Raw genomic sequence first — 55,497 nt, forward strand, 5'->3', positions numbered from 1 at the left:
CCTCCCGCCCCTGCCTCCCGTGAGACCCCTTCCGCAAGTCCGCAAGACCCTCAAGGAGCTGCACGTCCCATGCGCATCGGAATCCTCGGCCTCGGCCGCATCGGCGCCTTCCACGCCGAGACCCTCTTCGGACTCGACGCCGTCGAGTCGCTCGTCGTGGCCGACCCCTTCGCGGAGGCCGCCAAGACCGCCGCGGAGCGGTTCGGCGCCGACGTCGCGGACTCCCCCGAGGCCGTGCTGGCGGCCGGGGTGGACGGCGTCGTGATCGCGGCGGCGACCGACGCCCACCCGGGGCTGATCCTCGCCGCCGTCGAGGCGGGCGTCCCCGTCTTCTGCGAGAAGCCCGTCGCCCGGACGACGACCGAGGGCGTGGCGGTGCTCCGGGCCGTCCAGGGCAGCGCCGTGCCCATCCAGATCGGCTACAACCGCCGTTTCGACGCGGGCTTCGTCGCCGCGCGCGCCGCCGTGGCCACGGGGGAGCTGGGCAGGCTGCACACCGTGCGCTCCACCACCTTGGACCCGGCGCCGCCGCCGGCCGCGTACGTCGCCGGGTCCGGCGGCATCTTCCGGGACTGCTCCGTGCACGACTTCGACATCATCCGCTGGGTGACGGGCCGTGAGGTGAGCGAGGTGTACGCGGTCGGCGGCAACCGGGGCGCCGACTACATCAGGGAGGCGGGCGACGCCGACACCACCGGCGCGATCCTCACCCTCGACGACGGCACGATCGCGGTGGTGTCCAACTCCCGTCACAACGCGCGCGGTTACGACGTCCGCATGGAGCTCCACGGCTTCACGGACTCGATCGCCGTGGGTCTGGAGGACAAGCTGCCGCTGCGCTCGGTGGAGCCCGGCGTCACCTTCCCGGCCGGTGTCCCGCACGACTTCTTCATGGACCGCTTCACCGCCGCCTACCGCGCCGAACTGACCGCGTTCACCGAGGTCGTGGCGGGTGCGCGCCCCTCGCCCTGCACGATCGAGGACGCTCTGGAGGCGGGCTGGATCGCCGAGGCGTGCACGCTGTCCCTGCACGAGCACCGGCCGGTGACGATCGCCGAGGTGAGGGCCTTCTGAGCCGGCGGGCCCGCGCCGGCTCACAGGCCGTAGCGGACCGCGAACTCGTCCGGGTCGTAGGCGTCCCGGGCGGGATCTCTCGGTATGGCCGGCCGCTCCTCCACCATGTCCCGCGGCAGCACCCGCTCGGGCAGGGCGCCGAACCGGACCCGACGCCGCTCCCGCTCGGCGCCGTCCTCCGCGGCGCGGTCCTGCTTCCTCTCCCGCATCTCGCCCTCCCCGTGCACGAATCGGCTCACCCCTGCACCTGGTCGAACGTCCTCACCTCGCCGTGGGTTCCGCCGGCAGGTCGAAGACGTGGTCCGGGGAGACGATGGACGTGATCGCGTCGCCGAACAGGGTGCTGGGCTCCTGGTTCTTGTAGTTGATGTCGGTGTTCAGCACGACGACGAGCGTGGCCTGTGCGGAGGGCAGGTAGATGGTCAGCGACTCGTAGCCGGGCAGTGAGCCGTTGTGGCCGATCCAGCCCTGCACGTTGAAGATGCCCAGGCCGTACCCGGCTCCGGGGATGGAGGTCGCCGGTGTGATCAGGCGCTGCTTCTGGGTGGCGGGGCTGATCATGCGGTTGCCGTCGGGCAGCACGCCCGTGGCGACGGTGCGCGCCCAGATCCGCAGGTCGTCCAGGGTGGAGATCATCGCGCCGGCGGCCCAGCCCCAGGAGGGGTTCCAGTCGGCCGAGTCCTCGACCTGCCCGGTGGCGGTCTGGTTGGTGTAGCCCTGGGAGTGCGGCGTGGGGAACTCGTTGCCGACCGGGAAGAGGGTGTCGTCGAGTCCGGCCGGGTCCAGGATGTGCTGGTGGACGTATTCGTTGAGGTGCTGACCGCTCATCTTCTCGACGACCAGGCCGAGCAGGATCAGGTTGGTGTTGCAGTAGTAGAACTCCTGGCCCGGCGCGAAGAGCACGGGGTGCTTGAAGGAGTAGCCGAGCAGTTCCTGCGGGGTGAAGGGCCGCTTCGGGTCGGAGGTCAGCGCCTTGAAGAAGTCCTCGTCGGCGGAGTAGTTGAACAGTCCGCTGCGCATGTCGGCCAGCTGACGCAGGGTGATCCGGTCGCCGTTCGGCACGCCGTCGATGTACTTGTCGATGGTGTCGTCCAGGCCCACCTTGCCCTCGTCGACCAGTTGCAGGACCGCGGTGACGGTGAACGTCTTGGTCTCGCTGCCGATCCGCATGAACAGGTCGGGGGCCATGGCCTGGCCGGTGCTCTTGTCGCGGACGCCGAAGGACTTCACGTACTGCCCCTTGTCGGGCGTCCAGATGCCGACGCTGACCCCGGGCACGTTCGCCTGCTTCATGACCCGCTGGACGGCGTCGTCCACCTGCTGCCGCACGGCGGGGGTGAGGGCGACGACACCGTCGTCGGACGGGCTCGGAGAGGGTTGCCGGGCGGCGGTCGCGGCGGCGGCCGAGGAGGGCGACGGCGTGGCGCCGGCCGCGGCGGGCGCCACCAGCGCCCCCACCGCGGCGGCGACGAGGACGCCGCTGCGCAGTCGCGTGTACGGGTGTGTCATGGGCTTGCTCCCGCGTGAGGAGGTTCTCGCGCCGCAGGCCACAGCCGCACCGGAGGGGCACGGGCCGCATGCGGCCCATCACCCCCACCATACGAGCGGGGGCGCGCCGCCGCCTGTCGGCGACGGCGCCACGCGCCCTCCCTCGGCGTCTCCGCGGCGCCCGCTCATGCCCCGCAAGGGCGCGGGGACTTGCGGGTGCGCACGGCGCCGCCCCGGCCTCCGCGCGGCGGCGCGTCCGGCACGCCGGCACGCGGGCGCACACGGGGGCGTCCGGCCCGCCGGGCGGGCGACCGGTCGCGGCGCGCCCACCGTCTCAGGTCTTCGCCTCGCCGGGGGCGGCCACCGGTGCGGTGAGGTCCTTCTCCTCCGGGAGCCGGTCGACGTCGACCCCGCGCACCTGGGACAACTCGTGCTTGAGGGCCGCGAGTTCGGCGCCGCCCGCCATGTGGTTGGTGAGTTCCTCGAGGCTGACCTGGTCGCGGGAGGCGGTGAGCTCCATGGTGCCCAGGCGCAGGACGCTGAAGTGGTCGCCGACCATGTAGGCGTGGTGGGGGTTGTGGGTGATGAAGATGACGCCGAGGCCGCGGTCCCGGGCGGCGGCGATGTACTTCAGCACGACGCCCGACTGCTTGACGCCGAGGGCGGCGGTGGGCTCGTCGAGGATGAGGACGCGGGCGCCGAAGTAGACGGCGCGGGCGATCGCGACGCACTGGCGCTGGCCGCCGGAGAGGGTGCCGATGGGCTGCTCCAGGTCGTCCAGGACGATGCCCATGTTGCGCAGTTCCTCGTCGGCGGTCTTCTTCATCCGCTCGATGTCGAGCCGGCGCAGCAGCCAGGAGCCCTTGGTCATCTCCGAGCCGAGGAAGAAGTTCCTCCACACCGGCATCAGCGGGACGGTGGCCAGGTCCTGGTAGACGGTGGCGATGCCGCGGTCGAGGGCCTCGCGCGGGGTGCTGAAGCGCACGGGGGCGCCGTCGACGAGGAACTCCCCCTCGGTGTGCTGGTGCAGCCCGGAGACGATCTTGATGAGGGTGGACTTGCCGGCACCGTTGTCGCCGAGGACGCAGGTCACCTGGCCCGGGTGCACGGTCAGGCTGACGCCGTGCAGGGCGCGGATGTTGCCGTAGGACTTGCCCGCGCCCCGCAGTTCGACGATCGCCCCGTCCGTGCCCTCGGCGACGGCGTCCGCGATGACGGCCCCGTGGGCGCCGTGGTGGTTGCTGGATGTCATGGGGGTCACCTCCGGGTCGCCGTGCGGCTGACCCACAGATTGATCAGGACGGCGCCGAGGAGCATCACGCCGAGGAAGGCCTTGAACCAGTCGGGGTTCCAGCCCGCGTAGACGATGCCCTGCTGCACCATGCCGAACATGAACGCGCCGAAGACCGGGCCGATCGCCGAGCCGGCGCCGCCGGTCAGCAGACAGCCGCCGATGACGGCCGCGGAGATGTAGATCAGCTCCTGGCCGACGCCCTCGCCGGACTGCACGGTGTTGAAGGTGAACAGCTGGTGCATGCCGACGAACCAGGCGCCGAGGCCGACCAGCATGAACAGCGAGATCTTCGTGAACGTCACCGGCACGCCGACCGCCCGGGCGGACTCCTTGTTGCCGCCGACCGCGAAGATCCAGTTGCCGTACCTGGTGCGCAGCAGCACCCAGGTGGCCAGGGCCGCGAACACCAGCCAGTAGACGATCGTGATCTTGACCTGGACGCCGCCGACCTCGAAGGACGAGGCGAAGATCTTCTTCGCCTGGTCGAAGCCGTCCATGTTGCTGATGTCGTCGGTGGCCACGTTGCCGGTGACCAGCTTGGTGACGGCCAGGTTCACGCCCTGGAGGATCAGGAAGGTCCCCAGCGTGATCAGGAAGCTGGGCAGTCCGGTCCTGACGACCATCCACCCGTTGAAGAACCCGATGCCCAGGGAGACCAGGAGCGCCACGACGACGCCCACCCAGGCGTTCATGGTGAGCTGGTAGCTGAGCATGCTCGCGGTGAGCGCCGAGGTGATCACCGCGACGCCGGCCGACAGGTCGAACTCGCCGCCGATCATCAGCAGCGCGACCGGGAGCGCCATGATCCCGATGGTCGACGACTGGTAGAGGATGTTCGCCATCGCGCTGCCCTCGCGCACGGGCGGCGCGGAGATCAGGAAGAAGACGTACACCGCGACCGCGCCGAGGAAGACCCCGACCTCGGGGCGGGCCAACAGGCGCAGTACCAGGGAGCGTTGCGCGGTCCGGCCGTCACTCTCCTTCGGGCCGGGGGCCGGCGGTGTCCCCACCGCCGGCTCGGCGTGCCGAGTCATGCTCATCACCGGGTGCCCTTCGCGGCGTACGCGGCCACCGCGTCGACGTTGGACTTGTCCACGAAGGCGGGCCCGGTCAGGACCGGCTGCTCCCCGCCGCCCATGTAGTTGCCGTTGTTCTTGTAGAGCCACAGCGAGTCGATCGCCAAGTAGCCCTGAAGGTAGGGCTGCTGGTCGACCGCCAGCTCGACGCTGCCCTTGCTGATGGCGCCCGTCAGGTCCTTGTTGAGGTCGAAGGTGGCGATCTTGGCCTTGCTGCCGGCGTCGGAGACCGACTGCGCGGCGGTCAGCGCGATGGGGGCGCCGAGCGTGACGACGTGGTCGATCGCCTTGTCCTGGCTGAGCTTGGCGGTGATGGTCGACTTCACGGACGGCATGTCGGTGCCGTTGACGTAGAGGTTCTCGACGGAGCCGGAGAACGTCTTCTTCACGCCGTCACAGCGCTGGGTCAGACCGATGTTGCCCTGCTCCTGGATGACGCAGACGACCTTCTTGGAGCCCAGGGTGTTCAGCTTGTTGCCGAGGGCCTCGCCCGCGACCGTCTCGTCCTGGCCGAAGAACTCCAGCAGGCCGAGCTTCTTCCACTCGCTCACACCGGAGTTGAGGCCCACCACGGGTATCTTCGCGGCCGTCGCCTTGGCGATGACGGCCTTGAGGGCGTCGGGCTTGGCGAGGGTGACCGCGATGCCGTCGACCTTCTGGTCGATGGCGTTCTGGATCAGGTTGGCCTGCCCGCCCGCGCTCGGGTCGGCGGAGTACACCAGCTTGACGTTGTCCTTGGCCGCGGCGGCCTGGGCCCCCTTGCGGACGATGTCCCAGAAGGTGTCGCCGGGCGACTGGTGGGTCACCAGGGCGACCGTCATCTGCGGGGTGCTCGCCTTGCCCGCGGAAGCGCCGTCCGCGCTCTCCTCGGACTTCTTTCCGCCGGAGCTGCTGGAGCAGCCCGCAAGGGTCAGGGCCACCGCCGCGGCCATGGCCACGACCGGGGCGATTCTGCGCGAGCGGGAGGGAGAAGAGCTGTCCATCTTTCCTTGCACCTCACTGTGCGACGGGGAAAACGACGGGGAAGGGGGGGGAGGACGATCGCGAGGATCCGGGGGCCCGTTTCTCCTCAGATTGGGGCCATGGGGCCGGGTCCGCGACTGTTCAGGTGTCCCGGACTCGGCCCGTGCGCTGCTGGGACGGGATCCAATCCCGTGCCGGGCCCCCTGTCAATACTTTGTTAAGACATCATTTCACGATCAGGTCCGAATGTTAGAACAAAGTATTGACACCGGAGCTCCCGCGGATCTACACCTGGGAGACGCCAGACCCCGCGACCACCGTGCGGAGCACGGCGCGGGGCCCGGCCGGGCCGGCCACGGCGTTCGATCACGAGGGGGCGCATCAAGATCGATCCCTACCCCCTGCGCCGGGGCGTACCCCTCGCTCCCCACCCCACCGAACCGAGGAGGCGCCCCCGATGGCGAAGACCGGCGAGCGCGCCCGTGCGGTGTCCGGCTCCGCGCTCGACGCGCTGCACTTCGCGCTGGACCGCACCAGCCCGGTCCCGCTCTACTACCAGCTGGCCCAGCAGCTGGAGGCCGCGATCGAGCACGGGGCCCTCGCCCCCGGCAACCTCCTGGGCAACGAGATCGACCTCTCCACGCGCCTCGGCCTGTCCCGGCCGACCGTCCGCCAGGCGATCCAGTCGCTCGTCGACAAGGGCCTGCTGGTGCGCCGTCGCGGAGTCGGCACGCAGGTGGTGCACAGCCAGGTGAAGCGGCCGCTGGAGCTGAGCAGCCTCTACGACGACCTGGAGGCGGCCGGTCAGGGACCCACGACCGCCGTGCTCCGCAACGAACGGGTGCCGGCGACCGCGGACGTCGCGGCCGCGCTGGGTCTCGCGCAGGGCAGCGAGGTCACCCTGCTGGAACGGCTGCGCGCCACGCACGGACAGCCGGTGGCGTTCCTGTGCAACTACCTGCCGCCGGCCCTGCTGGACCTCGACACCGAACGCCTGGAGACGACCGGCCTGTACCGGCTGCTGCGCTCGGCGGGCGTCACGCTGCACAGCGCCCGCCAGACCGTGGGGGCCCGCTCGGCCACGGCCGAGGAGGCCGCCCTGCTCGCGGAGAAGGAGGGGGCGGCACTGCTGACGATGCAGCGCACGGCGTACGACGACACCGGCCGGCCGGTGGAGTACGGGACGCACGTCTACCGCGCGTCCCGGTACGCCTTCGACTTCCAGCTGCTGGTCCGGCCCTAGGGCGCCCCCTCCCCCTGCGCCCGAGGGGGGGGAGGGGGACCGACCGGGGGACTACCTGGGGGCCATCCGCAGGGCGCCGTCCATCCTGATGGTCTCGCCGTTGAGGTAGTCGTGGTCGACGATCGACAGCGCGAGCTGCGCGTACTCCTCGGGGCGGGCGAGGCGGCGCGGGAAGGGCACGCCGGCCGCGAGTCCGGCCCGGAACTCCTCCGACACGGTGGCCAGCATCGGCGTCTCCACGATGCCCGGGGCGATGGTGCACACCCGGATGCCGTACTGGGAGAGGTCGCGCGCGGCGGGCAGGGTCAGCCCGACCACCCCGCCCTTGGAGGACGCGTAGGCCGCCTGGCCGATCTGGCCGTCGTACGCGGCGATGGAGGCGGTGTTGACGATGACGCCCCGCTGGCCGTCCGCGTCGGCCTCGGTCCCGGCGATGGCCTCGGAGGCGAGGGCGAGCACGTTGAAGGTGCCGATCAGGTTGATCTGGATCACCTTGGCGTACAGGCCCAGGTCGTGCACGCCCTTCTTGCCGAGGATCCGCGCCGACGGGCCGATGCCGGCGCAGTTGACCACCGTCCGCAGCGGGACGCCGGACCCGGCCGCCGTCTCGACGGCGGCACGCACCTGCTCGGGGTCGGTGACGTCGGCGGGGACGTAGGTGACGCCGTCGACCTCGGGCGCCTTGTCGACGCCGTCCTTGAGGTCGAGGGCGAAGACCCGGGCGCCGCGCCCGGCGAGAGCCTTGGCGGTGGCCGCGCCGAGGCCGGACGCACCGCCGGTGACGAGGGCGGCGGTGTTCTCGAGCTGCATCATCACTCCTTGCCGAGGACGGTGAGCACACCGCCCTCGTCGCGGTCCAGCGCACGGGAGATGATCATGCGCTGGATCTGGTTGGTTCCTTCGAAGATCTGCATGACCTTGGCCTCGCGCATGAAGCGTTCCACCGGGAAGTCACGGGTGTACCCGTACCCCCCGAGGACCTGCACGGCGTCCGTGGTCACCTTCATGGCATTGTCCGTGGCCACGAGTTTGGCGATGGACGCCTCCCGTGTGAAGGGCACGCCGATGTCCTTCAGGCGGGCGGCGGACAGCGCGGCTGCCCGCGCCGACTCGATCGCGGCGCTCATGTCGGCGAGCACGAACGCCAGGCCCTGGTGCTCGATGATCGGCTTGCCGAAGGTCTCCCGCTCGCGGGCGTAGCGCACCGCGTGGTCCAGGGCGCCCTGGGCGAGCCCGGTGGCGACGGCCGAGATGCCGAGCCGTCCGCAGTCGAGGGAGGCGAGGGCGATCTTCAGCCCCTGGCCCTCCTCCCCGATCCGGCGTTCCACGGGCACCCGGACGTCGTCGAGCCGCATGGTCGCGGTCGCCGAGCCCGTCAGGCCCATCTTGCGCTCCGGCGGGTCGGCGCTGAGGCCGGGGGCGTCCGCGGGGACGAGGAAGCAGGAGATGCCGTGGGTGCGGTCCTCGGACGTGCGGGCCATCACGGTGTAGAAGTCGGCGTAACCGCCGTGGGTCGTCCAGGCCTTGGAGCCGTTCAGGACGTAGGAGTCGCCGTCGCGGACCGCGCGGGTGCGCATGGCGGCCGGGTCGGAGCCGGCGTGCGGCTCGGACAGGCAGTACGCGCCGAGGAGTTCACCGCCGAGCATGTCCGGCAGCCACCTGCGCCGCTGCTCGTCGGTGCCGAAGCGGGCCAGCGGGAAGCAGGACAGGGCGTGCACGGAGATGCCCACGGCGACGCTCGACCAGACGGCGGCCACCTCCTCCAGCACCTGGAGGTAGACCTCGTAGGGCTGGTCCGCCCCGCCGAACTCCTCGGCGAAGGGCAGCCCGAGCAGGCCGCTGCGCCCGAGGGTGCGGAACACGTCCCGCGGGAACGACCCGTCCGCCTCCGCGTCGGCGACCCGGGGTGCGAGTTCCTTTGCGGCGAGGGTGCGCGTGAGCTGGATGAGCTCGACGGCCTCCTCGGTCGGCAGGGCGCGAGTGGCAGGCATGGTGACCTCCACGTAGAAGTGCCGACAGTACCGAGAATGATACTGGCGTGTGTACGAAAGTATCATCCACGGTACTCCACGACGGCGCTCGGCGGCACCCCGCACCGCAGGTGAGCCGGGAGACAAGGAGGCGGACGGGCCGCCGGGCCTCAGGACGAGACGGCGTGCACGATCAGCGAGGCGAGCTGCTCGTACGCCTCCGCGTCGGTGAGCCCGGTGCGCGCGGTCAGCTCGCCCTGCTGGATCTGGCGCATGGTCGCGGCGGCGACCTCGCCGACGAACGCCGCGTGCACCTCGCGGAAGGCGCCGTCCGAGACGCCCTCGGCGATCAGCCGGCGCACCCGCTCCGCGGCCATCCGGGTGTTGGCCTCGTACACCTCGCGGGCGGGCGGGAAGTCGGCCACGTCCTGAAGGAACCGGCGCGAGAGCGGGCGCAGCTGTTCCGCGACGGCGCTCAGGTAGAGCCGGACCCGGTCCGAGGGGTCCACGGTCTGCCCCACCCGCTTCTCGACGGCCTCGGTCGCCCCGCGGAAGTAGTGCTTGACGGCCTCCACCACCAGCCCCTGCTTGCTGCGGGCCAACTGGTAGAGGGTCGTCTTCGAGCAGCGCAGGCGCTCGGCGAGGTCGTCCAGGGTGAACTCGGAGAACCCCTCCGCCGTGAGCAGCGCGACAAGTCGTTCCAGCAGCTCGGACTGTCGGGCGGTACGACGGGGGGACGGCATGATCCCAGCGTAGCCTCCCCGGTTACCGCCCGGTCACCCAGCGGACTCAGTGCGCGGCGTCCAGCCGGGAGCGCTGCTCGCCGGTCAGCTCCAGGCCGACGGCGGCCAGGTTCTCCTCCAGCTGCGCGGGCGACGACGCCCCGGCCAGCGGCACGATCGGCAGCTCCCCGCCCAACTGCCAGGCCAGCACGACCTGGTTGACGCTCGCGCCGGTCTCCCTGGCGACCTCGCGCAGCACGGCGAGCCGGGGCGGGGTGCCCGGGTGGTCGTAGTCCTGCGGCAGCGGCCGGTCGGGACGGGTGTACGCGCCCTTGAGCAGCGGCGAGTAGGCGACCAGGGTCAGGCCGGGCTCGGCCCGCAGATAGCCGCGCAGCTCGGGGCCGGCGTGGCCGAGGCTCCCGTCCGGGAAGAGGCCGCCGGGGATGTCGGTGCGCGGGCGCAGCAGGCTGTGCTGGTACTGGAGCACCTCGTAGCCGGGCAGGCCGGCCGCGGCGGCCAGGGCGCGGGCCCGTTCGACGCGCCAGACGGCCTGGTTGCTCGCCCCGAGGAGTGCGACCGTGCCCTCGGCGACGAGCTCGGCGAAGGCCTCGACGGTCTCCCGCTGGGGAACGGTGTGGTCGTCGATGTGCGCGTAGAGCAGGTCGAGGCGCTCGACGCCGAGCCGGTCGCGGCTGCGTTCGGCGGCTTCGCGGATCGCCTTCGCGGACAGGCCCTCGGGGTTGTCGACATAACCGGTGCCGGGCGCGAGGGGCCGGGCGCCGAGCTTGGTGGCGATGACGACCTCGTCGCCGACGCCCCGGCTGCGCCGCCAGCGGCCGAGCAGTTCCTCGCTCTGGCCGCCCTGACCGCCGTCGGCCCAGAAGGCGTAGTTGTCGGACGTGTCGAGGAAGTTCCCTCCGGCCTCCACGTACCGGTCGAGCAGGGCGAAGGACGTCTTCTCGTCGGTCGCCGACCCGAACAGCATCGTCCCGAGCGCCAGGACGCTGACCTCGCGGCGGGTGCCCGGGTCGGTCCCCAGGGTGCGGTACTTCATGACGGCTCCTCCCGTTCGGCCGGGTGTCCACCGGCTCGGACGGGAGTCTCGCGCTTGAAGTGCGCTTCAGGGCAAGGGCCCTGGCGCGGGCGGCGGGAGCACGGGCGGGGCCGCGGGCCGGCCCCGGACGCACCGAAGCCGCCTTCCCGATGTGAGAAAGCGGCTTCCGACCTGCTGTGAAGCTGGTCGGGACGACAGGATTTGAACCTGCGACCCCTTGACCCCCAGTCAAGTGCGCTACCAAGCTGCGCCACGTCCCGATGCGCTCTCCACGGTGTTCGCCGTGTTGATCGCGCGAACAGCACTTTACCCCACGCCGGGCGCTGCGCCGAAAGCGGCCCGGGCGCGGGACAATCGTCCTATGGACCCCAGGGACGGCACAGGAGGCATGGGCGGCGGCCGGAGCGCCGACGGACGCGACCGGGACGGCGAGGGACGGGCGCGCAACGCGCGGCCGCGCGACGGGCTCGGGCGGCCCCTGCCGTACGGCGCGGACGGGGTGGAGCGCCAGCCCGAGGGCGTCGTGCGCACCCCGGGGGACACGGTCGTCGAGGCACAGGCCCTGCTGGACGCCGGGAAGCCGTTCCACGCGCACGAGGTCTTCGAGGACGCCTGGAAGTCGGGGCCCGAGGGCGAGCGCGCCCTGTGGCGCGGCCTCGCCCAGCTCGCGGTGGGTCTCACGCACGCGGCCCGGGGCAACCCGGCGGGCGGGGCGCGGCTGCTGCGGCGCGGCGCGGCGGCGGTGGCGGAGTGGGCCGAGGGCAGCGGCGAGGACCGGCCCCACGGAGTGGATCTCGCCGGGCTGGCGCGCTGGGCGCGGGAGCTGGCGGAGACGGTGGAGCGCACCGGCGCGGCCGTGGACGCGGAAGCCGTGGCGCCGCGGCTTCGCTGACCCGGCACGTCCGTCGGGAGCGGGGTACGGCAGACTCGTCGCGTGCGAAGGATTCATGTCATCGGCATCGGCGCGGGCGACCCCGACCAGCTGACCCTCCAGGCGGTACGGGCGCTGCGCGACACGGACGTGTTCTTCGTCCTGGACAAGGGCGAGGTGAAGAGCGACCTGACGCGGCTGCGTCACGACATGCTGGACACGCATCTGCCCGAGGGCGGCTACCGGGTGGTCGAGGCGCGGGACCCGGAGCGCGACCGCCGGGCCGGGGGCGCGGCCTACTCCCCCGCCGTCGGCGACTGGCGCAGCGCCCGCGCCGACATCTACGAGCGGCTGATCGCCGACGAGCTCGGCGACGACGAGCGGGGCGCGTTCCTGGTGTGGGGCGACCCCGCGCTGTACGACAGCACGCTGGCCGTCCTCCAGGAGGTCCTGGCCAGGGGCTCGGTGGACTTCGCCTACGACGTGGTGCCCGGGATCAGCAGTGTCTCGGCGCTTCTCGCCCGGCACCGCACGGGGCTGAACCGGGTCGCACGGCCGGTGCAGATCACGACCGGCCGGCGGCTCGCCGAGGGCTTTCCCGAGGGGGTCGACGACGTCGTGGTCATGCTGGACGCCCACCAGGCCTTCCGGCAGTACGCGCAGGACGACGTCGACATCTACTGGGGCGCCTACATCGGCACCCCGGACGAGATCCTCGTCGCGGGTCCGATCGCCGAGGCCGGGCCCCGTATCGAGCGGCTGCGCGCCGAGGCCCGCGAACGCAAGGGCTGGATCATGGACACCTACCTGCTGCGCCGCCACCCGGACCGGGAGTAGCGCCCGGGCGGCCCTGTCCTGACCCACACGCCGGCGGTCGCGGCCGGTGGCGACCGCCGCCGCGGCTTCCTGAGGCCTGCTCCCTACCGCAGGACCAGCTGGAGTCCGCCCACGACCGTGGCCGCGATCACCAGCTGTTCGAACAGCCGTTGGTCGATGCGGTGCACCGCCCACTTGCCCAGCAGGGCGCCGGGGACGACGAAGGCGACGAGTGCGAGGTCCAGCAGCAGCGAGCGGCCGTCGATCAGGCCGAGACCCGCGCTGAACGGCACCTTGGCGAGGTTGACGATCAGGAAGAAGAAGGCGGAGGTGCCGAGGAAGCCGAGTTTGCGGAAGCCCGCGGACAGCAGGTACAGCGACATCACCGGACCGCCCGCGTTGGCGACCATCGTGGTGAAGCCCCCGAGGACGCCGTAGGAGCGGGCCTTGAGGCGGCCCGCACGGGTGGCCACGGCGTCGGGCTCGTCCGGCGCCGCGGCCGTGCGGCGCCGCCACACCGTGATGCCCGCCATCAGCAGCAGGATCGCTCCGATGGACGTGCGCACGACGCCGTCGTCGGCCCACACCAGGAACAGCGTGCCGAGGACCACGCCGGCCGCGACGGCCGGGAAGAGCCGCCACAGCGTGGGCCAGTGGGCGTGCCGCCGGTAGGTGAGGACGGCCAGGACGTCGCCCGCGATCAGGAGCGGCAGCAGGACGCCCGTGGAGGCCCTGGCGGGCAGGACCGCCGCGAAGACGGCGAGGCTGACCGTGTTGGCGCCGCTGACGGCCGTCTTGGAGAAGCCGACCAGCAGGGCCGCGAGGGCGAGCGCGGCGAAGCCCCAGCCGGTGATGTGCCACAACGTCATCATGTTCATGCGGAGGTAGATGCTACGCACATCCGTTCCCCGCGTTCAGGCCCGTCTCGCCTGATGGCCTCGCGGGGCCGTCCCGTCAGTGGCGTTCCACCAGGACGGCGCTGCCCTGGCCGACGCCGACGCACATCGTGGCCAGGCCGCGTTCCGCGCCGGTGCGGCGCATGCGGTGCAGCAGGGTGGTGAGGATGCGGGCGCCCGAGCAGCCGAGCGGGTGGCCCAGGGCGATCGCGCCGCCGCTGGGGTTGATCCGGTCGGGGTCGATGCCGAGCTGGTCGACGCAGGCCAGCACCTGCGCGGCGAACGCCTCGTTGAACTCGGCCTCCTGGACGTCGTCGACGCTCCACTCGGCGCGGGCCAGCGCCTTGCGGGTGGCGGGGACGGGTCCGATGCCCATCACGTCGGGGTGCACACCGGCGGAGGCGCCGGCCACGTAGCGGCCGAGGGATTCCAGCCCCAGCTCGTTGAGCGCCTCCTCGCTGACGAGGAGCAGCCCCGCGGCGCCGTCGTTCATCGGGGAGGCGTTGCCCGCGGTGACGGTGCCGCCCTCCCGGAAGACGGGCCTGAGACCCGCGAGCTTCTCGGGGGAGGTGTCCTCGCGGATGCCCTCGTCGGCGTCCACGACGACGCCGTCGGGCCTGCGCACGGGCAGCAGTTCGTCGTCGAAGTGGCCGTTCTTGCGGGCCAGCGCGGCCAGCCGGTGGCTGCGCAGCGCGAAGGCGTCCTGGCGTTCGCGCGTGATGCCGTGCCGGGCGGCGACCTCCTCGGCCGTCTCGCCCATCGCGAGCAGGCCGTGCAGGTCCTTCATCGCGGGGTTGACCAGCCGCCAGCCGAGCCGGGTGTCGACGGTCTCCACGCGGTGCGGGAGCGCCTCGTCGGGGCGGGCCAGCACGAAGGGGGCGCGGCTCATCGACTCGGAGCCGCCCGCGAGCACGATGTCGGCCTCCCCCGCGGCGATGGTGCGGGCCGCGGTCGTCACGGCCTCCAGACCGGAGGCGCACAGCCGGTTCACCGTGGCGCCGGGCACGGTCTCGGGCAGGCCGGCGAGGAGCGCGGCCATCCGGGCGACGTTGCGGTTGTCCTCCCCCGCCTGGTTGGCCGCGCCCCAGTAGACGTCGTCGATGCGGGCCGGGTCGAGCGCGGGCACGTCGGCGACCAGACCCCGGATGACGGTGGCGGCGAGGTCGTCGGGCCGGACGGAGGACAGGGCTCCGCGCAGTCTTCCGACGGGGGTGCGGCGGGCGGCCGCGAAGTGGACGGGACGCACGAGCGGACTCCTTGATTAGCACTGCTAGTTTTCGACTATAGACTGCGGCCCGACCCCCTGGGAAGATCCCCGCGGACTTCACCGCCACACCGCACACCGCCGCACCGCCACCGGCCGCGGCGGGCAGACACAGCTGGAGGCGCGATGCCCCGACACGTCCTCGCCGGGACCCGCGGCGCGATCGCCGTGCGGGAACGGTCCGGTCCGCGGCCGCGGTACACGGCGCTGCTGGTGCACGGCTACGGCGAGCACGGCGGCCGCTACGCGGAACTCGCCGACGTCCTCGCCGGGCACGGCGCCGCCGTCTTCGCGCCCGACCACACCGGGCACGGCAGATCGGCGGGCGAGCGCGTGGTGATCGAGGACTTCGAGGACGTCGTCGACGACGTCCACCGCGCGGCGGAACTGGCCCGCTCCGCACACCCCGGACTCCCGACGGTGATGATCGGGCACTCGATGGGCGGTCTGATCGCGGCCCGGTACGCCCAGCGCCACGGCGACGGGCTCACCGCCCTCGTACTGTCCGGCCCGGTGATCGGCCTCTGGGAGCTGCCCGGCCGGCTGCTCGCGCGGCGGGAGATCCCCGACGTCGCGGTCGGTCCCGCCGCCCTCTCCCGCGACCCGGCGGTCGGCGCGGCCTACGCGGCGGATCCGCTCGTCTGGCACGGGCCGATGAAACGGCCGACCCTGGAGGCCTTCGCCCGGACCCTGGAGACCGTCGCCGAGGGGGGCGACGTCCGCCCGCTGCCCGTGCTGTGGCTGCACGGCGACGACGACCGGCTGGTCCCGCCGGCCGGCAGTCGCGTCGGCGTGGAGCGGCTGACCGCGGGCACGCACACCGAGCGGATCTACCCGGGCGCCCGGCACGAGGTGTTCCAGGAGACGAACCGGGCCGAGGTGTTCGCGGACGTGACGCGGTTCCTCGACGCCGCCCTGCCGCCCCGGGACCGGCCCCGGACGTCCTGAACACGGCCCGGGGCGCCACGGGGACCGACTCGGGCACGACGGGCGAAACGCCTGTTTGCAGGGGTTCGCCCGGGGCACTCGCGGCCTCATGGAGTGGTTGCGCGCTGCCGCCTGTGTGGGCGAGGACGAACGCGCGGAACTGCTCCGAGCCGCCAGGAAAGACGCGAAGAGGAGGACTCCCGTATGACTGTCGTGAAGAGCCCGCTGCCCGAACCCGCCCGCCAGGTCACCTTCGACGCGTTGCAGACCACCCTCGTGGACCTTCTGGGCCTCTCCCTGATCGGGAAGCAGGCGCACTGGAACATCGTGGGCCCGCGCTTCCGCTCGATCCACCTCCAGCTGGACGAGGTCGTCGCCACGGCCCGCGGCTTCGCCGACACGGTCGCCGAGCGCGCCGCCGCGCTGGGCCTGCCGCCGGACGGCCGCCCGGAGACGATCGCCTCGGCCTTCAGCCTGCCCTCCCCGAAGGACGGCTGGCTGCGCGACGAGGACGTCGTCACGGTGATCGCCGAGGCCCTGGGCGCGGCCATCGCGCGGCTGCGCGAGCGCGTCACGGCGACCGACGAGGCCGACCCGGTCACGCAGGACCTGCTGATCGCCATCACCGCCGAGCTGGAGAAGCAGCGCTGGATGTTCGAGGCGGAGAACTGGCCGCAGGAGAAGTGACGCGCGGACACCGAGCGGGAGGGAGGCCTGCATGATCGACGCCCTGGAGATGGACGCGCTGTGGGAGGACTTCCACCGCGCCGTGAACATGACCTCGCAGGAGCTGGCCGCCTGGCTGCGGGTGCGCGACGCCGACGAGAGCGCGGAGCCGCTGCCCGAGCAGGCGGGCGGCCCCACCGGACAGGACGTCCTCGCGATCCTTCAGAAGCGGCGCACCGACCTGACCGAGGACGACGTGCGGTGCATGTACGGGGTCGTGGACACCGTCGCCGAGCAGGCGGACGCCGCGCGCGGACCCGAGGCGCAGGAGACGCTCCGACGTCACCGTCTGATGACCATCGGCCACGACCCGCTGAGGCCGTAGCGCCTCGGTCGCGCAGTGCCGCGGTGGCGTACTGCACCGGTGACCTGGTGCAGTGGTGACCTGGTGCCCCGGTCGCGTGGTCCCGGGGGCTCGCCTCAGCGGGCGAGCCGGGACAGCGCCGCCGACACCAGAGTGCGCACGCCCGGTCCCAGCACCGACAGGTCCGGCGCGAACAACGGGCTGTGGTTCCCCGGCACCGCGGCCGCCTTCTCCATCAGCTCCTCTCCCGGCGCCGTCTCCCAGACGGGCGCCGGGGTCGAGGTGACGTACCAGTAGTCGTAGGGCACGCCCTGCGGGGCGAGGAGGGAGAAGTCCTCGCTGCCCAGCGCCTGACCGAAGTCGAACACCGTGCCCGCGCCGAAGAGTTCGCCGTGCACGGCGGCGATCTCCCGGTCCAGCTGTGCGTCGTTGACGGTGGTGGGGCAGCCCGGCCTCACCGTCACCTCCGGGGGGCGCGGGCAGCCGGCGGCGGCGCACTCCCCCTCCACCACCCGCCGGACGGCGTCGAGGACGCGCGTGCGGACCCGGGCGTCCCGGGTGCGGACGTTGACGCCGAGCCGCGCCTCCGCGGGGATGATGTTCGACGTCGTTCCGGCGTGGAACCGCCCCACGGTGACCACCACGGCCTCGTTCGCCGCGACCTCGCGCGCCACGACGCTCTGCAACCGCGTGACGACGTACGCGGCCGTCACGACCGGGTCCACGGTCGACTCGGGCCGCGAACCGTGCCCGCCCACCCCGTGCACGACGACGTCGACGTCGTCCGAGGCGGACAGGGTCAGCCCGGGCGTGTGGGGGTAGAACCCGACGAGTCCCGGCGCCGCGTGCTGACCGAACAGCGCGTCGGGACGGGGGAAACGGTCGTGGATCCCGTCCGCGACCATCGCGGCCGCGCCGCCCCCGGCCTCCTCGGCGGGCTGGCCGACCACCACGAGCGTCCCGGACCACGTCTCGCGGGCCGCGGCGAGCGCCTCGGCGGCGGCCGCCAGCCAGGTCACGTGCAGGTCGTGGCCGCAGGCGTGCATCACCCCGTCGGTCCGCGAGGCGTAGGGCAGGCCCGTCGCCTCGGTCACCGGCAGCGCGTCCATGTCGCCGCGCAGCCACACCACCGGTCCCTCGCCGTTGCGCAGGACCCCGACCACACCGGTCCGGGCCACGCCGTCGGTCACGTCGAATCCCGCCGCACGCAGCCGCCCGGCGAGCTTCGCCGCGGTGCGGTGTTCCTCGAAGGACAGCTCGGGGTGGCGGTGCAGGTCCTGGTAGAAGTCCGCCAGACTCCCGGGCGGTTCACCGGGGCCGAACCCCGGGGTGATCTCCCTGGTCAGACGGGCGACGACGGCCGCTTCCCGCATGGCGCTCCCCTCTCCTGCCCTGCCCTGCCCTGCCCTGCCTGAAGCCTAGGCCGGACGGGCGGGGCGCGGGGGCGGTCGGCGGCCCGATCGGGTCAGATCCCGGCCACCGGCAGGCCGAGCAGGCGGACGACGGTGCGCAGCACGCCGTTGTCGTTGTTGGAGGGGGCGAGGTGACGGGCCCGGCGGACGACCTCCGGGTGGGCGCCCGTCATGGCGAAGGACCACTCGGCGGCGTCCAGCATCTCCAGGTCGTTGAGGTAGTCGCCGAAGACCATGGTCTGCGCCGGGGTGATGCCCAGCTCCCGCTGGAGCCTGCGCAGGGCGGCGCCCTTGTGGGCGGTGCGGTTCATGACGTCGACCCAGTGCTCGCCGGAGACCACGACCTGATGGGTCCCGGCGAAGGCCGCCAGCGCCGGGGCGGTGCGCTCCTCGGCCGAGCCGAAGTCGAACAGGGCGACCTTGACGATCTCGTCGTCGACGGCTGCGGCGTCCTCGACGACCTGGTGGCGGACGTAGTACCTGGCCACCTCGGCCAGGAAGGGCTCGTCGGAGCGTTCGACGTACGCCGACCGCTTCCCGCAGACGACGACGCCCATGTCGACGCCCTCGGCCGTGAGCCGCCGCGCCGCCGCCACGACCCGCGCGACCACGGCCGGGTCCAGCGGGTCGGAGCTCAGCTCCTCGCCGTCGCGCACCACGTAGGCGCCGTTCTCCGCGATGAACACCATCCCCTCGGCCACATCGGCGAACTCCCGTGCCAGGGACGCGTACTGGCGTCCGCTCGCCGGGCTGAACAGCACTCCGCGCTCGCGCAGCCGCTCCAGCACCTCCCACAGCCCCGCCGGGATCCGCTTGGCGTCGTCGAGCAGGGTGCCGTCCATGTCGGTGACGACCAGGCGTATGTCGAGGGCGTCGGCCGACGCCTCGGGGGCGGTCGGACCGGGGACGCGGGTGTAGGGCATGTCGTGCTTCCTGTACGGGATCGGCGGTTTTTCACCCTACCGGGGACACCGGTGATCATCCGGCGGCACAATGACGGCCTGGGGCCCGCGACACGGGCCGGGACGCGGGAAGGGGCGGTCACGTGAGCGGGGCGGCACGGCTGGACACCAGCGTCGCGCACAACGCGCGGGTGTGGAACTACTGGATCGGCGGCAAGGACAACTACGAGGTCGACCGCGGGGTCGGCGAGCACGTCGCCGGGATGTTCCCGCTCATCCGGGAGATCGCCCGCGCGGACCGCTGGTTCCTCGGGCAGGCGGTCCGCCACCTCGCCGGGGAGCGCGGGGTGCGGCAGTTCCTCGACATCGGCACCGGGCTGCCGACGGCCGACAACACCCACGAGATCGCGCAGCGCGTCGCGCCCGACGCCCGGATCGTCTACGTCGACAACGACCCGATCGTCCTGGCGCACGCCCGCACCCTGCTGACCGGCACCGCGGAGGGCGTCACCGACTACATCGACGCCGACGTGCACGATCCGGCCGCCATCCTCGAACGGGCCGCGGGCACCCTCGACTTCACACGGCCCGTCGCGGTGATGATGCTGGGCATCCTGAACTTCGTCCTGGACCTGGAGGCGGCCCGGGACATCGTCCGCCGGGTCATGGCCGACGTCCCCTCGGGGAGCTTCCTGGTCCTGACGCACCCCACCCACGACGGCGAGGTGGGCGGCGAGGGCCAGATCCCGGCCATGAAGTTCTGGAACGAGAACGCCAAGCCGCCGATCACCGCCCGCAGCGGCGCGGAGATCGCCACGTTCTTCGACGGCCTGGAGCTGCTCGAACCGGGTCTGGTGTCGTGTTCGCGCTGGCGCGGGGAGGCCGACTCCCTCGCGGTGGTGCCGCAGTACGGCGCGGTCGCCGTGAAACCCTGACGGACGTCCGGCACGCGCTCCCGGTCCGGTCCGGCCGGGCCCCGGGGCCCTTCGATCGCACCGCAGTGGAGGACGTATGACGACCCTCGCCGATCCGGTCCCGGGCGGGCGTCCCGGTGACGTCGAGCGGGCGGGCGCGCTGTCGGGGGAGCTGAGCGGGAGAGGCGTCCACGGCATCGTCCTGGCCTACGTCGACACCGCGGGCATCGGCAGGGTGAAGGCGGTCCCCACGGCCGCCCTGGCCTCGGCGGCGGCGTGGGGGGTCGGCATGTCGCCGGTGTTCGACACGTTCCTCGCGCACGACGACATCGTCGCCACGGACGTGCTCGGCTCGCCGGACGGCGACCTGCGCCTGTATCCCGACCTGGACCGGCTGGTGGCCCTGGCGGCCCAGCCGGGCTGGGCCTGGGCGCCGGTCGACCGCGTCCCCCAGGACGGCGGACGCCATCCCGGCTGCTCCCGCACCTTCCTGCGGCGTGTCGTCGCGGACGCGGCCCGCGAGCACGGGCTGCGCTTCCGGGCGGCGTTCGAGATCGAATGGGCGGTCGGCCTGGACTCCGCGCCCGCCGGGGAGTTCGTCCCCGCTGCCACGGGCCCGGCGTACGGCGCGACCCGGCAGATCGAGCTGAGCGCCTACACCGCCGAGCTGCTGGCCGCGTGCGCGGCGCAGGACGTCGACGTCGACCAGATCCATCCGGAGTACGCGCCCGGCCAGTTCGAGATCTCGGTAGGCGCTCTCGACCCGGTGGCGGCGGCCGACCGCAGCGTGCTCGTCCGCCACACGATCCGCGCGGTGGCCCGGCGGCACGGCCTGCGGGTCTCGTTCTCCCCCGCGGTCCTCGCGCGGGGCGTCGGCAACGGCGGGCACGTCCATCTGTCCGCCTGGCGCGAGGGCGTGAACCTGCACACGGGCGGCGGGCGCCGGCACGGCATGACCGCCGACGCGGAGGCCTTCACGGCGGGCGTCCTCGCCCGGCTGCCGGCCCTCACCGCGGTGACCGCGCCCAGCCCGGCCAGCTATCTGCGCCTCAAACCCTCCCAGTGGGCCGGGGTGTTCACCGCCTGGGGACTGGAGACCCGCGAGTGCGCGCTGCGTCTGGTGCGGGGCACGGCGGGCCGGCGCGTGGAGCAGGCGAACCTGGAGGTCAAGCCCGTCGACCTGGCAGCCAACCCCTATCTGGCCCTCGGCTGTGTGCTCGCCGCCGGGCTGGCGGGGGTCGCGTCGGGGGCCGTCCTGCCGGAGGAGACGCACGGGGACCCGGTGCGGCTGGCCGCAGGGGAGGCCGCCGCCCGGGGCGTGCGACGGCTGCCGGCCTCGCTCTCCGAGGCGGTCGCCGCCTTCCGCGCCGACGAGGTGCTGCGGGCCGCGCTCGGCCCGGTGCTCGCCGACGCCGTGAGCGCGGTACGGCAGGGCGAGATCGACGCCGTCGACGGCCTGGACGACGAGCGGGTGGCGGCGGCCTACCGCTGGGTGTACTGACATGGCCGGCGGAGCGGTCCACGAGGAGCTGGCCGGTCTGGAACTGGTGGACCACCACTGCCACGGCGTCGTCGTCGACCCCCTGGACCGGCCCGGCTTCGAGGCTCTGCTCACCGAGGGCGGCCGTATGCCCGGCCTGTCGATGTTCGACACCCCGGTGGGCGTGGCCGTGCGCCGGCACTGCGCGCCGCTGCTGGACCTGGAGCGGCACGCCCCGGCCGACGTCTACCTGGACCGGCGCGCCGAGCTCGGCCCCGGGGAGGTGAACCGGCGGTTCCTGACGGCCGCCCGCACCGGCGTGTTCTGCGTCGACACCGGGTTCGCGCCGCACCGCGTCACCACGGTGGCCGGGCTGGCCGAGGCCGCGGGCACGGCCGTCGCCCACGAGGTCGTCCGGCTGGAGTCGGTCGCCGAGGCGGTGGCCGCACGGGGCGTCGACGCGGGCGGCTACGCCGACGCGTTCCGGGCGGCCGCGCTGGACGCGGTCCGGCGGCCGGGGGTCGTCGCCGTCAAGTCGGTGGCCGCCTACCGCACGGGCTTCGCGCTCGACCCGGCGCGCCCCTCGGACGAGGAGGTCGCCCGGGCCGCACGGGGCTGGCTGGCGCGCGGCGGACGGCTGGACGAGCCGGTGCTCGTGCGGCACCTGCTGTGGACGGCCGTCGACCTGGGACTCCCCCTGCAACTGCACACCGGCTTCGGCGACTCCGACATCCGCCTGCACCGGGTGGATCCCACACATCTCACGGACTGGCTGCACCTCACGGCGGGCACGATCCCGGTGCTGCTCCTGCACTGCTGGCCCTACCAGCGACAGGCCGGTTTCCTGGCCGCGGTGTTCGAGCAGGTGTATCTGGACGTGGGGCTCACCCTGCACCACGTCGGTCCCGTGCGAGCGCGGGCGGTCCTGGAGGAGGCGCTGGAGATCACACCGTTCCGCAAACTGCTGTACAGCTCCGACGCCTACGGTCTGGCCGAGTTCTACGGCCTCGGCGCGCTGGCGTTCCGCAGAGGACTGGGCGAACTGCTCCAGGACCGGGTGGACGCCGACGAGCTGAGCCTGCCCGACGCGCTGCGCCTGGCCCGCTGGACCGCAGCCGACAACGCCCGCCGGGTCTACCGGCTTCCCGACGGACACTGAAAGTATGATCAAGCAATGTCTGACTTGACCGAAACCACTCCGGGTTGGCTGAGCGCCGACGAGCTCGAGATGGCGCGCGCCCGTATGCCGATCCTCTACGTCGAGGCCGTGCCCGTGCGCGTCGACGACAGCGGCGAAGTCACCAGCGTCGGCCTGCTGTTGCGGATCGGACCCGACGGCAACGTCAACCGGACCCTCGTCTCCGGCCGGGTCCTGCACCACGAGCGCGTCCGGGACGCCCTGCTGCGCCACCTGGAGAAGGACCTCGGACCGGTGGCCCTGCCCCGCGTGCCGACCTCGCTCCAGCCGTTCACGGTGGCCGAGTACTTCCCCACCCAGGGCATCACGCCGTACCACGACCCCCGCCAGCACGCGGTGTCGCTGGCCTACATCGTGCCGGTGACCGGCGACTGCCGGCCCCGCCAGGACGCGCTGGACCTGGTGTGGTTCAGCCCGCAGGAGGCCGCGTCGCTCGCGGTGCAGAGCGAGATGCCCGGCGGGCACGGCTTCCTGCTGCGCCAGGCCCTGGCCCACGTGGGCCTCTCGGCCTCCTGAGCGGCGTGGGCGAGCGGCAGACCGCTCGGCGGGGCGGACGCGGCGCGCTGCCGTCGCAGCGCACGGCGGGCGTGCGGGCGGCGATCGGCGCGGCCGCCCGCAGGCCCTGCACGCTGGTCGTGTGCCGGGGCTGCTGCTGCGGCGTCGCCCGCAAGCACCCCGGCTTCGACCACGCCTGGCAGTTGGAGCGGCTGCGCGCGGCCGCGGCGGCGTCGGGGGGCGGTTTCCAGGTCCGCACGACGGACTGTCTCGGCGTGTGCGAGCAGGCGAACGTGGTGGTCGTGCAGCCCTCGGCCGACGGACGCCGGGCCGGCGGCCGGGCCGCCTGGGTCGGCTTCGCCCTGGACGACGACCGCACCGAGGAGATCCTGGAGTGGGCGGCTGCCGGGGGTCCCGGCCTCGTGGCCCCGCCGGCCACGCTGGAGAAGCTGTTCGTCGGCCCGCCGCGGGAGGACCCCGCCCGCCGGCCCCGCGAGGGCCGCGCCCGCCGCAGGTGACGACCCTCGCAGGACCGACCCCGCCCCGGCCAACCGGCGCTGTGCGCAACGGAGTTCGAAGATCCGAAGCCGATGGCATAGGTTGACCGGATGGGGGCCACGACACGACCGCAGACCGAGGAACGCACCCGCACGGCGGGCAAGGGCGGGGCCGCCCGGTCCTCGGCGCTGATGGCGCTGGGCACGGTCGCGTCCCGCGCGACCGGCCTGATCCGCCAGGTGCTCCAGGCCGCCGCCCTCGGCACCGGCCTGCTGGCCAGCACGTACAACACGGCCAACACCGTGCCCACGAGTCTGTACACGCTGCTGATCGGCGGCGCGCTCAACGCCGTGCTGGTGCCGCAGCTGGTGCGGGCCAGGGCGACGCACCCGGACGGCGGCCGGGCGTACGAGCAGCGGCTGGTGACCCTCGTGGTGTCGGTCCTCGCCGTCGGGACCGCGCTCGCGGTGTGGGCGGCCCCGCTGATCGTCTCGCTGTACATGCGCGACACCCCGCAGACCCACGAGGCGTACCGGCTCACCGTGGTCTTCGCCCGGTTCCTGCTGCCGCAGATCTTCTTCTACGGCCTGTTCAACATCTACGGCCAGGTGCTGAACGCCCGTGAGCGGTTCGGCGCGATGATGTGGACGCCGGTCCTCAACAACGTCGTCCTGCTGGGCATGTTCGGCGCGTACCTGAGTCTGATGACCGTGCCGGAGCGGGTGGAGGACATCACCGACGCCCAGGTCCGGCTGCTGGGCGTCGGCACGACGGCCGGGATCGCGGTGCAGGCCCTCGCGCTGGTCCCGTTCGCACGGGCCGCCGGGTTCCGGCTGCGGCCGCGGTTCGACTGGCGCGGCTCGGGCCTCGGGTCCGGCGTCCACGCGGCCAAGTGGACCCTGCTGCTGGTGCTGACCAATCTCGTCTCGCTCACGGTGGTCACCAACTACGCCAACGCGGTCGACCAGCAACTGCCGGACGCCGGCGCGGGCTACACGGCGTACACCTACGCGCAGACCATCTGGATGCTGCCGCAGTCGGTGGTCACCGTGTCCCTGGTGACCGCGCTGCTGCCCAGGATGAGCCGCGCCGTCGCGCAGGGGCGGACAGCCGACGTGCGGGCGGACCTGTCGCGCGGCCTGCGGGTGAGCGGAGTCGTCATCGTCCCGGCCGCGTTCCTGTTCCTGGCCCTCGGCCCGCGCATCGCCGTCCTGCTCTTCGCGCACGGCGCGGCCGACGCGGCCTCGGCGCAGCCGCTCGGCCACATGCTCCAGGCCTTCGGACTCGGCCTGATCCCGTTCTCCGCCCAGTACCTCCTGCTGCGCGGTTTCTACGCCTTCGAGGACACCCGCACCCCGTTCTTCATGGCGGTCTGGATCGCTGCGGTGAACATCGCCCTGGCCACCGCGTGTCACCTGCTGCTGCCCGACCGCTGATCGGTGACCGGCATGGCCGGGGCCTACTCCGTGTCCTACCTGGCGGGCCTCGCTCTCACCGCCCGGGTGCTGCGCCGACGCACCGGGGGACGGCTGGACGACGGCGCGCTGCGGCGCACGTACGCCAGGCTGCTGACCGCGGCGGGCCTGGCAGCCGCCGCGGGGTGGGCGGCCGACCGGGCCTGTGCCGCCCGGTTCGGGGACGGCACCCTGCCGAACGCCGCCGCCCTCGCCGCCGGTGTGCTCGCCCTCGGCCTGGTCTACGTCGCCGTGGCACGGCTGACGAAGGTGGGAGAGCTGAGCGAGCTGCGCAGGCTGCGCTGAGCGCCGCGGGCCGTGGGCGGTCGTCGTCCGTGGGGCCCTGCGATCGTCGGCCGGAGCGGGGCGCGCACCCGGCTGCCCGACGCACGCACGGTGACCGCGCGCACGCGCCGGGACAGGGACGGCGAGTCATCGCGGACATGACGAAGGCCGTTTCCCCATTGCTGTGGAAACGGCCCTCCGACCTGCGATGAAGCTGGTCGGGACGACAGGATTTGAACCTGCGACCCCTTGACCCCCAGTCAAGTGCGCTACCAAGCTGCGCCACGTCCCGATACCCGCTGACCTGGGGTTTCCCCTGGCCGAACGCGCATGGAAACAATACCGCACTCGGGTCGATGGTCGCGCACCCGTTTCTCCCGGGTCGCGGCTGCCGGGACCGCCTCACTCCCCCGGGGGCCGCCCCAGGTCCGGATACGTCTCCAGCAGGTGCGGCGGGGCCGCCTGCCGCCAGGAGTCGGCCAGGATGTCGCGCAGTTCGTCCTCGTCCTCCAGGGCGGACAGCCGGGCCCGCACCCAGGCGAACTGGGCCTCGTGGTCGGCGATCCAGAACTTGCCGGGCTCGGCGAGCGCCAGTTCGTCGCGTTCCTCCTTGGGGCAGCGCACGGCCAGGGAGGTCTCGTCCTCGGGCAGGGTGGCGAACATCTTCCCCGCGACCCGGAAGGTGGGCATGCTCCAGGCGGTCTTCTCCGTGGTGTCCGGCAGGGACAGGGCGATACGGCGTGCGTCTTCGGCGTCCGGCATGCCTCGCACGGTAGCGGCTGCCACCGACAGTCACCCGGCGGTGAGGCGCCGGTAGTACAGGGTGGTCGGGCGGAGCGTCCCGGCCGGGTCGGCCGCGTAGTCGGGGATCACTCCCGCACGGGTCCAGCCGGCGGTGCGGTAGAGGTGTTCGGCCGGGCTGTCGGTCTCGGTGTCCAGGTGGAGCAGGGTGACGCCGCCGGCCGCGGCGGCCCGCTCGGCCGTCGTGAGCAGGGCGCGTCCGAGGCCCTGCCCCCGGGCGTCCCGGTGGACCATCAGCTTGACGAGTTCGGCGCGATGGCGGCTGTTGGGCTTGTCGGGGAAGGCCAGGGCGACGGTTCCCACGACCCGGCGGCCGTCCAGGGCCGCCCAGACGGCGCGCCGTCCCGCGGCCACCTCGGCGGCGGTGCCGCGCCACCAGGCGACGGCCTCGGCCCGGTCGAGCGGCGCGAGGAAGCCGACCGAGGCGCCCCCGTGCACCGTGTCGAGCAGCAGGTCGGCCAACTCCTCCGCGTGCGCCAGCAGTCGGGGCGCGTCCAGGCGGATCGTCGTCACGGCAGGACCACCGCCAGCACGTACCGTGCCCGGACGTCGCCCGCGCACCGGAACCGGGTCGGCCCCCACACCCGCAGCCGCAGGCAGTCACCGGCTTCGAGGCGCCGCTCGACGTTCTCGGCCGTCACGTCGAGGGCGCCCTCCAGCACCCACACGTGCTGCTCCAGGCCCGCCACGGGCGGCCGGTCGTAGGCGATGTCGGCGCCCACGGCCAGGCGCCCCTCGACCAGTTCGCCGCGCAGCGCGGGGTGCGGGGGCGACACCGAGCGGCGGACGAACCCGGAGGCCCGGTCCTGCCAGACGGACTGTTCGCCGGCGCGCACGAGCGGCACGGGCTCCGCCTCGACCTCGCCGAGCAGGCGGGACATCGTCCGCCCGTACGCGTGGCACAGGCGGTTCAGGAGGGAGGCCGTCGGGCTGATCTCCGCCCGCTCGGCACGCGACAGGGTGGACTTGCTGATCCCGGTGCGCTGCGCCAACTCCCCCAGGGACCAGCCGTGTTCGACCCTCAGGTCGGCGAGGCGCGCGGCCAGGCGCGCGTCGACGTCGTCCGGCGACTCGGCCGGCGACTCGGCCGGCTCCGATGAATGTCTCATATGCGAGACGCTATCCCGGATATGAGACGGCCCGGTTACCGGGACCTCACAGGCGCGGTGGCCGGAGCCTCACACCCGGGCGGCCTCGCCGAGCGCCTCGAGCACCGGCCGGATCAGCGGGTGCTCCTCGGCGCCCCGGCGCACGGCGGCGAAGACGCGCCGGGTCGGCGCCACGCCGTCGACGGGTCGCACCACCACGCCCGTGAGGTCCATGCCGCGCAGCGCGGAACGCGGCACGAGCGCCACGCCCGCGTCCGCCGAGGCGAGGGCGACGACCGCGCGGAAGTCGTCCGAGGAGTGTTCGAGGCGGGGCTGGAACCCGGCGCTCTCACACGCCAGGACGACCACGTCGTGGCAGGGGTTGCCGGGGTAGGGGCCGATCCAGGTGTCCTTGGCCAGCTCGGCCAAGGGCACCTCGGGGGCGTCGGCGAGCCGGTGCGCGACGGGCACCACGGCGTCGAAGGGCTCGGCGTAGAGGGGAACGTGCGCGAGGCGCGGGTCGTCGGCGGCCGGGGCGCCGCGGTACTCGACCGCCACGGCGACGTCGACCTGCCGGTCGAGCACCATCGGCAGGCTGGCGTCGCCCTCGGCGTCCTGGACGCGGATCCTTATGCCCGGGGCGGTGTGGGCGAGGCGGGCCACCGCGGGCGCCACGACCAGGGCGATGCCGGTGGCGAAGGCCGCCACGGTGACCGTGCCGGCCGCACCGGAGCTGTAGGCGGCCAGCTCGGCCTCGGCCCTCTCGAGCTGCGCGAGGACGGCGTGGGTGTGCGCCAGCAGGATCTCCCCGGCCGGGGTGAGCCGTACCCCCCTGGCGCCGCGTTCGACGAGCCGGTGGCCCGTCTCCTGTTCCAGGGCCGTCAGCTGCTGGGAGACCGCGGACGGCGTGAGGTACAGCGCGGCGGCAGCCGCCGTCACGGTGCGGTGGTCGGCCACCGCACGCAGGATGTGGAGCCGCCGCGCTTCGATCATGGGACCGATTATCGCAATATGTCCGGGCTGCTCGGACCGCGCGCGGTTCAGACCGCCGCGGGCTCGGCCTCCCCCAGCTCCGCGCGGGCCGCGACGAAGGCGTCCACGGCACGGTTCACGTCGTCCGTGGAGTGCGCGGCGGACAGCTGGACGCGGATGCGGGCCTGTCCCTGCGGGACCACCGGGTACGAGAACCCGATCACGTACACCCCCCGCTCCAGGAGCAGTTCCGCCATCCGGCCCGCCTTCGCCGCGTCGCCGATCATCACGGGGGCGATGGCGTGGTCGCCGGGCAGGACGTCGAAGCCCGCGTCCGTCATGCGGCGGCGGAACAGGGCGGTGTTCTCGGCCAGCCGTACGCGCAGGTCGTCGGCGGACTCCAGCAGGTCGAGGACCTTGAGCGAGGCGGCCGCGATCACCGGGGCGAGGGTGTTGGAGAACAGGTACGGGCGCGAGCGCTGGCGCAGCAGGGCGACGATCTCCGCGCGCGCGGCGACATAGCCGCCGGACGCGCCACCGAGGGCCTTGCCCAGGGTGCCGGTGATGATGTCGACCCGGTCCATCACCCCGTGCAGCTCGGGCGTGCCGCGGCCGCCGGGGCCGACGAAGCCGACCGCGTGCGAGTCGTCGACCATGACCATCGCGTCGTAGCGTTCGGCGAGGTCGCAGATCTCGGCCAGGGGTGCCACGTAGCCGTCCATGGAGAACACGCCGTCGGTGACGACCAGCCGCCGGCGCGCGTCGGACGCGTCCTTCAACTGCCGCTCCAGGTCGGCCATGTCGCGGTTGGCGTAGCGGAAGCGGCGGGCCTTGGACAGCCGGATGCCGTCGATGATGGAGGCGTGGTTGAGGGCGTCGGAGATGACCGCGTCCTCGGGGCCGAGGAGCGTCTCGAAGACGCCTCCGTTGGCGTCGAAGCAGGAGGAGTACAGGATCGTGTCCTCCTGGCCGAGGAAGGCCGACAGCCGCGCCTCCAGCTCCTTGTGCACCTCCTGCGTCCCGCAGATGAAACGCACGGACGCCATGCCGTAGCCCCAGCGGTCGAGGGCCTCGTGGGCCGCCGCGACGACCTCGGGGTGGTCGGCGAGGCCGAGGTAGTTGTTGGCGCAGAAGTTGAGGACCTCGCCCGGCCGGCCGCCGGCGGTGACGGCGACGGTGGCCGACTGGGGGCTGCCGATCACGCGCTCGGGCTTGTGCAGGCCGGCGGCGCGGATCTCGTCGAGGGTGGCGCGCAGGTCGTCGCGCACGGAGTCGAACATCAGGAGGCTCCTAGGAAACGCAGAGAACGCGGGAAAGGCGGGACGCGCGGTGGACGGGGGAGGCGCGGACGCCTCACGCGGTCCAGTCGAGGATGACCTTGCCGCCGCGGCCGCTCGCCGCGTCGGCGAAGGCCGCCTCGAAGTCGCGGTAGCCGTACCGGCCGGTGATCACGGGGGCGAGGTCGAGGCCGCCCTCCAGCAGCACCGACATCGCGTACCAGGTCTCGAACATCTCGCGGCCGTAGATGCCCTTGATCGTGATCATCGACGTGACGATCCGGGCCCAGTCGACCGGGAACTCCTCGGCGGGCAGCCCCAGCATGGCGATCCGGCCGCCGTGCGTCATGTTGGCGATCATGTCCCGCATCGCCTCCGGCCTGCCGGACATCTCCAGGCCGATGTCGAAGCCCTCGCGCAGCCCGAGTTCCCGCTGCCCGTCGGCGATGGAGGCCTGCGACACGTCGAGCGCGAGCGTCGCGCCGATCTTGCGGGCCAGCTCCAGCCGCTCCGCGCTGACGTCGGTGACCATGACGTTGCGGGCCCCGGCGTGGCGGGCCACGGCCGCGGCCATCAGCCCGATCGGTCCGGCGCCGGTGATCAGGACGTCCTCGCCGACCAGCGGGAAGGACAGGGCGGTGTGCACGGCGTTGCCGAACGGGTCGAAGATCGCCGCCACGTCGAGGTCCACCGGCACGCGGTGCACCCACACGTTGGCCGCGGGCAGGGCGACGTACTCCGCGAACGCGCCGTCCCGTCCGACGCCGAGGCCGACGGTGGCCCGGCACAGGTGGCGGCGTCCGGCGAGACAGTTGCGGCACTTGCCGCACACCAGGTGCCCCTCGCCGCTGACCCGGTCCCCCACGGCGATGTCCGCGACGTCGCGGCCGGTGCCGACGACCTCCCCGACGAACTCGTGGCCGAGCACGAGCGGCGTGGTGATCGTCTGCCGCGCCCAGCCGTCCCAGGACCGGATGTGCAGGTCGGTGCCGCAGATGCCGGTGCGCAGCACCCTGATCAGCACGTCCCCGGGGCCGACGGCGGGCTCCGGGACGTCCGCGAGCCACAGTCCGGGCTCCGCCTTCTCCTTGACCAGCGCCTTCAACGCAACGGCTCCTGTGGTGAGGGCCCGGCCGCGAGCAGGCCGAAGGGCCCCGCATCCGGGAACACGTGTGGATTCGCCGAGCAATCTGCCGTACTCGACCCGGCCGGGTCCATCGAGCTTTTCTTAAGCGCCGCCACAGCTGTGCTTCACACGAGTGGCTTCGCCCCGGGGACGGGCTTCTCGCACACCACGGTGGGCCGTGTCACCCTTGACCGCAACCCGCACCGGGCCGACCGGCTGACCGGCCCCGGGGAGCGACCTCCTTGCGACCGAACGATGGGGAGTGCCCGATGATGACGACAGCACGGGATCTGATGATCCTCGCCCTGGACGTGCCGCCCGTGCGCGACGTCGGGCAGGGGGACCTGTCGCTCGCCCTCGCGGGCGCGGAGGCCGTCGATCTGGTGAGGGCGGGGTCCTTCGTCCTCGACGGCGACCTCGTCGTGCCCGGACCGCCGACGGTGCCGCAGGACGCTCTCCTGGCCGCGGCCGAGTCCTCGTTCGTGCGCACGGAGCCGTACGAGTCGCTGGAGGACTGGCTGTGGCGGAGGGGCCGCGATCTGGCGGCCGCCTACGCCGCCCGGCTGGCGGCGGACGGACTCGTCGCGCGCACGCGCGGCCGGCTGCTCGCCGCCCGGTCCGCGCCGGCGCCCGTCGACTCCCCGGCGCGGCGGCGCGCCGCCGCGCGCTGGGCGTCGGACGAGCCGGTCCTCGCCACGCTGACCGCCGCCGTCGGCCTGCGCGAGGAGCCCGCCGAGGGGTTCCCGGGGCCGCTGGACGAGGCGGTCGTCACGGTGCTCGCGTCGACCGGCGACGCGCTGGCGGAACTGGAGGCCGTGCGGCAGCGGCGGTCCATCGAGGACGCGGGCTTCGACAACATGTGGCAGGCCCTCTGATCCCGCCGCGCAGGACCGCCCGCGGAGCGGGTGCGGTCTCCCCCGCTCAGGGGGCACCCTCGCGCTCGCGGCGCTGCAAATGTCCGGCGAGATCGGCGGCCGTCGCCTTGATGGTGTCCAGACCGGCCCTGCCCCAGGGACGGGGCCGCAGATCGGCGACGCAGACCGTGCCCAGCGCCATGCCGGTCGAGTCGATGAGCGGGGCGCCCAGGTAGCTGCGGATGCCGTATTCGTCGACGACGGGGTTGCCCGCGAAGCGCGGGTAGTCGGCCACGTCCTCCAGGACCAGCGCCTTGCGCCGCACCACGACGTGCGGGCAGTAGCCGTATTCGCGGGCCAGTCGCCGGCCCAGCTCGGGCTTGCCGCCCCGGGCGGTCCGGCCGCCCTGCGGGGTGTGCAGCCCGGCGAAGAACTGCCGCTCCTCGTCGAGGAAGTTGACCATGGCGTACGGCGCCCCGGTCACCTCGGCGAGCCGCTCGGCGAAGGCGTCCAGGGCGGCCTCCGGCCATTCCCCGAGGCCGAGCCGGCGCAGCCGGCGCGCCCGCGCGGGAGCCTCCCTGTCCTCCGGCGTGAGCAGCAGACGACCGGCCGGACGCGGCGGGTCGTAGCTCATGGCCGGGCTCCGTCGCTGTGGACGTACGTCATTTGCGGCTCCGGGGGCGTGGGTGCGGGCGTCACATGTGGGCGCCGCGGCTCGGCTGGGGTGCGGCCGGCGCGTGGGCGATGAGGTGCTTGACGAGGGTGAGCAGGGTCTGGACGCCGGAGGCGGAGATCCGCGCGTCGCAGCGCACGACGGGGACGGACGGGTCCAGGTCGATGGCGGCGCGCACCTCCTCGGGGTCGTAGCGGTGGGAGCCGTCGAACTCGTTGACGGCGATGATGAAGGCGAGTCCGCGCTCCTCGAAGAAGTCGACGGCGGCGAAGCACTCCTCCAGCCGGCGGGTGTCCGCGAGGATGACCGCGCCGAGGGCGCCCTCGGACAGCTCGTCCCACATGAACCAGAACCGCTCCTGGCCGGGGGTGCCGAACAGGTAGAGGACGTGCCGGGGGTCGAGGGTGATGCGGCCGAAGTCCATGGCCACGGTCGTCTCGACCTTGTTCTCGATGCCGTCGAGGTTGTCGGTGGCGGCGCTGACGGTGGTGAGCAGCTCCTCCGTGCTGAGCGGCGCGATCTCGCTCACGGCGCCGACGAAGGTCGTCTTGCCGACCCCGAACCCGCCCGCGACCAGGATCTTCAGGGCGGTGGGGAACGGGTCGGGTCCGGCGTCGTCGGGTCCTCCGTAGGCGCGGCTGTCGCCGTACCTGTCGTATGCGTCGCGGTCAGAGCTGTCGTCGTAGTCCATCGAGCACTGCCTCCAGTAGGGCCCGGTCGGTGGGTGTGTGGTGGTACTCGGGGGGCTTGGTGGTGAGCGCCCCGCAGTCGAGGAGGTCGGACAGCAGCACCTTGGTGACCGCCGCCGGCAGCCTCAGATGGGCCGCGATCTCGGCGACCGACACGGGCGCGCGGGTCAGGTCGAGCGCCTGCGCGTGCTCGGGGCCGAGATAGCCGAGGGGGGTCGCCCCTGTGGCCCTCACCTGCGACATGAGATCGAGGGCGACGCTGGGCCTGGTCCGGCCGTTGCTGACCGTGAACGGGCGCACCAGTCGTCCGGCCGCGTCGTCGAGCCAGGGCCCGTCGCCGGCCGCCGCCACGTTCAAGGTCCCATCACCGACGGTTCCGCGTGCTGCCGGGGTGCCGTCATCAGATAGGGCCGGACGCTCTTGACCAGCATCGACATCTCGTAGCCGAGTACGGCGGCGTCGGCCTCGCGCCCGGCGAGCACCGCGAGACACGTGCCGGACCCCGCGGTGGTGACGAACAGCAGCGTCGAGTCGAGTTCGACGACGACCTGCCGCACGTCGCCGCCGTCGCCGAAGCGGACGCCGGCGCTGCGGCCGAGGGAGTACAGGCCGGAGGCCAGCGCGGCCATGTGGTCGGCGCTGTCGGGGTCGAGGCCGTGGACCGACTTCACGAGCCCGTCGCAGGAGAGCAGCACCGCGCTCGTGGTGTGCGGGACGCGCTGCACGAGGCCGCTCATCAGCCAGTCGAGATCGGAAACATGGCCGGTCGGCGCATCGCTCGCCATGGTGGATCGACTCCTTGGGGTACGAAGGTCTGCGGGAGCGCTGGGGGTGGGGGTGACGCTCGCGGTGGTCATCCGGCCGGTGTGCTCCCGTCGTGCCGGGCGGTGGTGCGGTCGGGGCCGGTCCGGCCCGGTCCGCCGCGGGCGCCGTACGCCTCGGGCGGCGCGACCGCGTGCGCGGGGCGCGGGACGGATATCCCGGCCGGGTGCGACGGCCCGTCGTCGGCGGAGGGCGACAGGGGCGGCAGGAGCCGGACTCCCTCCGGGACGCGGGCGGGGGCCTCGTGCCCGCCGGGCAGGCCGTGCCCCGGGACGGCCGCCCCCGCGTGCGGGGCCCGTCCCGCCGTGCCCGCCGCACCCGACGGGTCCGGGAGGTCGGACGGGAGGGAGGACGCCGGCTCCGGGGACCACGAGGACGACGGCGAGGACGGGGACGGGAACGACGGGGACGGCGGTCGCACGGGGCCCAGCGGGTCCCGGTCGTCGGGCGCCGGGTGCGGTGACGCCTGCCCGGCGTCCGCCTCCAGGCTCTGCTGGGCCTCGGCCAGGCCGAAGCCCCGCTGGAAGGCCGCCATCAGGCCGGGGTCGTGACCGGCGGGCTGCTCGCAGTCCGGGCGCGGGACGGGACCGCCGCGCAGCTGGGGCACGATGTGCTCCTGCGCCCGGCGGCGGGGCAGCCGGGGCTTGCCCATGGTGCCGCGCACCGGGCCGACGCGCGGTGTGGGCGCGAGGCCCGCGTGCTCCTCGACGACCGGCCGGTCGCCGTGCCGGATGCCGGGGGTCGCCTCGGCCGGGTTGGGCCGGGCCTCGCGCGCGCCGCGGACGGGCAGCGGCGCCGGCGGCCCGCTGTTCGCGCCCTGCGCGCCCGACGGCTGTGCGCCGGGCTCGGCGGGACCCTGGCGGCCGTGTGTCCGCGAGGGAAGAGCCGGCGCTCCGGCGGAGGCGCCGTTGCGCCGCGGGGGCACGTCCGGGCGGACCTCCGCAGGGCCCGCCGCAGAGCCCGGCGAGGGGAGGGACGACGGCACGGATGAGGGGACGGACGACGGGCGGGCGTCGGCGGCGTCCCCGGCCCCGGGGGACCCGCCGAACGGGCCGGACGCGGTGGACGGGCCGGACGGCGTGGGGTGCCCACCGGTGTGGCCGGACGACGCGGGCGGCGGCACCTGCCCGACGGCGAACGAGCGACCGGCGCCGTCGCTGCCGTCCTGCGCCCGCGCCTGCGTCGGGGTCGGCGTCGGGGTCGGCGTCGGGGTCGCCCGCACGCTCGCGGTGTCCGAGGGCCGGCCCGCGCCGTCGGTGTCCCCCGCCCGCCGTGGACCGACCGGGGCGGTCGGGTCGCCCGGGGACCGGTGCGCCGGGGCGGGGTGACGGTCCGCCCCGGCGTGCCTCGCGCGGGGCCGGCGCGCGGGGTCGGGACCGCGGCCGCCGCCGAGCGTCGCGGGCGCCCCCGCCCCGGACGCCGGGTGGCGCGGGGCCGGCGGCAGCGTGGGCCGGCCGGGGGCGGCGGCGAGGGGACCCGGGGCGGGCGCCAGGGGCAGACCGGCGCCGTCGGTGTCCGGCCCCCGGGACACGCCTGCGGGGAGGCCGGGCGCGGAGCCCAGCAGCGCCTGCGGGACGACGAGAACGGCCTGGACGCCGCCGTAGATGTTGTTCTGCAACCGGACCCGGATGCCGTGCCGCCGGGCCAGCTGGGAGACCACGAACAGCCCGATCCGGCCGTCGGCGAGCAGACGGCCCACGTTGACCTGGTCGGGGTCGGCGAGCAGCGCGTTCATCCGGCCCGTCTCCTCGGCGGGCATGCCGAGGCCCCGGTCCTCGACCTCGACGGCCAGGCCCGAGGTGACGAGGTTGGCCCGCAGCAGCACCTGGGTGTGCGGGGCGGAGAACACGGTGGCGTTCTCGACGAGTTCGGCGAGCAGGTGGATGACGTCGGCGACGGCGTGGCCGCGCAGTTCGCCGTCGACGGGCGGCACGAGCTTGACCCGCGAGTACTGCTCGACCTCCGCGATCGCGGAGCGCAGCACCTCGGTCATGGAGACCGGGTTGCTCCACTGCCGCCGTGACACGGCCCCTCCGAGCACGGCGAGGTTCTCCGCGTGGCGGCGGATGCGGGTGGCGAGATGGTCGACGTGGAAGAGCCCCTTGAGCAGGTCGGGGTCCTCGATCTCGTTCTCCAGCTCGTCGAGGATCGAGATCTCCCGGTGCACCAGGGACTGAAGGCGGCGCGCCAGGTTGACGAACACCTCCAGCTTCTGTTCGCTGCCGGTCTGGCTGGAGAGCTGCGCGGCCTGCACGACGGCGGTGACGGCCCCGTCGTGGGCGCGGGACAGGTCGGCGGCGAGCAGTTCGAAGTCGTCGGCGTCGGCGGGCGGGCCACCGCGCGACCTGCGCGTCGGCGGGGCCTCGCCGCGGCGCAGCGTCTCGACGACGCCGAGCAGTTCGGCCTCGCCGCGCGCGCTGCTGCGGCGCAGCGCCGCGACGCGGTCGCTGACGGAGCGGGCGGCGCGGTCCGCCGCCACGGCGGCGATCACGAGGCCGACCCCGGTCACCGCGACCCCGCCCGCGAGGACCGCCCACAGGGTGGGGCCGAGCCGGACGCCGGAGGAGCGCACGGTGAACAGGACGACCGCGCAGGCGCTGAGGGCGACCGCGGTCGGGGGCAGCACGGCGAGCCGCAGCAGCTGGGGCCGTATGGGTGTCTCGGCCGGCGCCGGTGCGGTGCGGGGGGCCGGCCGCCCGTGCCGCCCGCCCTCACGGCGGTCTGCGCGTGCGGCGGGTGCGCGGAGGTGAGACATCGGTGTCCTCGTACTGTCCGTCGAGCCGGGTCGTCGGTCGGAAGAGCCGTCGGTCGCCAGAGCCGGGGAATACGGCGCGGTGTTGTGCGACGGCGACTCACAGTAGTCGGCAACCCATCATGTGCGGTGGGCAGTTGACAAAGTCCCGCACACAGCGTCCCGCTCTGGTATGAGGCTTCGCACGGCAGACCGATAACCCCGCACACCCACGGACGTAACGAGGAACGAACGCGATCAGAGCTGGTCAGGAGCGGTCGGAAAACGACCGTGCGGGCCGGGGAGCTCCTCGCTCCCCGGCCCGCACGGCTTCCGGCCCGAACGGCCGCCTGTCCCGGGTCAGCCCGCCGGGACCGCCTCCGAGGCTTCCCCGCCCTCGGCGGCGCCCTGCGCACCGTCACTTTCCGTATCGGCTTTGGCCTTGACCGTCGTGCCGTCCGGCGACTGCCACCCGCCGACCGGGGCGAGCGCCGCGCCGCGCCACCACGGTTCGCCCGGAACGCTCTCGCCGCCGGGCTCGAAGGGCTCCCCCGGGCGCGGCAGGGCGACCGTCGCCCCCGCCGCCCGGCCGGCGGCCAGCGTGCCCTCCCCCGGGTCGGTCCACGCGTGGGTGGCCAGGTTGAAGGTGGCCCAGTGGATGGGCAGCATCACCCCGCCGGGACCGCCCTCGAGATCGAGGTGGGCCCGCATGCCCTCGTCCGGTGTCATGTGGATGTCGGGCCAGAAGTCGGAGTACGCGCCGATCTGGATCATCGTCGCGTCGAACGGGCCGTGGGCGGCTCCGATCTCGCGGAAGCCGTCGAAGTAGCCGGTGTCGCCGCTGTGGTAGATCCGGTGCTCCTCGCCCGCGACGACCCAGGAGGCCCACAGGGTGTGCTGGGTGTTGCGCAGGCCGCGGCCGCAGAAGTGGCGGGCCGGCGTGGCCGTCAGGGTCAGGCCGCCGACCTTCGTCTCCTCGTGCCAGTCCAGCTCGCGCAGCCGGTCCGCGGACACGCCCCAGTGCTCCAGATGGGCGCCGACGCCGAGCGGCACGGCGAACAGCGTGTCCGTGCCGGCCAGCGCCTTGATCGTGGGCAGGTCCAGGTGGTCGTAGTGGTCGTGCGAGATGACGACGACGTCGACCGGGCCCAGCGCGGCCAGCGGCAGCGGCGCGGGATGGAGGCGCCTGGGGCCGGCGAAGGGGAACGGGGAACAGCGCTCCCCCCAGACGGGGTCGAACAGGACGCGCTGCCCGTCGATCTCCGCCAGCACGCTGGAGTGCCCCATCCACGTCAGCCTCAGCCCGGTGGCGGGCGGCTTGGCGAGGTCGGCGAGGGTGGTGGCGTGCACGGGCACGGTGCCCGCCGGGGAGCGGCGGGGGCGCTGCTCCTTGTCGAAGAAGACCTTGGCGAAGTCGAGGGCCGAGCCCGAGGGACGGGTCCGCGCCGGACCGCCGGGGTTCACGAAGACCCCGTCCTTGTAGTGCGGCGATCTGCGGATGCGCGCGAGGCGCTCGCCGCGGGGATCCGCACCGAAGGCCTCGGGCTGCAGAGCGCGGAGCCCGGAGCTCAGGGAACGGAAACCGGACACGGTACCTCCAGGTGGGGTCGCTGAGGCATTCCATTATGGTCGCCCCCCGCGGCCACGCGTTGACAGGCCTCGCTCGCGCTCCCGATACTGACCCACTGTTCAGTAACCGTCCCGATCCGGCCGGTCCGTGCGCGACGTGCGCCGAGGAGCCCGTGTGACCTCCCCCTTCCTGTCCCTCACCTGGACCGACCACCTCACCGGCCGCCAGGGCTTCCTGGTCGTCGACCGGCTCGTGCGCGGCGTGTGCAGCGGCGGCCTGCGCATGCGGCCGGGCTGCACCCTGGAGGAGGTCACCGGGCTGGCCCGCGGCATGAGCCTGAAGGAGGCCCTCCACTACGACCCCGAGGCCCGCTACGTCCCGCTGGGCGGCGCCAAGGGCGGCATCGACTGCGACCCCCGGGACCCGCAGGCGTACGGGCTGCTCGTGCGCTATCTGCGGGCGATGCGGCCCTACGTGGAGAGCTGCTGGACCACCGGCGAGGACCTGGGGCTGACCCAGGAGCTGGTGGACCGGGCGGTCGCGGAGGTGGGGCTGGTGTCCTGCGTCCAGGCGGTGCACCCGCTGCTCGACGACGAGGACGCCGCCCGGGCCCGGCTCGCGGCCGCGTTCGCCGTCGAGGTCGACGGCATCGGTCTGGACGAGCTGGTCGGCGGCTGCGGGGTCGCCGAGTCCGTCCTGACCGCCCTGGACCGGGCGAAGGTGGCCCATGCGGGGACCCGCGTCGCGCTCCAGGGCTTCGGCACCATGGGCGGGGCCACCGCCCGCTTCCTCACGCGCGCGGGACTCACCGTGGTGGCCGTGGCCGACGTCAAGGGCACCGTCGCCAACCCGGCGGGCCTCGACGTCGAGTCGCTGCTCGCCGCACGGGACGCCCACGGCGCCGTCGACCGCGGGGCCCTGCGTCCCGGGGACCGCGAGCTGCCGGACGACGCCTGGCTGTCGACGGAGGCGGAGGTGCTCGTCCCGGCCGCCGTGTCGTACGCGATCGGCGTCGAGGAGCAGGGGCGGATCCGCGCCCGGTGGATCGCCGAGGCGGCCAACATGCCCGTCGTCGCGGAGGCGGAGGCGCTGCTGCACGCGCGCGGGGTGAGCGTCCTGCCGGACGTCGTCGTCAACTCCGGCACCAACGCCTGGTGGTGGTGGACGCTCTTCGGCGACATCGGCGCGGACGCGGAGGAGGCCTTCGCCCACACCCGCCGCTCCATGCGCTCCCTGGTGGAACGGGTGCTCACGCGCGCGGAGGCGGACGGGACGACGCCACGGGCCGCCGCGCACGCCATCGCCCGGCAACGCCTGCCGGTGATCACGGACCGCTTCGGCACGCACCGCCGGGACTGAGACGACCTCCCGGTCCGTGACCGCGGCCCGCGGGTCCGTGGCGGTGCTCCCTCCCCCGTGTTCCGGGTTCCGGGACCCCGTCCGGGTTCCGGGAGCGCGGGGATGACGCCGCCCGCGCTCCCGGGGTGGCGATCGCGCCCGGGCTGCCCGCCCGGCGCCGGACGCCACGGCATAGGGTGACCGGGTGGCGAGGGTCCGGTTGGGTGTGGCCGAGCGGCGCGAGGAGCTGCTGCGGGCGGCCATCGAGCAGATCGAGGCGCGGGGCGTGGCGGCGGTCAGGATCGCCGACGTCGCCGCGTCGCTCGGGGTGAGCAACGCGCTGGTGCTCTACCACTTCTCGACGAAGGAGCGGCTGGTCGCCGAGGCGTTCGCCCGTGCCGCCCAGGACGATCTGGCGCACCTGCGCAAGCTGGTCGGCCGCCGGACGACGGCGCTGCGCCGGCTGCGCGCCGCCGTGCGCTGGTACGCGCCCACGGGCCAGGCCAAGGGCTGGCGGCTGTGGATCGAGGGCTGGGCGGCGTCCCTGCGCGAACCCGCGCTGCGCGAGGTGGCCCGGGGCCTGGACCAGGAGTGGAAGGCCGCGCTGGTCGAGGTGATCGCGGAGGGCGTGGCGGCGGGCGAGTTCCCCTGCCCGGACCCGGCCGGCGCCGCCCTGCGCCTGACGGCCCTGCTGGACGGCCTCGCCGTCCAGCTGACGTCCTACGACGGCGCGGTGCCCCGCGCCCGGGCGCAGGAGTGGGCCGACGAGGCGCTCGACCGGGAACTGGGCCTCGCCCCGGGGACGCGGGACGCACCGGGGACGCGGGACGCCCCGGCGCGCCGGTCCGGCGATCAGTCGAGTTCGTAGACGGCCGTCACCGTCGCCGCGGCCCGGATCTCGCCGGGCGCCACGGGCACGGCGGCGATCCCGGCGCCGGGGGTGTCCCCGGCCGGCTGGACGGGACGCGGGGAGGTGGAGGCGTCCTCGCTGAGGGAGACCAGCGCGCCCAGGCGGCGACCGCTGAGGCGGGCGTACTGCTCGGCCTTGGCGTGGGCGTCGGCGTGCGCGGCCGCACGGGCGCGGGCCTGGAGTGGAGCGGGGTCGGAGACGTCGAAGTCGACGGAGTCGACGCGGGCCGCGTCCCCGGCGGCGTCGGTGACCGCCTGGAGGACCGCGCCGGTCTTCGCCACCTCGCGCACCGTCACCGTGAAGGACTGCGCCGCCTGGTAGCCCGTCAGCCGGGGGACGCCGTCGGCGTAGGCGTGCAGGGGGACGAGGGTGACGCTCCGCGTGCGGATGTCCTGCTCGGCGACCCCCTGGGCGCGGACGGCGGCCAGCAGCGCGGCGGCCGCCCGGTTCCGCGCGTCCAGGGCGGACTGCGAGGTCTTGGCGGAGGCCTCGACGCCGGCGCCGACCACCGCGAGATCGGGCGGCGCGCTCGCACTGCCCTCCCCGGTCACCGTCACGGTGGCGGGAGCGGCAGCGGGCGGCGCGGGAGGGTGTGCGGCCGCCGGACGGGCGGGCAGCGCGAGCGCCGGCGCGGCGCCGAGCGCCGGGACGAAGACCGACAGGAAGACGACGGCCGCGGCGACGGACCTACGGGAAAGGGGCATGCGGGACCGGTCCTCGGGGGTGTCGGACGGCAGCGGCGGGTGCGGGTGCGGGGGTGTGCGGTCATCCCAGCACCCGTGCCCCCGCGCGCGGGGACGCCACTCCCGTCCGATCACCTCACTGGTGGAGCGGCCGGCCGTCCGACGTGGACGGCCGGCCGCACCCGCCCGCCGCGAACGCGCCGCCCCGAGACCGCTCGACGGGCGCGCGTCAGGCGACGGCGGAGATCCGCATCCTGATGTCGTCCGGCGACAGCGTGCCCTTGGCGACCACGTGGTCGCCGGAGGACTCCCCGCGCAGCCGGCGGCCGATCCACGGGACCAGGTACTCGCGCGCCCAGTGGACGTCGTCGCGCCGCACCTCGAGCGGGCCGCGCGGCGGGAGCAGCGGCCAGGGCTGCTCCGGGTCGGCCGGCACCTCCAGGCCGAGGACCTGGCCGGCGCGCAGCGCCACGCGCGTGTGTCCCTCCGGCGAGAGGTGGAGGCGGTCGCCGTCCCACGCCCTGCGGTCCTGCACCGACTTCAGGGACCACAGGTCGAGCACGGGACAGCCGTACCGGTCGGCGACGGCGCGCACGTGTCCGTTGTACGTGGCGATCTTGCCGCGCAGGTGCTTGAGCACGGGAACGCCACGGGTGTCGAAGCCGGTGGTCACCATGACGGTGCCGGCCGCGGCGCTCAGGGCCGAGATCGCACGCTCGAAGCGCTCGGCGACCTCGTCCGGGTCGGTGCCGGGACGCAGGATGTCGTTGCCGCCCGCGCAGAAGGAGACCAGGTCCGGGGCGAGTTCCACGGCCCTGGGGAGCTGGTCCTCCATGATCTGGTCCAGCAGCTTTCCGCGGACCGCCAGGTTGGTGTAGTCGAAGTCGCCTTCGGGCCGCCGGTCCGCGAGGAGCACCGCGAAGCGGTCCGCCCAGCCGACGAAGGCCCCGTCCGGGCCGGGGTCGCCGACGCCCTCGGTGAAGCTGTCCCCCACCGCCACGTACGACCCGATCACTGATCTGTTGTCATTCTTCGAATCGTCTGCCACAGCAGTTCATGATTCACCTTCGAATGTGACTTACGCGACCGTAGGCAGGGGTTGACGGACGGTGAGATAAGCCACTCCTAAAGAGTTGGCCAATCAGGGAATAAGCGAACGCGAAGGCCGGGCTCCCCTCTTTCGATCGGGAGCCCGGCCTTCGGCGGCGTGTCAGGCGGAGGCGGTCGGGGGGTCAGCCGACGGTGACGCCGTGCGCGCGGAGGTAGGCGATCGGGTCCACGTCGGAGCCGTAGTCCGGCGTGGTGCGGATCTCGAAGTGCAGGTGCGGACCGGTCACGTTGCCGGTCGCCCCGGACAGGCCGACCTGCTGGCCCGCGGTCACGGTCTGACCGGCCGAGACGGAGAGCTGGGAGAGGTGGGCGTACTGGGCGTAGTAGCCGTCGGCGAGCCTGATGACGACCTGGTTGCCGTACGCGCCGCCCCAGCCGGCGGAGACGACGGTGCCCGCGCCCACGGCCTTCAGGGTGGTGCCGGTCGGGACGACGAAGTCCACGCCGGTGTGGTAACCGCTGGACCACATGCTGCCCGACTGGTGGTACGGGGTGCCGATGACGGCCCCGGACACGGGCAGGGCGAAACCGCCGGCGCCGGTGTCGGCGGCCTGGGTCGCCTTCGAGGACGACGAGGCCGACGTCTTCGACGCGGACGACTGGGAGGCCTTCGACGAACCCGTGGCGGACGAGGACCTGGAGGACGAGGCGCCGGAAGGCGACGCGGACGGCTTGTGGGCGCCGGACGCGGCCTTCTTGTTGATCGACAGCTTGAGGCCGGGGTGGATCATCGAGGGGTCGTCGCCGACGGCCGCGCGGTTGTCCTGGTAGAGCCGGTGCCAGCCGCCGCTGACGTTCTGCTCGTCCGCGATCTTCGAGAGATAGTCGCCGGAGCGCACCGTGTACGTCTTCGCGGTGGCGGTCTTGTGGGTCGTCCCGGCGGTCTGGGCGGTCTTGTGCGAGACCGTCTGCGCGACCGACTGGGCGGAAGTCTGCGAAACCGACTCGGGGGTGGCCGCGTGAGCGCCGGAGGCGCCCATCAGCGGGAGGGCGAGTGCGGCGCCGCCCGTTCCGGCGACGGCGATGGAACGGGTGAGGCGCTGGGCCTTGGGACGGCGGTGCTTACCCTTCGCGGGCATGACGAATTCCTCTCCGGCGCCTGCGAGGTGAGCTGTCGGGTGCGGGCTGGAGATGCCCGGCCGCGCCGAGACGCGACTTGACCCCGAGCCTGTTCCGGGAACCGGAACAGGCGGTGGTGCCTGTGGGTCCCCCGCTCCTGCCATGCACGGGTGAGTGTGCGGGATCCGGGCGGTGGCAGGATTCGGCGTCCGTCCGGATTGGGGTGGAACGTAAGCGACCCGGACGCACGGAGACAAGCAGAGGTTGCACGGTTCACGTGTTTCTCTTGATCCCCACCGGGAATCCCCCGTCACCCTGTGTGAAACACATGACGTGAGCAGCCCCAAGCGCCCTGGAAAAGCAGGCGCATTACGTGCACATGACGGGCGACGTACGGTCACGGATATGACGCTGCTCACGTGACGACTCTCCAGGTCCCTTTATTTCCTGGCGAGTTAGAACGAAGAATCCAATTCGGGCAGATACCTCAGATGCGACGCAGACGGATAACCGTCGCATCGAGGTCGCCGCGCAGCGCGGGCCGGAGTCCGTGGTGCAGCAGCACCGCACCTCGGTGCACTTCGCCCGTTTCACGGCATTCGTACGACGCCGTCGGGTCGAGTCCGCGCAGCCGCAGGGCGGGCACGGGCTCACCGAACCGCTGGGCCTGAAGCCAGGCGAGCACGACGCTCTCGTCGCCGCGCACGTACTGCACGGCGCTCAGCCCGCCCGCCGGGGGGCGCAGCCGGTAGAGGTCGCCGTGCTGGACGAGCGGCCGGATGTCCTTGTAGAGATCCACCCACCGACGCGCCTCGGCGAGTTCCTCCTCGCTCCACTCGGAGAGGTCGCCGCCGACGCCGAGCACCCCCGCCATGGCGCTGACGAACCGGAAGCGCAGCGAGCTGACCCGGCCGTTGAGCTGGGTGTTGGGGCTGTCGGTGACCCATGCGGCCATGACCCGCGCGGGGTGGATCTGGCTGAAGCCGTGCTGGATGTCGAGGCGGTCGAGCGGGTCGGTGTTGTCGGAGGTCCACACCTGGTCGGTGCGGCTCATGATGCCGAGGTCGATGCGCCCGCCGCCGCCCGAGCAGGACTCGAAGGCGACGCCCGGGTGGGCCGCCCGCAGCCGGTCCAGCAGCCGGTACAGGGCGCGTACGTGGTCGACCCACAGGCGTTGCGGGTAGGCGTCGTCCGGCCAGCCGGCGTCGGTGAAGCAGCGGTTGAAGTCCCACTTGACGTAGTCGATCGGCGCGCTGGAGAGCAGGCCGTGGAGCTGCTCCCAGAGGTACTCCTGGACGTCCTCGCGCGCGAGGTTCAGCATGAGCTGGTTGCGGAACTCCGTCCGCTTTCGTCCCGGTTGGAACTGCACCCAGTCGGGATGCGCCCGGTACAGGTCGCTGTCGGGGTTGACCATCTCCGGCTCGACCCAGATGCCGAACCGCATGCCGAGGCCGTGGACGTGGTCCGCGAGGGGCTTGAGCCCGTGGGGGAACCGGTCGGGGTTGGGATGCCAGTCGCCCAGTCCGGCGTGGTCGCCGGTGCGCGCCCCGAACCAGCCGTCGTCGACGACGAAGAGCTCGACGCCGATCGCCGCGGCCCGCCGGGCTAGGGTCGCCTGCTGCTCCTCGGAGATGTCGAAGTAGGTGGCCTCCCAGGAGTTGAACAGCACCGGCCGGTCCTGCTCGGCGTCCGGGACGACGTGGGCGCGCTGGTAGGCGTGCCAGGCGCGGCTCGCACCGCCGAAACCGGCGTCGCTCCACAGGCCGGCGAAGACGGGCGTGGTGAAGGACTCGCCCGTCGCGAGGAGCAGCAGGCCCGAGTCGTCGTACCCCGCGCCGCCGGTGATCTGCACGCGTGCGTCGGGGAGTTGGGCCACGGCGATGCGCCAGGAGCCGGACCAGCCCAGCGCGCAGCCGTAGACCTCGCCGTGCTCCTCGGTGGCGTCGGTGTCGAGGGCGACCCAGGGCAGGTGCTGGTGTCCGGTGTGACCGCGACGGCTGCCGATGACCTTCTCCCCGTAGGTGAGCGGGGCCTGCGTCAGCCGCGACTCGGCGGCCCAGCGGCCGTGCAGCTGCGACAGCCGCCACGCGTCGCGCAGCGGCAGGGTCCAGGTGGCCGAGTCGGCGCGGAGCAGTTCCAGCGGCTGGTCGCCGTCGTTGCGCAGGGTGGTCCACCGCTCGACGACGTCGTCGCGCATCCGGTAGTGGAGGGTGAGCGCGAGCCCGGCGTCCCGGAACCGCAGCCGGAGCTCGCCGTCGTCGCTCTCGTGCCCGTCGAAGGCCCACTCGGTGCCGCGCCGCTCGTCCGTGCGCACGGACAGGGCGGGCCGCACGAAGCGGGGGCCGCCCTCGACCGGATACTCCTCGCGCCCGTCGAGCGGGGCCTCGAAGGACGCTCCGCGCTCCGGCAGCGCGTGGGCGGCGAGGGCCTCGGCGTCCGCGAGCGCGATGCGCGGGCCCCAGTGCAGATGGATCAGCTCGGCGGCCTCGGTGAGGTGGAGGGCATAGCTGCTCGTCGGCCCCGAAAGGAGCCACGTACGGCCGTTGTCGGCGATCTCGGGCATCAAACCCCCACTGATTCGAACAGGTGCGATCAAACGCCAACATCATCGAGTGCGGTCGGCCCGTCGGGCAACTCCCTGGCGACAGGACTCTCACCTGGGCCGACGCCCCGAGGACGATCCGTTGCCCCGGGAACCCATGTCGTATGGTCGACGATGGTGTCCCGTCGGCCACCTGAGCCGCGCCGACGGTGACCGACAGGGAGGGAGCCCCCGTGACGCAGCAGATCCCGTCGACCGAGCCCGAGCTGGTCGGCGTGCGCAATTTCCGGGACGTGGGCGGTCTGCCGACCGTGGACGGCCGGCGCGTGCGCCACGGCGTGCTGTTCCGCAGCGGCCACCTCGCGCACGCGACCGACGAGGACGCCGCGTTCCTGTCCGGCCTCAACCTGCACACGATCTTCGACTTCCGCAACGCGGCGGACCAGAAGCTGGAGGGCCCGGACGTCGCGCTGCCCGGAGTGCGCAACGTCAACCTGCCGCTGTCGGACCCGGCGGACGGCGCCGAGTTCTGGAAGATGGTCCGCGACGGCCATGTCGACCAGCTGCGCGGGATCCTCGGCGACGGCAAGGCCGCGGGCCGGATGATCGCCTCCTACCGCACGATCGTCAGGGAGCGGACGGCCGAGCACGCGCGCGTGCTGCACTCGCTCGCCGACGACAGCCTCCCGGCCCTGATGCACTGCGCGGCGGGCAAGGACCGCGCGGGCCTGTCCGTCGCGGTGACGCTGCTGGCCGTGGGCGTGGAGCGGGACGCCATCCTCGGCGACTACCTGGAGTCCAACGCGCGGCACCGCCGGTACAAGGTGCGCCGCAGCTCCGCCTCGGGCGAGGCCTACTCCCCCGAGATCATGGAGTTGCTGAGCCCTCTGTTCGACGCCCGCGCGGAGTACCTGGCGGCGGCGTTCGAGACCGTGGAGGAGACCTGGGGCGGGGTCGACGCCTATCTGGAGCAGGGTCTCGGGCTGTCCGCCGAGACGCGTGAGCGGCTGCGGGAGCGGCTGCTCGACTGACGGGCGGCCGCCGGACGGCGACGCCCTGCCGGTCTATTGGCTGGTCCCCACCTCGAACAGCAGCCACAGGAACGCCGCGAAGAGGTGCCCCACGGCGATGTAGATGATCAGCCGGATCCACAGGGTGCGGGGGAACTTCTCCTCGTAGTCGCTCATGACGTCACTCCGCTCTCGGACGGGTTCGGCCCCAGGCACAGCGTGGCGGTGGGGCTCTGCAACAGGGTGTGGACGAAGAGGAGTTCGACGCCGTCGGGGTCCTGGGCGGCGATGCGGTGCGGGGTGAGCGAGTCGAAGTGCGCGCTGTCCCCCGGGCCGAGCAGGTCCGTGGCGTCGCCGAGCCGCAGCCGCAGCCGGCCTTTGAGGACGTGCAGCCACTCCTCCCCCGGGTGCACGCGCACGATGTCGCCCTGGGAGCCGTGCGGAACCTGGACGCGCAGCGCCTGCATCCCGCGGCCGGAGGCGCCGGCCTGCCAGTACGTCCAGCCGCCCGCACGGGTCGGCTCCATGTAGGCGGCGCGGACCACGGCGTCGCGGTCGGCGGCCGTCTCCCCGAGCAGGTCCGAGACGGTCGTACCATAGACCCGCGCGAGCGTGAGCAGCATCGGCAGCGACGGCTGGCGCTGTCCGGTCTCCAGACGGGACAGGTGGGCGGGCGACAGTCCGGCGGCGCGGGCCGCGGCCTCCAGGGTGAGGGCGGCCCGGCGGCGCAGGGCGCGCAGCTGGGGGGCGACGGCGGGAAGAGCCTCGGCCTGCTGCGCCGGGGGCTCCGGCTCGGGCGGGTTCATGACTCCATTGCACGCCGGATTTGCCTCTGCGGCAAATTCCTTGCCTCAGAGGCAAAACGGCCAGACGGGCGGGGACCCGGCCGTTCCCGCGGTCAGCGGTGGGCCACCGCCTGCTTCACCAGCGTCTTGCTGAAGTCCCACATCAGTCCGCCGCCGCTGTGCGCCTCGTCCATGACGGCCGTGAAGGCCTCGACGAACCGGTCCACCTCGGCCTCGCCGATGATCAGCGGCGGGATCAGCTTGATCACCTCCAGGTGATCGCCCGAGACCTGCGTGAGGATCCGGTGCCGCTGAAGCAGCGGCACCACCACCATCTGCGCGAACAGCCCCTTGCGCGCCGCCTGGAGCATGGTCCAGCGGCTGCGCAGCTTCAGCGACCGGGGCCTGCCGAACTCGATGCCGATCATCAGCCCCCGGCCGCGGACGTCGGCCAGCAGCTCGTAGCGGTCGGTCAGCGCCGCGAGCCGGGACTTCAGCAGGTCTCCCGTCAGCCGCGCGTTCGCCACGACCTGCTCGTTCTCCATGACGGCCAGCACGGCGAGGCCGGCCGCCATGGCCTGGGCGTTGGAGCCGAAGCTCGCCGAGTGCACCAGCACCCGGTCCATCGACGAGTAGACCTTCTTGAAGATCCAGTCCCGGCCGAGCGTCGCGCCCACCGGGACGTAGCCGCCGGACAGCGCCTTGGCCACGCACACCAGGTCCGGCTCGACGCCGTCCTCGTGCTGGTAGGCGTAGAAGTCGCCGGTCCGGCCGAGTCCGGTCTGCACCTCGTCCACGACGAGCAGCGCCTTGTGCCGGTGCAGCAGGTCCTGGGCGGCGCGCAGATAACCGGGCGGCGCCTCGTGCACCCCCTTGCCCTGGATCGGCTCGACGATCAGGGCGGCGACGTCCCCCTTCGCCAGCTCCGCGGCCAGCGCGTCGAGATCGCCGAGCGGGACGGGCGTGTCGGGCAGCAGGGGAGCGAACCCGTCCCGGAAGCCCGACTCGCCGTTCACCGACAGCGAGCCCGTGGTGAGCCCGTGGAAGGCGTGGTCGCAGTACAGGACCCTCGGCCGGCCCGTCGCGTACCGGGCGAACTTCAGCGCGGTCTCCACCGCCTCGGTGCCGCTGTTGCCGAAGAACACGCGGTCCAGGTGCGGGCTGTGGGCGAGCAGCTTCTCGGCCAGCAGACCGGGCAGGGGCTGGCAGTCGAAGCGGGTGAGGTCGGCGAGCTGGGCGTCCAGGACGTCGTGGAGCGCTCTGCGGACGACGGGGTGGTGGCGGCCCAGGCCCATCACCCCGAATCCGGCGAGCATGTCGAGGTAGTCGTTGCCGTCCGCGTCCCAGAAGTACGCGCCCTCGCCGCGCTCGTAGACCTTGTCGAAGCCGATGGTGTGCAGCATGCGCGGCAGTTGGTGGTTGAGGTACTTGCCGTGCAGCTCGTAGCGCTCGGCTCCGCGCTCGGCCAGCAGGGCGCCGAGGTCGAACTCCGTGGTCATTCCGCTGTCTCCTTGACTGGCTCCCCGAGCGGAGAGGCTGCCGCGCCGGCCGCGGACCGCGCGTCCCCGACCGCCAGGCTCGCGCCGATCCGGCCGGCGATCTCGACGGGCGTGAGCCCGATGTCGGCGAGCACCTCACCGCGCTTGGCGTGCGCGAGGAACTGCTCCGGGATCCCGAACCTGCGCACCGGCACGTCGACGTCGGCGTCGCCGAGGGCCAGCGCCACCGCCGATCCGACGCCGGCGGCTCGGCTGTTGTCCTCGACGACGGCCACCAGCCGGTGTCCGGCGGCGAGGCCGGGCAGCGCCGCGTCGACGGGCTTGACCCACCGGGGGTCCACCACGGTGCAGCCGACGCCACGGGCCGCGAGCAGTTCGGCTGCCTGGAGGCACACCGGCGCCATCACGCCGACGGCCACCAGCAGCACGTCGGTCCGCTCGTCGCGGCGCAGCACGTCCATGCCGCCCACCCGGTCGACGGCCGGCACGTCCGGGCCGACCGACTCCTTGGGGAAGCGGACCAGCGTCGGCGCGTCGTCCACCGCCACCGCCTCCCTTAGCTGTGCGCGCAGTTGACCGGCGTCGCGGGGCGCCGCGATGCGCAGTGCCGGCACGACCTGGAGCACGGACATGTCCCACATGCCGTTGTGGGACGCCCCGTCGACGCCGGTCACCCCGGCCCGGTCCAGGACGAACGTGACTCCGCAGCGGTGCAGGGCCACGTCCATCAGCAGCTGGTCGAAGGCCCGGTTGAGGAACGTGGCGTAGACGGCGACGACCGGGTGCAGGCCGCCCGTCGCCAGGCCCGCGGCGCTGACGGTCGCGTGCTGCTCGGCTATGCCGACGTCCCAGACGCGGTCGGGGAAGCGTTCGGCGAATCCGCCGAGGCCCACCGGGTGGAGCATCGCCGCCGTGATCGCCACGACGTCGTCGCGCTCCTCGCCGATCGCCACGATCTCGTCGCCGAAGACGGACGTCCACGACGGCCCCCCGGCCGGCGCGAGCGGGACGCAGGTCAGCGGGTCCATCGCGCCGACGGTGTGGAAGCGGTCCTCCTCGTGGGCGAGGGCCGGCTCGTAGCCGCGTCCCTTCTCGGTCAGGCAGTGCACCAGCACGGGGCCGTGGAAGCGCTTGGCCCGCCGCAGCGCGGACTCGACGGCGCCGAGGTCGTGGCCGTCGATCGGGCCGACGTACTTCAGGCCGAGGTCCTCGAACATGCCCTGCGGGGCGAAGGCGTCCTTGAAGCCCTTCTTCGCGCCGTGCAGCGACTCGTAGACCGTGGCGCCGACCACCGGGGTGCGCAGCAGCACCTCCTTGCCCCAGGCCAGCACCTTCTCGTAGCCGTCGGTCGTGCGCAGGGTGGCCAGGTGGTTGGCGAGTCCGCCGATGGTCGGCGCGTACGAGCGCTCGTTGTCGTTGACGACGATGATCAGCGGCCGGTCCTTGGCCGCCGCGATGTTGTTGAGCGCCTCCCAGGCCATGCCGCCGGTGAGCGCGCCGTCGCCGATCACCGCGACCACGTGCCCTCTCCCGCCCTGCACCTGGCGGGCCTTGGCGAGGCCGTCGGCCCAGCCGAGCGCGGTGGAGGCGTGGCTGTTCTCGATGACGTCGTGCTCGGACTCCTCACGGGAGGGGTAGCCGGACAGTCCGCCCTTGCCGCGCAGCTTGGAGAAGTCCTGACGTCCGGTCAGCAGCTTGTGGACGTAGCTCTGGTGGCCGGTGTCCCACAGGATGCGGTCGGCGGGCGACTCGAACACCCGGTGCAGGGCGATGGTCAGCTCCACCACGCCCAGGTTGGGCCCGAGGTGTCCGCCGGTCCTGGCGACCGCGTGCACCAGGAACTCCCTGATCTCCTCGGACAGTTCACCGAGTTCCGCCTCGGACAACGCCTTCAGGTCGCGTGGTTGCCGGATGTTCTCCAGGATCGTCACGTCGGGCCCCCTCTCGGTCCGTGCCTTGCCTCAACTCACCGTCACGGCCGGTTTTCCCGTGCCGGCGGGGACGCCGGAAGCGACGCCTTCCCGTTCCATCCGTTCGGCCAGCTTCGTGGCTTCCTCGATGAGGGTCTCCACGATCTTCGACTCGGGGACGGTCTTGATGACCTCGCCCTTGACGAAGATCTGGCCCTTTCCGTTGCCGGAGGCGACCCCGAGGTCGGCCTCGCGGGCCTCGCCGGGACCGTTGACGACACAGCCCATGACCGCGACCCGCAGGGGCACCTCCATGCCGGTCAGGCCGGCGGTGACCTCTTCGGCCAGCTTGTACACGTCCACCTGCGCACGGCCGCAGGACGGGCAGGAGACGATCTCCAGACCGCGCTGCCTGAGGTTCAGCGACTCCAGGATCTGGTTGCCGACCTTGACCTCCTCGACCGGAGGGGCCGACAGGGAGACGCGGATGGTGTCGCCGATGCCCTGGGAGAGCAGCGCGCCGAAGGCGACGGCCGACTTGATCGTGCCCTGGAACGCGGGACCGGCCTCGGTCACACCGAGGTGCAGCGGGTAGTCGCACTGCGCGGCGAGCTGCCGGTAGGCCTCGATCATGACGACCGGGTCGTTGTGCTTGACCGAGATCTTGATGTCGCGGAAGTCGTGCTCCTCGAACAGGGACGCCTCCCACAGCGCCGACTCCACCAGCGCCTCCGGGGTCGCCCTGCCGTACTTCTGGAGCAGCCGGCGGTCCAGCGAACCGGCGTTGACCCCGATCCGGATCGGCGTGCCGTGCTCCTTCGCCGCCTTGGCGATCTCCCGGACCTTGTCGTCGAACTGCTTGATGTTGCCCGGGTTCACCCGCACCGCCGCACACCCCGCCTCGATCGCGGCGAACACGTACTTCGGCTGGAAGTGGATGTCCGCGATCACCGGGATCTGCGACTTGCGCGCGATCGTCGACAGCGCGTCCGCGTCGTCCTGCGTCGGACACGCCACCCGCACGATCTGACAGCCCGACGCCGTCAGCTCCGCGATCTGCTGCAACGTCGCACCGATGTCCGACGTACGCGTCGTCGTCATCGACTGCACCGACACCGGGGCCCCGCCCCCGACCGCCACCGGGCCGACCTGGATCCGCCGCGACTCGCGTCGCGACGCGACCGGCCGGACCGGCATCCCGGGGACGCCCAGGGAGACGGTGGTCATGCCCTCACTCCCGGTTCCCGTTGACGGTCTCGCGCAGCGCGCGCAGGGACTCCTTGAGCGATCCCATGGTGGCCAGGACCGCCGTGGGCTCGTAGCCGCAGTGCGCCATGCAGTTGGCGCAGCGCGGGTCCTTGCCGCGGCCGTACTTGTCCCAGTCGGTGTCCTCGATCAGCTCGCGGTAGGTCGGCACGTACCCGTCGCTCATCAGGTAGCAGGGGCGCTGCCAGCCGAAGAGCGAGTAGTTCGGGATGGCCCACGCCGTGCACGGGAAGTCGGCCTTGCCCTCCAGGAAGTCCAGGAACAGGGGCGAGTGGTTGAGCCGCCAGCGGCGCCGGTTGCCGCCCGAGAAGGCCTTCTTGAACAGCTCGCGGGTCTGCTCGACGCCCAGGAAGTGCTCCTGGTCGGGGGCCTTCTCGTAGGCGTAGGCGGGCGAGATCATCATCTCGTCGACCTGGAGGTCGTCGTTGAGGTAGTTGAGCACCTCGACGACCGTCTGCGGGGTGTCGGTGTTGAAGAAGGTCGAGTTGGTCGTCACCCGGAAGCCGCGCCGCTTGGCCTCCTTGATGGCCGCCACGGCCTCGTCGAACACGCCCTCCTTGGCCACGGACTCGTCGTGGCGCTCGCGCAGTCCGTCGATGTGCACGGCGAAGGCGAAGTAGGGGGACGGGGTGAACTTGTCCAGCTTCTTGCGCAGCAGCATCGCGTTGGTGCAGAGGAAGACGTACTTCCGCTTGGCCACCAACTGCCGCACGATCTCGTCGATCTGAGGGTGCATCAGGGGCTCGCCGCCGGCGATGGACACCATGGGCGCGCCGGACTCCAGCACCGCGCCCACGGCCTGGGCGACCGGCATGCGCTGCTTGAGCACCCCCGCCGGGTGCTGGATCTTGCCGCAGCCCTCGCACTTGAGGTTGCAGGCGAAGAGCGGCTCCAGCTCGACGATCAGCGGGAACTTGTCCCGCTTGCGAAGCTTCTGTTCAGCCAGGTATGTAGCGACCTTGATGGACTGGCGCAGCGGCATGGCCATGTGGCTCACCTCCGGGGGAGCAGAACATTACGGTGCCATTCGAAAAAAGCAGGCAGGACGGAGCGAAGAACGCGGAAAGCCGATATTCCACCGCGTACCGTGCCGATCCGGACGAGTTCATGTTCTGGAGCGTCCACGACCACCCGGACGGCCGCAACCGGGCGCGGCTCGGCGCGCACGGCGCTCAGAAGCGTGGCCGCCGACTCCATGTCGACCGCGATCGCGCCGGTCGCGAGCAGATCGGCCCGCTCGTGACCGCGGACCACGTGGTCGGAACCGGTGAGCGGGCCGGTGTGGACGGTCCGCCCGGGCAGGGTGCGCACCAGTTCCTTGACGAGCAGCTCGGTGCCCACGCAGGGGACGCTGCCGCCCGGGTCGCGGGTCTCCTCGGCGACGACCAGGTCGCCGGGGTGCATGCCGGGGGCGAGCCCGGCACAGAAGCCCGTCGCCAGCACGGCCGCCCCGCCCAGCACGGGATCGGACAGGACGCGCGTGACGGAGCGCTCGGCCGCCCTGGGGCCCATGCCCGTCCGCAGGACGGTGACCGGCCCGTCGGCGCCGCCGCGGTCGCCCATGCGCAGGGCGAGGTGCTCGATGCCGAGCGCGCAGGCGATCAGCAGCGGCGCCGGGACGGGCCGTGCGCTCATCAGCTCCCCTTGCCCTCGGCGGACGCCGCGTGCGGGGCGGGCTGCTTGCTGAACGGTTCCCCGTTCACGTAGCGGCCGAGCGCGGTCAGCGGGAAGACCTGGCGGTAGAGGTGGTAGTTGATCGAGAAGTCCCAGGGGAAGCCGGTGCCGGTGAAGTAGGGCTCGTCCCAGGAGCCGTCCTCGCGCTGGGTCCGGGCCAGCCATGCCACGCCCCGTTCGACGGCCTTGGAGTCCTTCTCCCCCGCCGCCAGCAGGGCCATCAGCGCCCAGGCCGTCTGGGAGGCCGTCGACGCCCCGCGGGCGCTCCAGCGCGCGGGGTCCTGGTAGGAGCGCAGATCCTCGCCCCAGCCGCCGTCGTCGTTCTGCACCCGCTCCAGCCAGCCGACCGCCGCCCGGATCGCCGGGTGCTGGACGGACAGGCCCGCGGCGGTGAGGGCGGGCACCACCGACCCTGTGCCGTAGACGTAGTTGACGCCCCAGCGCCCGAACCAGGAGCCGTCCGGCTCCTGTTCCGCGAGCAGCCACTCGATGCCGCGCCGGGTGCGCGGGTCGTGCGAGAGGCCCTCGATCGCCAGCATCTCGACCACGTGCGCGGTGACGTCCGCGGACGGCGGGTCGATGACCTCGCCGAAGTCGCAGAACGGCAGCCGGTTGGGGAACGGGCTGGTGTTGTCCACGTCGAAGGCGCCCCAGGCGCCGTTGCGGGACTGCATCCCGAGGTTCCAGCGCACTCCGCGCGCGATGGCCCGGTCCATGCGCTCGGGGTCGTGGTGGCGGACCCGGCGCAGCGCGAGGACGACCTCGGCGGTGTCGTCGATGTCGGGGTAGTTGTCGTTGTGGAACTCGAACGCCCATCCGCCGGGCGGGAGTTGGGGTCTGCGCACCGACCAGTCACCGGGACGCACCACCTGTTCGCCCAGCATCCAGTCGGCGGCCTTGACCAGTTGGGGGTGGTCGGCGGGCAGTCCGGCGTCGGCGAGGGCGATGGTGGCAAGGCAGGTGTCCCACACCGGCGACTGGCAGGCTTCGATCATCCGGGCGCCGTCCTCGCGCCACACGGTGTAGCGGTCGAGGGACTCGAGTCCGGCCCGCATGACCGGGTGTTCGAGGTCGTAGCCGAGCAGGTGCAGGGCGATCACCGAGTACACGGCGGGCGGCTGGATCCCGCCCCAGCAGCCGTCATTCTCCTGGCGCTCGATGATCCAGCGGGCGGCCGAGTTCAGGGCCGCCCGGCGCAGCCTGCGCACCGCCACCGTCCGGTAGCCGCGCACCACCTTGTCGAGGCGCTGGAAGAGTCCGTCCCAACTGCCGACGGGGGCGAGGGGCTTGGGCGGGTTGGGGTTCGCGGGGTCGGTGTGCAGCTCGTCGAGCGCGAACGGCGCCGGACGCACCGGGCGCTTCGCCGAGACGACGGTCAGGGGCACGATCGTCTGCCGGGCCCAGCAGCCGAAGTTGTAGATGCTCAGCGGGAACCATTTAGGGAAGAACAAGAGCTCGGGCGGGAGTTCGGGCAGGTCCTCCCACTTCCACCAGCCGAACAGGGCCAGCCAGATCCGGGTGAAGACCCGGGCGGCGGCGATGCCTCCCTGGTCGCGGACCCAGGCGGAGGCGCGGGCCATGTGCGGGGCGTCGGGGGCGTCGCCGGCCAGCCGCAGCGCGACGTACGCCTCGACGGTGGCCGACAGGTCGGGCGGGCCGCCGTAGAAGGTGGCCCAGGTGCCGTCCTCGCGCTGCTCGCCGCGCACGAAGAGGGCGGCGGCGCGGGTGGTGGGCTCGTCGCGGATGCCCAGGAACTGGCGGAGCAGCAGATCCTCGGCGTCC

General features: G+C 73.1%; 53 protein-coding genes, 2 tRNA genes, 1 pseudogene and 1 riboswitch (1 of these 57 only partly in view). Of the genes and pseudogenes, 17 read left to right on the top strand and 39 right to left on the bottom strand.

Annotation, left to right across the window (positions count from 1 at the left end; genetic code table 11):
• Positions 1-69: 69 nt before the first annotated feature.
• Positions 70-1,074, top strand: a complete 1,005-nt coding sequence (locus KMS84_RS07560) for a Gfo/Idh/MocA family protein (RefSeq protein ID WP_256915300.1) — start codon at positions 70-72, stop codon at positions 1,072-1,074.
• 20 nt (positions 1,075-1,094) lie between these two features.
• Here the strand turns inward: KMS84_RS07560 and KMS84_RS07565 are convergent, their stop codons facing one another.
• From KMS84_RS07565 to KMS84_RS07585, 5 genes are all read right to left on the bottom strand, one after another.
• Complete coding sequence (locus KMS84_RS07565) at positions 1,095-1,313, bottom strand: hypothetical protein (protein ID WP_438818910.1); 219 nt, start codon at positions 1,311-1,313, stop codon at positions 1,095-1,097.
• Positions 1,314-1,335: 22 nt separating this feature from the next.
• On the bottom strand, positions 1,336-2,583 hold the full coding sequence (locus KMS84_RS07570) for a serine hydrolase domain-containing protein (protein ID WP_256915301.1): 1,248 nt from the start codon (positions 2,581-2,583) through the stop codon (positions 1,336-1,338).
• Positions 2,584-2,896: 313 nt separating this feature from the next.
• A complete protein-coding gene (locus KMS84_RS07575) occupies positions 2,897-3,814 on the bottom strand; it encodes an ATP-binding cassette domain-containing protein (RefSeq protein ID WP_256915302.1) in 918 nt (305 codons plus the stop codon).
• A gap of 5 nt (positions 3,815-3,819) precedes the next feature.
• Positions 3,820-4,896, bottom strand: coding sequence for an ABC transporter permease (locus KMS84_RS07580; protein WP_256915303.1), 1,077 nt, complete (start codon positions 4,894-4,896; stop codon positions 3,820-3,822).
• Positions 4,896-5,915: a substrate-binding domain-containing protein gene (locus KMS84_RS07585; RefSeq protein ID WP_256915304.1), complete on the bottom strand. Its 1,020-nt coding sequence runs from the start codon at positions 5,913-5,915 to the stop codon at positions 4,896-4,898. The genes KMS84_RS07580 and KMS84_RS07585 overlap by 1 nt, the downstream gene beginning before the upstream one ends.
• A gap of 437 nt (positions 5,916-6,352) precedes the next feature.
• On the opposite strand from KMS84_RS07585, the gene KMS84_RS07590 reads away from it, so the two are divergent.
• Positions 6,353-7,138, top strand: coding sequence for a GntR family transcriptional regulator (locus tag KMS84_RS07590; RefSeq protein ID WP_256915305.1), 786 nt, complete (start codon positions 6,353-6,355; stop codon positions 7,136-7,138).
• Positions 7,139-7,189: 51 nt separating this feature from the next.
• Here the strand turns inward: KMS84_RS07590 and KMS84_RS07595 are convergent, their stop codons facing one another.
• From KMS84_RS07595 to KMS84_RS07615, 5 genes are all read right to left on the bottom strand, one after another.
• Entirely contained in the window at positions 7,190-7,948 is a 759-nt protein-coding gene (locus KMS84_RS07595; RefSeq protein WP_256915417.1) for an SDR family NAD(P)-dependent oxidoreductase, read from the bottom strand.
• 2 nt (positions 7,949-7,950) lie between these two features.
• Positions 7,951-9,129, bottom strand: a complete 1,179-nt coding sequence (locus tag KMS84_RS07600) for an acyl-CoA dehydrogenase family protein (RefSeq protein ID WP_256915306.1) — start codon at positions 9,127-9,129, stop codon at positions 7,951-7,953.
• A gap of 149 nt (positions 9,130-9,278) precedes the next feature.
• A complete protein-coding gene (locus KMS84_RS07605; RefSeq protein ID WP_256915307.1) occupies positions 9,279-9,851 on the bottom strand; it encodes a TetR/AcrR family transcriptional regulator in 573 nt (190 codons plus the stop codon).
• Positions 9,852-9,897: 46 nt separating this feature from the next.
• Positions 9,898-10,884 (bottom strand): aldo/keto reductase, encoded by a 987-nt coding sequence (locus tag KMS84_RS07610; protein ID WP_256915308.1) that lies wholly within the window; start codon positions 10,882-10,884, stop codon positions 9,898-9,900.
• A gap of 183 nt (positions 10,885-11,067) precedes the next feature.
• Positions 11,068-11,144 (bottom strand) — tRNA-Pro (locus KMS84_RS07615).
• A 101-nt stretch (positions 11,145-11,245) separates the two neighbouring features.
• On the opposite strand from KMS84_RS07615, the gene KMS84_RS07620 reads away from it, so the two are divergent.
• Together KMS84_RS07620 and cobF are read left to right on the top strand one after the other, a co-directional pair.
• Entirely contained in the window at positions 11,246-11,776 is a 531-nt protein-coding gene (locus tag KMS84_RS07620; RefSeq protein ID WP_256915309.1) for a DUF309 domain-containing protein, read from the top strand.
• Between the two features lie 42 nt (positions 11,777-11,818).
• Positions 11,819-12,592, top strand: a complete 774-nt coding sequence (gene cobF / locus KMS84_RS07625; protein WP_256915310.1) for a precorrin-6A synthase (deacetylating) — start codon at positions 11,819-11,821, stop codon at positions 12,590-12,592.
• An 83-nt stretch (positions 12,593-12,675) separates the two neighbouring features.
• Here the strand turns inward: cobF and KMS84_RS07630 are convergent, their stop codons facing one another.
• Positions 12,676-13,449, bottom strand: a complete 774-nt coding sequence (locus KMS84_RS07630) for a sulfite exporter TauE/SafE family protein (RefSeq protein ID WP_256915311.1) — start codon at positions 13,447-13,449, stop codon at positions 12,676-12,678.
• A gap of 76 nt (positions 13,450-13,525) precedes the next feature.
• Positions 13,526-14,713 carry a thiolase family protein gene (locus KMS84_RS07635; protein ID WP_256915312.1) on the bottom strand — a complete coding sequence of 396 codons (1,188 nt, stop codon included), beginning with the start codon at positions 14,711-14,713 and terminating at the stop codon, positions 13,526-13,528.
• Positions 14,714-14,857: 144 nt separating this feature from the next.
• Here KMS84_RS07635 and KMS84_RS07640 point away from each other — a divergent pair, with 144 nt between their 5' ends.
• The 3 genes from KMS84_RS07640 to KMS84_RS07650 all read left to right on the top strand — a co-directional run bounded on the left by KMS84_RS07640 (position 14,858) and on the right by KMS84_RS07650 (position 16,709).
• The gene (locus tag KMS84_RS07640; RefSeq protein WP_256915313.1) at positions 14,858-15,679 is read left to right on the top strand and encodes an alpha/beta hydrolase; all 822 of its coding nucleotides are present in this window, start codon (positions 14,858-14,860) and stop codon (positions 15,677-15,679) included.
• A gap of 183 nt (positions 15,680-15,862) precedes the next feature.
• Positions 15,863-16,345 (top strand): Dps family protein, encoded by a 483-nt coding sequence (locus tag KMS84_RS07645; RefSeq protein ID WP_256915314.1) that lies wholly within the window; start codon positions 15,863-15,865, stop codon positions 16,343-16,345.
• Between the two features lie 31 nt (positions 16,346-16,376).
• Positions 16,377-16,709, top strand: a complete 333-nt coding sequence (locus KMS84_RS07650) for a DUF3140 domain-containing protein (RefSeq protein ID WP_256915315.1) — start codon at positions 16,377-16,379, stop codon at positions 16,707-16,709.
• A gap of 95 nt (positions 16,710-16,804) precedes the next feature.
• Here KMS84_RS07650 and KMS84_RS07655 read toward each other — a convergent pair whose 3' ends face one another.
• Entirely contained in the window at positions 16,805-18,061 is a 1,257-nt protein-coding gene (locus tag KMS84_RS07655; RefSeq protein ID WP_256915316.1) for an amidohydrolase, read from the bottom strand.
• A 92-nt stretch (positions 18,062-18,153) separates the two neighbouring features.
• Complete coding sequence (locus tag KMS84_RS07660) at positions 18,154-19,023, bottom strand: Cof-type HAD-IIB family hydrolase (RefSeq protein ID WP_256915317.1); 870 nt, start codon at positions 19,021-19,023, stop codon at positions 18,154-18,156.
• A 122-nt stretch (positions 19,024-19,145) separates the two neighbouring features.
• On the opposite strand from KMS84_RS07660, the gene KMS84_RS07665 reads away from it, so the two are divergent.
• From KMS84_RS07665 to murJ, 6 genes and pseudogenes are all read left to right on the top strand, one after another.
• Positions 19,146-19,937 carry an SAM-dependent methyltransferase gene (locus KMS84_RS07665; RefSeq protein ID WP_256915318.1) on the top strand — a complete coding sequence of 264 codons (792 nt, stop codon included), beginning with the start codon at positions 19,146-19,148 and terminating at the stop codon, positions 19,935-19,937.
• A 76-nt stretch (positions 19,938-20,013) separates the two neighbouring features.
• Positions 20,014-21,417 (top strand): type I glutamate--ammonia ligase, encoded by a 1,404-nt coding sequence (locus KMS84_RS07670; protein ID WP_256915319.1) that lies wholly within the window; start codon positions 20,014-20,016, stop codon positions 21,415-21,417.
• Position 21,418: 1 nt separating this feature from the next.
• A complete protein-coding gene (locus KMS84_RS07675; RefSeq protein WP_256915320.1) occupies positions 21,419-22,555 on the top strand; it encodes an amidohydrolase family protein in 1,137 nt (378 codons plus the stop codon).
• Positions 22,556-22,570: 15 nt separating this feature from the next.
• The gene (locus tag KMS84_RS07680) at positions 22,571-23,110 is read left to right on the top strand and encodes an NUDIX hydrolase family protein (RefSeq protein WP_107450828.1); all 540 of its coding nucleotides are present in this window, start codon (positions 22,571-22,573) and stop codon (positions 23,108-23,110) included.
• Between the two features lie 83 nt (positions 23,111-23,193).
• Positions 23,194-23,607, top strand: coding sequence for a (2Fe-2S) ferredoxin domain-containing protein (locus KMS84_RS07685; RefSeq protein WP_256915418.1), 414 nt, complete (start codon positions 23,194-23,196; stop codon positions 23,605-23,607).
• Between the two features lie 171 nt (positions 23,608-23,778).
• A pseudogene (gene murJ, locus KMS84_RS07690) lies at positions 23,779-25,347 on the top strand (murein biosynthesis integral membrane protein MurJ).
• A 194-nt stretch (positions 25,348-25,541) separates the two neighbouring features.
• Here murJ and KMS84_RS07695 read toward each other — a convergent pair.
• From KMS84_RS07695 to tdh, 7 genes are all read right to left on the bottom strand, one after another.
• Positions 25,542-25,618 (bottom strand) — tRNA-Pro (locus KMS84_RS07695).
• Between the two features lie 110 nt (positions 25,619-25,728).
• Positions 25,729-26,088 carry an MmcQ/YjbR family DNA-binding protein gene (locus KMS84_RS07700; RefSeq protein ID WP_256915321.1) on the bottom strand — a complete coding sequence of 120 codons (360 nt, stop codon included), beginning with the start codon at positions 26,086-26,088 and terminating at the stop codon, positions 25,729-25,731.
• 30 nt (positions 26,089-26,118) lie between these two features.
• The gene (locus KMS84_RS07705) at positions 26,119-26,640 is read right to left on the bottom strand and encodes a GNAT family N-acetyltransferase (protein ID WP_256915322.1); all 522 of its coding nucleotides are present in this window, start codon (positions 26,638-26,640) and stop codon (positions 26,119-26,121) included.
• Positions 26,637-27,236, bottom strand: a complete 600-nt coding sequence (locus KMS84_RS07710; protein WP_256915323.1) for a helix-turn-helix domain-containing protein — start codon at positions 27,234-27,236, stop codon at positions 26,637-26,639. Before KMS84_RS07710 ends, KMS84_RS07705 begins: the two co-directional genes overlap by 4 nt.
• Positions 27,237-27,305: 69 nt before the next feature.
• Positions 27,306-28,208, bottom strand: a complete 903-nt coding sequence (locus KMS84_RS07715) for a LysR family transcriptional regulator (protein WP_256915324.1) — start codon at positions 28,206-28,208, stop codon at positions 27,306-27,308.
• Positions 28,209-28,255: 47 nt separating this feature from the next.
• Positions 28,256-29,467: a glycine C-acetyltransferase gene (locus KMS84_RS07720; protein WP_256915325.1), complete on the bottom strand. Its 1,212-nt coding sequence runs from the start codon at positions 29,465-29,467 to the stop codon at positions 28,256-28,258.
• A 73-nt stretch (positions 29,468-29,540) separates the two neighbouring features.
• Entirely contained in the window at positions 29,541-30,569 is a 1,029-nt protein-coding gene (gene tdh, locus KMS84_RS07725; RefSeq protein WP_256915326.1) for an L-threonine 3-dehydrogenase, read from the bottom strand.
• Positions 30,570-30,862: 293 nt separating this feature from the next.
• On the opposite strand from tdh, the gene KMS84_RS07730 reads away from it, so the two are divergent.
• Positions 30,863-31,465 (top strand): GPP34 family phosphoprotein, encoded by a 603-nt coding sequence (locus KMS84_RS07730; protein ID WP_256915419.1) that lies wholly within the window; start codon positions 30,863-30,865, stop codon positions 31,463-31,465.
• Positions 31,466-31,511: 46 nt separating this feature from the next.
• Here the strand turns inward: KMS84_RS07730 and KMS84_RS07735 are convergent, their stop codons facing one another.
• From KMS84_RS07735 to KMS84_RS07760, 6 genes are all read right to left on the bottom strand, one after another.
• The gene (locus tag KMS84_RS07735) at positions 31,512-32,078 is read right to left on the bottom strand and encodes a GAF domain-containing protein (RefSeq protein ID WP_256915327.1); all 567 of its coding nucleotides are present in this window, start codon (positions 32,076-32,078) and stop codon (positions 31,512-31,514) included.
• 61 nt (positions 32,079-32,139) lie between these two features.
• Positions 32,140-32,808, bottom strand: coding sequence for a GTP-binding protein (locus tag KMS84_RS07740; protein ID WP_256915328.1), 669 nt, complete (start codon positions 32,806-32,808; stop codon positions 32,140-32,142).
• On the bottom strand, positions 32,786-33,157 hold the full coding sequence (locus tag KMS84_RS07745; protein WP_256915420.1) for a DUF742 domain-containing protein: 372 nt from the start codon (positions 33,155-33,157) through the stop codon (positions 32,786-32,788). The genes KMS84_RS07740 and KMS84_RS07745 overlap by 23 nt, the downstream gene beginning before the upstream one ends.
• Positions 33,158-33,159: 2 nt before the next feature.
• Positions 33,160-33,591, bottom strand: a complete 432-nt coding sequence (locus KMS84_RS07750) for a roadblock/LC7 domain-containing protein (protein ID WP_109004254.1) — start codon at positions 33,589-33,591, stop codon at positions 33,160-33,162.
• A gap of 68 nt (positions 33,592-33,659) precedes the next feature.
• On the bottom strand, positions 33,660-36,383 hold the full coding sequence (locus KMS84_RS07755; protein WP_256915329.1) for an ATP-binding protein: 2,724 nt from the start codon (positions 36,381-36,383) through the stop codon (positions 33,660-33,662).
• A 336-nt stretch (positions 36,384-36,719) separates the two neighbouring features.
• Complete coding sequence (locus KMS84_RS07760; protein ID WP_256915330.1) at positions 36,720-37,949, bottom strand: MBL fold metallo-hydrolase; 1,230 nt, start codon at positions 37,947-37,949, stop codon at positions 36,720-36,722.
• A 154-nt stretch (positions 37,950-38,103) separates the two neighbouring features.
• Between KMS84_RS07760 and KMS84_RS07765 the strand changes: the two genes are divergently transcribed.
• Together KMS84_RS07765 and KMS84_RS07770 are read left to right on the top strand one after the other, a co-directional pair.
• Entirely contained in the window at positions 38,104-39,288 is a 1,185-nt protein-coding gene (locus KMS84_RS07765) for a Glu/Leu/Phe/Val dehydrogenase dimerization domain-containing protein (protein ID WP_256915331.1), read from the top strand.
• A gap of 184 nt (positions 39,289-39,472) precedes the next feature.
• Positions 39,473-40,135: a TetR/AcrR family transcriptional regulator gene (locus KMS84_RS07770; protein ID WP_256915332.1), complete on the top strand. Its 663-nt coding sequence runs from the start codon at positions 39,473-39,475 to the stop codon at positions 40,133-40,135.
• Here KMS84_RS07770 and KMS84_RS07775 read toward each other — a convergent pair.
• The 4 genes from KMS84_RS07775 to KMS84_RS07790 all read right to left on the bottom strand — a co-directional run bounded on the left by KMS84_RS07775 (position 40,120) and on the right by KMS84_RS07790 (position 45,592).
• On the bottom strand, positions 40,120-40,881 hold the full coding sequence (locus KMS84_RS07775; protein WP_256915333.1) for an SIMPL domain-containing protein: 762 nt from the start codon (positions 40,879-40,881) through the stop codon (positions 40,120-40,122). The two genes, KMS84_RS07770 and KMS84_RS07775, sit on opposite strands and share 16 nt — an antisense overlap.
• A 208-nt stretch (positions 40,882-41,089) precedes the next feature.
• Positions 41,090-41,875 (bottom strand): SGNH/GDSL hydrolase family protein, encoded by a 786-nt coding sequence (locus KMS84_RS07780; protein WP_256915334.1) that lies wholly within the window; start codon positions 41,873-41,875, stop codon positions 41,090-41,092.
• Positions 41,876-42,092: 217 nt separating this feature from the next.
• A complete protein-coding gene (locus tag KMS84_RS07785; protein WP_256915335.1) occupies positions 42,093-43,049 on the bottom strand; it encodes a M23 family metallopeptidase in 957 nt (318 codons plus the stop codon).
• 4 nt (positions 43,050-43,053) lie between these two features.
• Positions 43,054-43,231: riboswitch (cyclic di-AMP (ydaO/yuaA leader) on the bottom strand.
• A 285-nt stretch (positions 43,232-43,516) separates the two neighbouring features.
• Positions 43,517-45,592, bottom strand: coding sequence for an alpha-galactosidase (locus KMS84_RS07790; RefSeq protein WP_256915336.1), 2,076 nt, complete (start codon positions 45,590-45,592; stop codon positions 43,517-43,519).
• A 212-nt stretch (positions 45,593-45,804) separates the two neighbouring features.
• On the opposite strand from KMS84_RS07790, the gene KMS84_RS07795 reads away from it, so the two are divergent.
• On the top strand, positions 45,805-46,602 hold the full coding sequence (locus KMS84_RS07795; protein ID WP_256915337.1) for a tyrosine-protein phosphatase: 798 nt from the start codon (positions 45,805-45,807) through the stop codon (positions 46,600-46,602).
• Between the two features lie 33 nt (positions 46,603-46,635).
• On the opposite strand, the gene KMS84_RS07800 is transcribed toward KMS84_RS07795, so the two are convergent.
• From KMS84_RS07800 to shc, 8 genes are all read right to left on the bottom strand, one after another.
• Positions 46,636-46,758 carry a DUF6126 family protein gene (locus KMS84_RS07800; RefSeq protein WP_069774050.1) on the bottom strand — a complete coding sequence of 41 codons (123 nt, stop codon included), beginning with the start codon at positions 46,756-46,758 and terminating at the stop codon, positions 46,636-46,638.
• Complete coding sequence (locus tag KMS84_RS07805; RefSeq protein ID WP_256915338.1) at positions 46,755-47,387, bottom strand: helix-turn-helix domain-containing protein; 633 nt, start codon at positions 47,385-47,387, stop codon at positions 46,755-46,757. Before KMS84_RS07805 ends, KMS84_RS07800 begins: the two co-directional genes overlap by 4 nt.
• A gap of 92 nt (positions 47,388-47,479) precedes the next feature.
• A complete protein-coding gene (locus KMS84_RS07810) occupies positions 47,480-48,865 on the bottom strand; it encodes an aspartate aminotransferase family protein (protein ID WP_256915339.1) in 1,386 nt (461 codons plus the stop codon).
• Positions 48,862-50,796 carry a 1-deoxy-D-xylulose-5-phosphate synthase gene (dxs, locus tag KMS84_RS07815; RefSeq protein ID WP_256915340.1) on the bottom strand — a complete coding sequence of 645 codons (1,935 nt, stop codon included), beginning with the start codon at positions 50,794-50,796 and terminating at the stop codon, positions 48,862-48,864. Before dxs ends, KMS84_RS07810 begins: the two co-directional genes overlap by 4 nt.
• Before the next feature lie 30 nt (positions 50,797-50,826).
• Positions 50,827-52,002, bottom strand: coding sequence for a flavodoxin-dependent (E)-4-hydroxy-3-methylbut-2-enyl-diphosphate synthase (ispG, locus tag KMS84_RS07820; RefSeq protein WP_256915341.1), 1,176 nt, complete (start codon positions 52,000-52,002; stop codon positions 50,827-50,829).
• 4 nt (positions 52,003-52,006) lie between these two features.
• Positions 52,007-53,029, bottom strand: a complete 1,023-nt coding sequence (gene hpnH, locus KMS84_RS07825) for an adenosyl-hopene transferase HpnH (protein ID WP_256915342.1) — start codon at positions 53,027-53,029, stop codon at positions 52,007-52,009.
• Between the two features lie 5 nt (positions 53,030-53,034).
• Entirely contained in the window at positions 53,035-53,676 is a 642-nt protein-coding gene (locus KMS84_RS07830; protein WP_256915343.1) for a phosphorylase family protein, read from the bottom strand.
• On the bottom strand, positions 53,676-55,497 hold the 3' portion of the coding sequence (gene shc / locus KMS84_RS07835; RefSeq protein ID WP_256915344.1) for a squalene--hopene cyclase. It continues 200 nt past the right edge of the window; only the last 1,822 of its 2,022 coding nucleotides appear in the window; its start codon lies beyond the right edge, outside the window — the gene reads right to left on this strand; it ends in the stop codon at positions 53,676-53,678. The genes KMS84_RS07830 and shc overlap by 1 nt, the downstream gene beginning before the upstream one ends.

It is taken from the genome of Streptomyces hilarionis (assembly GCF_024539675.1).
GTDB classification, from domain to species: domain Bacteria; phylum Actinomycetota; class Actinomycetes; order Streptomycetales; family Streptomycetaceae; genus Streptomyces; species Streptomyces hilarionis.

Bases quoted from the DNA above. Each gene is read 5' to 3' on its own strand.
- KMS84_RS07560 (WP_256915300.1), top strand. From the start codon at position 70: ATGCGCATCGGAATCCTCGGCCTCGGCCGCATCGGCGCCTTCCACGCC.
- KMS84_RS07570 (WP_256915301.1), bottom strand. From the start codon at position 2,583: ATGACACACCCGTACACGCGACTGCGCAGCGGCGTCCTCGTCGCCGCC.
- KMS84_RS07575 (WP_256915302.1), bottom strand. From the start codon at position 3,814: ATGACATCCAGCAACCACCACGGCGCCCACGGGGCCGTCATCGCGGAC.
- KMS84_RS07580 (WP_256915303.1), bottom strand. From the start codon at position 4,896: ATGAGCATGACTCGGCACGCCGAGCCGGCGGTGGGGACACCGCCGGCC.
- KMS84_RS07585 (WP_256915304.1), bottom strand. From the start codon at position 5,915: ATGGACAGCTCTTCTCCCTCCCGCTCGCGCAGAATCGCCCCGGTCGTG.
- KMS84_RS07590 (WP_256915305.1), top strand. From the start codon at position 6,353: ATGGCGAAGACCGGCGAGCGCGCCCGTGCGGTGTCCGGCTCCGCGCTC.
- KMS84_RS07595 (WP_256915417.1), bottom strand. From the start codon at position 7,948: ATGCAGCTCGAGAACACCGCCGCCCTCGTCACCGGCGGTGCGTCCGGC.
- KMS84_RS07600 (WP_256915306.1), bottom strand. From the start codon at position 9,129: ATGCCTGCCACTCGCGCCCTGCCGACCGAGGAGGCCGTCGAGCTCATC.
- KMS84_RS07605 (WP_256915307.1), bottom strand. From the start codon at position 9,851: ATGCCGTCCCCCCGTCGTACCGCCCGACAGTCCGAGCTGCTGGAACGA.
- KMS84_RS07610 (WP_256915308.1), bottom strand. From the start codon at position 10,884: ATGAAGTACCGCACCCTGGGGACCGACCCGGGCACCCGCCGCGAGGTC.
- KMS84_RS07620 (WP_256915309.1), top strand. From the start codon at position 11,246: ATGGACCCCAGGGACGGCACAGGAGGCATGGGCGGCGGCCGGAGCGCC.
- KMS84_RS07630 (WP_256915311.1), bottom strand. From the start codon at position 13,449: ATGAACATGATGACGTTGTGGCACATCACCGGCTGGGGCTTCGCCGCG.
- KMS84_RS07640 (WP_256915313.1), top strand. From the start codon at position 14,858: ATGCCCCGACACGTCCTCGCCGGGACCCGCGGCGCGATCGCCGTGCGG.
- KMS84_RS07645 (WP_256915314.1), top strand. From the start codon at position 15,863: ATGACTGTCGTGAAGAGCCCGCTGCCCGAACCCGCCCGCCAGGTCACC.
- KMS84_RS07650 (WP_256915315.1), top strand. From the start codon at position 16,377: ATGATCGACGCCCTGGAGATGGACGCGCTGTGGGAGGACTTCCACCGC.
- KMS84_RS07655 (WP_256915316.1), bottom strand. From the start codon at position 18,061: ATGCGGGAAGCGGCCGTCGTCGCCCGTCTGACCAGGGAGATCACCCCG.
- KMS84_RS07660 (WP_256915317.1), bottom strand. From the start codon at position 19,023: ATGCCCTACACCCGCGTCCCCGGTCCGACCGCCCCCGAGGCGTCGGCC.
- KMS84_RS07670 (WP_256915319.1), top strand. From the start codon at position 20,014: ATGACGACCCTCGCCGATCCGGTCCCGGGCGGGCGTCCCGGTGACGTC.
- KMS84_RS07675 (WP_256915320.1), top strand. From the start codon at position 21,419: ATGGCCGGCGGAGCGGTCCACGAGGAGCTGGCCGGTCTGGAACTGGTG.
- KMS84_RS07680 (WP_107450828.1), top strand. From the start codon at position 22,571: ATGTCTGACTTGACCGAAACCACTCCGGGTTGGCTGAGCGCCGACGAG.
- KMS84_RS07700 (WP_256915321.1), bottom strand. From the start codon at position 26,088: ATGCCGGACGCCGAAGACGCACGCCGTATCGCCCTGTCCCTGCCGGAC.
- KMS84_RS07710 (WP_256915323.1), bottom strand. From the start codon at position 27,236: ATGAGACATTCATCGGAGCCGGCCGAGTCGCCGGCCGAGTCGCCGGAC.
- KMS84_RS07715 (WP_256915324.1), bottom strand. From the start codon at position 28,208: ATGATCGAAGCGCGGCGGCTCCACATCCTGCGTGCGGTGGCCGACCAC.
- KMS84_RS07720 (WP_256915325.1), bottom strand. From the start codon at position 29,467: ATGTTCGACTCCGTGCGCGACGACCTGCGCGCCACCCTCGACGAGATC.
- KMS84_RS07730 (WP_256915419.1), top strand. From the start codon at position 30,863: ATGACGACAGCACGGGATCTGATGATCCTCGCCCTGGACGTGCCGCCC.
- KMS84_RS07735 (WP_256915327.1), bottom strand. From the start codon at position 32,078: ATGAGCTACGACCCGCCGCGTCCGGCCGGTCGTCTGCTGCTCACGCCG.
- KMS84_RS07740 (WP_256915328.1), bottom strand. From the start codon at position 32,808: ATGGACTACGACGACAGCTCTGACCGCGACGCATACGACAGGTACGGC.
- KMS84_RS07750 (WP_109004254.1), bottom strand. From the start codon at position 33,591: ATGGCGAGCGATGCGCCGACCGGCCATGTTTCCGATCTCGACTGGCTG.
- KMS84_RS07755 (WP_256915329.1), bottom strand. From the start codon at position 36,383: ATGTCTCACCTCCGCGCACCCGCCGCACGCGCAGACCGCCGTGAGGGC.
- KMS84_RS07775 (WP_256915333.1), bottom strand. From the start codon at position 40,881: ATGCCCCTTTCCCGTAGGTCCGTCGCCGCGGCCGTCGTCTTCCTGTCG.
- KMS84_RS07785 (WP_256915335.1), bottom strand. From the start codon at position 43,049: ATGCCCGCGAAGGGTAAGCACCGCCGTCCCAAGGCCCAGCGCCTCACC.
- KMS84_RS07790 (WP_256915336.1), bottom strand. From the start codon at position 45,592: ATGCCCGAGATCGCCGACAACGGCCGTACGTGGCTCCTTTCGGGGCCG.
- KMS84_RS07800 (WP_069774050.1), bottom strand. From the start codon at position 46,758: ATGAGCGACTACGAGGAGAAGTTCCCCCGCACCCTGTGGATCCGGCTG.
- KMS84_RS07805 (WP_256915338.1), bottom strand. From the start codon at position 47,387: ATGAACCCGCCCGAGCCGGAGCCCCCGGCGCAGCAGGCCGAGGCTCTT.
- KMS84_RS07810 (WP_256915339.1), bottom strand. From the start codon at position 48,865: ATGACCACGGAGTTCGACCTCGGCGCCCTGCTGGCCGAGCGCGGAGCC.
- ispG (WP_256915341.1), bottom strand. From the start codon at position 52,002: ATGACCACCGTCTCCCTGGGCGTCCCCGGGATGCCGGTCCGGCCGGTC.
- hpnH (WP_256915342.1), bottom strand. From the start codon at position 53,029: ATGGCCATGCCGCTGCGCCAGTCCATCAAGGTCGCTACATACCTGGCT.
- KMS84_RS07830 (WP_256915343.1), bottom strand. From the start codon at position 53,676: ATGAGCGCACGGCCCGTCCCGGCGCCGCTGCTGATCGCCTGCGCGCTC.